Consider the following 56,515-nt stretch of genomic DNA (forward strand, 5'->3'; position numbering starts at 1 on the left):
GCCGAAATAGGTACGACATTCCTCTCGGCGGCTCCGGGGGTGGAATTGGAACCGGCATTCGGGGGTCCGTCGAGGCTCCGGCATTTGTCTTCGGGGGCGGTGGAAATCACGCTGGCCGGGGTGGATTCCGTACGCCGGGACGTGGACACCGGCGAGGATCTGGCGGCGGCGGGGGCGCTGGGGCTCGGCCCGCGGACGGCCGCCCGGTGGCTGCCGGCGGCCGGATAGGCTGCGGTCCATGCAGGCGACCGCGTTCACGTACGACCCCGAGACCCGCAGCGGCAGTGTGCTGCTCGACGACGGCACTCCCGTGGAGTTCGGGGCGGAGGCCTTCGACGTGGGAGGGCTGCGGTTGCTGCGGCCGGGGCAGCGGGTGCGGATCGAGGTCGAGCCCGGCACGTCCGGGGCCGGCGCGCGGATCACCCTGGTGACGCTGCAGACCTTCTGAGCGGGACTCCACCGCAGGCGTCGGGCGCACGGACGCGCCGCGGGCCGGGCTCCCTGGGGGGAGCCCGGCCCGGCGGGTGTCTACCGCTCGTCCTACTTCTTGGCGGCGGTCTTCTTGGCGGTCGTCTTGCGCGCCGTCGTCTTCTTGGCGGGCGCCTTCGTCGCCGTGGCCTTCTTCGCAGCCGGCGCGGTCTTCTTGGCCGCGGCCTTGGTCGCCTTCTTGGCGGCGGCGGCCGTGGTGGCCTTCTTCGCGGCGCCGTTCGCGGTCTTCTTCGCCGCGGGGGTGGACGTCTTCTTGGCGGGGGTCGCCTTCTTGGCGGCCGCCGTGGTGGTGGTCTTCTTCGCGGGGGTCGCCTTCTTCGCGGCCGCCGCGGTGGTGGTCTTCCTCGCCGGGGTCGCCTTCTTGGCGGCGGCCTTCTTGGCGGTGGTGGCCTTCTTCGCCGCGGCCTTCTTCACGGTCGCGGAGGCGCCACCGGTGAGGCTGCCCTTCGGGGCCTTCTTGACGGAGACCTCGCCTCCCTTGGGGAGCTTCTTCGAGCCGCTGACCAGGTCCTTGAAGCCCTGACCGGCACGGAAGCGGGGGACCGAGGTCTTCTTGACCCGCACCCGCTCACCCGTCTGCGGGTTGCGGGCGTAGCGGGCCGGGCGGTCGACCTTCTCGAACGAGCCGAAACCCGTCACAGAGACCCGGTCGCCACCGACCACGGCACGCACGATGGCGTCGAGCACGTGGTCGACGGCTTCGGCGGCCTGCTGGCGACCGCCCATCTTGTCGGCAATCGCTTCTACGAGCTGCGCCTTGTTCACGTCTTCCCCTTCGGAGACATTGCCAGAACGAAAGTGTTCAAGCTTTTTCGCACGTTAGGCATGTATATACCGCAAATCAAACACGAAACGGTCTAATCACCCTAGTGCCGCAACGCGGAAGATCCGCTGCGGAGTTCCTGGTGTCAGTCGTCCTCTGGGAATCGGCCCTCGTCGAGGTCCTTCATCAACCGGTCCAGACGCGCTGCCGCGTCCTTGAGATCGTGCTTCGCCGCGGCCGTCACGACCAGCAGCTTCCGGGACAGCGCCATCCTTACGCCCTCCGGGACTTGCAGTGAGCGCACTCTTGTGTGCGCTTCCTTCAATCGGGCTGCGACTGCCTCGTAGAGCTCGAGTTGGCTGTCGCGTTCCATGCACCGATTGTGCCATCTAGGGCGAGTTGTCGCCCGACAGGGTCCCAACAAGCGACTGCGCCCCCCACCGGGCGGTGGGGGGCGCAGTCTTGGAAAAGCGCTGCTCAGGCCGTAATTGTACGGGGCTTGAAGGCCGGTCGTGACGCCTCGTAGGCCGCGATGTCGGCTTCGTTCTGAAGGGTGAGGCTGATGTCGTCGAGGCCGTTCAGGAGCCGCCAGCGGGCGTTCTCGTCGAGCTCGAAGTCGGCGTCGATCCCGGCGGCCAGGACCTTGCGCCGCTCCAGGTCGACGGTGACCTCGGCGGTCGGGTCGGCCTCGGTCAGCTCCCAGAGCGCGTCCACCGTCTCCTGCGGCAGGACCACGGTCAGCAGGCCGTTCTTCAGCGAGTTGCCGCGGAAGATGTCGGCGAAGCGGGCGGAGATGACCGCCTGGAAGCCGTAGTTCTGGAGCGCCCAGACGGCGTGCTCACGGGAGGAGCCGGTACCGAAGTCGGGGCCGGCGACCAGGACCGAGGCACCCTGCCGCTCGGGGCGGTTGAGGATGAACTCGGAGTCCTTGCGCCAGGCCTCGAAGAGGCCGTCCTCGAAGCCGTCGCGGGTGACCTTCTTGAGCCAGTGCGCCGGGATGATCTGGTCGGTGTCGACGTTGCTGCGGCGCAGCGGGACGGCCCGGCCGGTGTGCGTGGTGAAAGCTTCCATGGTTCCTCAGACCCCCGCGGTGGTGGCGACGTCGGACAGATCGGCCGGGGAGGCCAGATGGCCCAGGACGGCGGTGGCGGCGGCGACCTGGGGAGAGACCAGGTGGGTCCGGCCGCCCTTGCCCTGCCGGCCCTCGAAGTTGCGGTTGGAGGTGGACGCGGAGCGCTCACCGGGCGCCAGTTGGTCGGGGTTCATGCCCAGACACATCGAGCAGCCCGCGTGCCGCCATTCGGCGCCGGCCTCCTTGAAGACCTTGTCCAGGCCCTCCTCGACGGCCTGCAGGGCGACCCGGACGGAGCCGGGGACGACCAGCATGCGGACGCCGTCGGCGACCTGGCGGCCCTGCAGCAGACCGGCGGCGTTGCGCAGGTCCTCGATGCGGCCGTTGGTGCAGGAGCCTACGAAGACGGTGTCGACCTTGATGTCGCGCAGCGGCTGCCCGGCGGTCAACCCCATGTACTCCAGGGCCTTTTCGGCGGCGAGGCGCTCCGAAGCGTCTTCGTACGAAGCCGGGTCGGGGACGTTCGACGAAAGCGGCGCGCCCTGGCCGGGGTTGGTGCCCCAGGTGACGAACGGCGCCAGGGAGGCGGCGTCGATGACGACCTCGGCGTCGAAGACCGCGTCCTCGTCGGACCTCAGGGTGCTCCAGTACGCGACGGCGGCGTCCCAGTCCTCGCCCTCGGGGGCGTGGTCGCGGCCCTTGAGGTAGTCGAAGGTGGTCGCGTCGGGGGCGATCATGCCCGCGCGGGCGCCGGCCTCGATCGACATGTTGCAGATGGTCATCCGGGCCTCCATCGAGAGCTTCTCGATGGCGGAGCCGCGGTACTCCAGGATGTAGCCCTGGCCGCCGCCGGTGCCGATCTTGGCGATGATCGCCAGGATCAGGTCCTTGGCGGTGACGTCCTCGGGCAGCTCGCCGTCGATGGTGATGGCCATGGTCTTCGGGCGGGCCAGCGGGAGCGTCTGGGTGGCGAGCACGTGCTCGACCTGGCTGGTGCCGATGCCGAAGGCGAGCGCGCCGAAGGCGCCGTGCGTGGAGGTGTGCGAGTCGCCGCAGACCACGGTGGTGCCGGGCTGGGTCAGGCCCAGCTGCGGTCCCACGACGTGGACGACGCCCTGCTCGACGTCGCCCAGCGGGTGCAGCCGGACGCCGAAGTCGGCACAGTTCTTACGGAGGGTCTCCAGCTGTGCGCGGGAGACGGGGTCCGCGATGGGCTTGTCGATGTCGAGGGTCGGGGTGTTGTGGTCCTCGGTGGCGATGGTGAGGTCGAGGCGCCGCACCTGCCGGCCGTTCTGGCGCAGGCCGTCGAAGGCCTGGGGGCTGGTCACCTCGTGCAGCAGGTGCAGATCGATGAAGAGGAGGTCGGGCTCGCCCTCGGCGCGCCGGACGACGTGGTCGTCCCAGACCTTCTCCGCGAGTGTCCTACCCATCGCTTTCCCTCCGGCCGACGTCTACGCCGGCACAACTAGAGACCCGTTTCGCGGGCCGTTGTGCGGCCGCCTCACCAGAGTGACAAGTTCCTCGGGAAATTGAACTTGCGTTTCACAGAGTGAGACGTGAATATCGTTGCATGGACAACTCTAGCGGCGTAGGCGTTCTCGACAAGGCAGCCCTTGTCCTGAGCGCCCTGGAGTCCGGTCCGGCCACCCTCGCAGGACTGGTCGCGGCGACGGGACTCGCACGACCCACGGCACATCGTCTCGCCGTGGCACTGGAACACCACCGGATGGTGGCGCGTGACATGCAGGGCCGGTTCATCCTCGGACCGCGCCTGGCGGAGCTCGCCGCCGCGGCCGGCGAGGACCGCCTGCTCGCGACCGCGGGCCCGGTTCTGACGCATCTGCGCGATGTCACCGGCGAGAGCGCCCAGCTCTACCGCCGCCAGGGCGACATGCGCATCTGCGTTGCGGCGGCCGAGCGTCTCTCGGGCCTGCGGGACACCGTCCCGGTCGGCTCGACGCTGACGATGAAGGCGGGCTCCTCGGCGCAGATCCTGATGGCCTGGGAGGAGCCCGAGCGGCTGCACCGCGGCCTCCAGGGCGCCCGCTTCACGGCGACGGCCCTGTCGGGCGTACGGCGCCGCGGCTGGGCCCAGTCGATCGGCGAGCGGGAGCCCGGCGTCGCGTCCGTCTCCGCGCCCGTACGCGGCCCGTCGAACCGGGTGGTGGCCGCCGTGTCGGTGTCCGGCCCGATCGAGCGGCTGACGCGCCACCCGGGCCGTATGCACGCCCAGGCGGTCATCGACGCGGCCGCCCGTCTGTCCGAGGCCCTCCGCCGCACCGGCTGACGCTCTCCTTCTGTTCCGTTCGTCCCGGCCCACCGCTTCAACGCCGCAGCGGTGGGCCGGAGTTGTGCGTCCTGAGCCGGACAGCGAAGAAGCCCTCCCCCGAAGGGAAGGGCTTCTTCGTCTTGTACCCCCGACCGGATTCGAACCGGCGCTACCGCCTTGAGAGGGCGGCGTGCTAGGCCGCTACACAACGGGGGCCCTGCGGATCAGATCCGCGGTGCAGATGAGCTCTGCGAGCTGGCCTACCTGGACTCGAACCAAGAATGACGGTACCAGAAACCGTAGTGTTGCCAATTACACCATAGGCCATGGTGGTTACACCGTACCCCCGACCGGATTCGAACCGGCGCTACCGCCTTGAGAGGGCGGCGTGCTAGGCCGCTACACAACGGGGGCCCTAGCGATCCCACCCGGTCGTGACCGGGTGATGTCACCGCAGATCCACCGGGAGCTACCCAAGTGATCTACAGGATGGATCTGTACCCCCGACCGGATTCGAACCGGCGCTACTGCCTTGAGAGGGCAGCGTGCTAGGCCGCTACACAACGGGGGCTTTGCGGATGCGATCCGCGTACGATGCAGATGAGCTCTGCGAGCTGGCCTACCTGGACTCGAACCAAGACTAACGGAACCAGAAACCGTCGTGCTGCCAATTACACCATAGGCCACCGGGGCAACTTCCCCCCGAGGGGGATCTTGCTCGGTTTGCGCTTTCCGGGTTCTTGCCTTTCGGCTTGTTCCCCTCGGCGCAGGAAGAACATTACCCGAAGGTGGACGGTGCTCCAAAACGGGTATCCCCGCTGAGCAGGTCCGGAAGCTGGCGGAGATCCGTGATCCGGTCCAGCTCGGGCCGGCCGCCCGTGCCGGCGCGGTCCAGCCAGATGCCCCGCAGCCCCGCCTCCACGGCGCCGCGGGCGTCGGTGTCGGGCTGGTCCCCCACGTACGCCACCTCGCCCGGCCGCAGGTCGAGGGCCGTACAGGCGGCGTGGAAGGCCTCGGGGGACGGTTTGGCCACGCCGAGTTCCGCGGCGCAGAGGACGGCCTCGAAGCGGTCCCGTACGCCCAGGACGCGGAGCTTGCGGTCCTGGTTGTGCAGGCTGCTGTTCGACAGGATCCCGTGCCGGTACTCGTCGGCCAGGAGGTCCAGGACGGGCACGGTGTCGGGGAAGAGCTCCCAGGCCGCCTCGTAGTGGGTGACGTACCGCTCGAACCAGGCGTCGGCCTGGGCCGCGGTGAGGCCGGGCGCCGTCAGGAAGTCCCGGACCCGCTCCCTGCGCTGCTCCTGGAAGTCGACCCCGCCGGCCTCGAAGCGGCGCCAGTGGACCGCGGTCAGCTCCCGCCAACGGCGGAGGGCCTGGTCGACGGAGTCGAATCCGTCCACCAGGCCCTCGGCCGTCAGGTGCGCGCTCATGCCGATGTGGTCGGCGCGGGCGTAGTCGAAGATCGTGTCGTCGACGTCCCAGAGCACCGCGCGGATGGCCATGGACCGACCGTACCGCGCGGAGGCGGTCAGCCGGCGAGCTTCGCCAGGGCCGCGTCGATGCGGGTCAGGGTCTTCTCCTTGCCCAGGATCTCCAGGGACTCGAAGAGGGGCAGGCCGACCGTGCGGCCGGTGACCGCGACGCGGACCGGGGCCTGGGCCTTGCCGAGCTTGAGGCCGTGGGCCTCGCCGGCGACCAGGACCGCGTTCTTGAGGGACTCGGGGTCGCTCCAGTCGGCGTCGACGAGCTTCTCGCGGGCGGTGGTGAGGAGGGCCGCGGGCTCGCCCTTCATCGCCTTGTCCCACGAGGGCTGGTCGGAGACCGGCTCCGGCAGGAAGAGGAAGTCGACGTTGGCCGTGATGTCCGAGAGGACGGTGATGCGCGTCTGGGCGTGCGGCGCGATGGCCTCCCAGGCGGCGCGGTCGAAGTCCTCGGGCGCCCAGTTGGCGTGCGGGGCGCGCAGCCAGGGCTCGCAGGCCTCGGCGAAGGTCTTCACGTCGAGCATGCGGATGTGGTCCGCGTTGATCGACTCGGCCTTCTTGAGGTCGAAGCGCGCCGGGTTGGCGTTGACGTCGGCGATGTCGAACTTCGACACCATCTGCTCGATGGTGAAGATGTCCTGGTCCGCCGAGAACGACCAGCCCAGGAGGGACAGGTAGTTCAGCAGGCCCTCGCGGAGGAAGCCGCGCTCCCGGTAGAGGTTGAGGGAGGCCTCGGGGTCGCGCTTGGAGAGCTTCTTGTTGCCCTCGCCCATCACGTACGGCAGGTGGCCGAAGGCGGGGATCTCCTTGGCGACGCCCAGCTCGATCAGTGCCTTGTAGAGCGCGATCTGGCGCGGGGTGGAGGAGAGCAGGTCCTCGCCGCGCAGGACGTGGGTGATCTCCATCAGGGCGTCGTCGACCGGGTTGACCAGGGTGTACAGCGGGGCGCCGTTGGCGCGCACGATGCCGTAGTCCGGGACGTTGTCCGGGGTGAAGGTGAGCTCGCCGCGGACCAGGTCCGTGAAGGTGATCGGCTCGTCCGGCATCTTGAAGCGGACGATGGAGTCGCGGCCCTCGGCGCGGTAGCGCTCGATGCGCTCGGCGCTCAGATTGCGGCAGGTGCCGTCGTAGCCGGACGGCTTGCCGGCCAGGCGGGCGGCGTCGCGGCGGGCCTCGAGCTCCACGGCGGTGCAGAAGCAGTGGTACGCGTAGCCGCCGGCGAGCAGCTTCTCGGCGACGTCCTTGTAGATGTCCATCCGCTGCGACTGGCGGTACGGCGCGTGGGGGCCGCCGACCTCCGGGCCCTCGTCCCAGTCGAGGCCGAGCCACTTCAGGGAGTCGAGCAGCTGCTCGTACGACTCCTCGGAGTCGCGCGCCGCGTCGGTGTCCTCGATGCGGAAGACCATGGTGCCCTCGTTGTGCCGGGCGAAGGCCCAGTTGAAGAGGGCGGTGCGGACCAGGCCCACGTGGGGGTTGCCGGTCGGCGAGGGACAGAAACGGACGCGGATGTTCGCGTTAGCCACGCTTGATCACCCTATTGGTGAGAGTGCCGATGCCTTCGATGGTGACGGCGACCTCGTCGCCGACGTTGAGGGGGCCGACCCCGGCGGGGGTGCCGGTGAGGATGACGTCTCCGGGGAGCAGCGTCATGGCCTCGGTGATGTGGACGACCAGGTCCTCGATGGAGCGGATCATGTCGCTCGTCCGACCCAGCTGGCGCTGTTCGCCGTTGACCGTGGCCTGGATGGTCAGGTCGCTCGGGTCGAGGTCCGTCTCCACCCAGGGGCCGAGCGGGCAGGAGGTGTCGAAGCCCTTGGCGCGGGCCCACTGCTTCTCGCGCTCCTGCGCGTCGCGGGCGGTGACGTCGTTGGCGCAGGTGTAGCCGAAGATGACGTCCTTCACCCGCTCGCGGGGCACCTCGCGGCACATGCGGCCGATCACCACGGCCAGTTCGGCCTCGTGGTGCAGCTCGTTCGAGAAGGAGGGGTACTCGATCGCGTCGCCGGAGCCGATCACCGAGGTGGTGGGCTTGAAGAAGGCGACGGGGACGTCCGGGACCTCGTGACCGAGTTCGGCGGCGTGCTCCGCGTAGTTGCGGCCGATGGCCACGACCTTGTTGGGGAGCACGGGCGGCAGGAGCCGTACCTTGCTCAGCGGGACCTTGGTGCCGCTGAGCTCGAAGTCGGTGTACGGGATGCCCTTGATGATGTCGAGGACGAGGCCGCCGGACTCGACGGTTCCCTCGCCCTCGACGGCGCCGAAGGCCACATTGCCGTCGATGGAGAATCTGGCGATGCGCACGAGTGCTGTCGCCCCTCACTTGGTGCTGGCTGGAGTCTGACGCTCCAGGCTAACGCGGCGCGGGGCGGCCGATCCGCGTGGTCAGCGGGACGCGGCGGCGTACGGCTCGGGCTGGTACGGGGCCGGGGGCTGCATGAGGATGGTGCGGCGCGGGTTCGCGGTCCGCGGGGGCAGCTCGGCCGCGTACTCCGGCTGGGCGACCCGGCCGAGGTCTGCGGCGTCCGAGAGGTGGACGAGGGTGGAACGGCGGGGGTTGGCCGTGGTGCCGGGCGTCGTCGTCTTCATCGCGGTGATCTGACCTTGTTCCGGAACGGGCGCCGCATGCGGGCGCGTGAGGGTGTAAAGCGTCAGGCTAAACATGCGATTCCCTTCGAATGCATGGCTAAGACATCGATTCTCGTGTGAGTTTGCTCACCACCAGCGCTACATTTGGGGCATTACGGACTGCTGCCCACGGTCACGGAAAGGGACATTCCGCCACTGAATGCGCTATTCCGCTCCTGATCATCTCGACTGGGACACACGGGCGCGCACAGTCATTGGAGGGGAAAAGTCCGAATCCTCCGTGATCATCTTCTACATGCGGTGACACTGTGCGCACGGGTTGTCATGACGCTCCCGGCGCGACACGCGGCTCTTGTTGGAGATCCGGCACTGTGCTGGAATTCCACGCACCGCCGCGGGTTTCAAGCCGGCGCGCAGGGGGCGCAACGCAGCGCCGGCCGAGTGGCGGGGAAGGGGGAAGCTGCGCCGGTCACCGACGACCACCTGGGGTGCTCCACACACCCCGAACGACGCCGACACCGTCCTCCGTTCATCCGGAAGGACGCCTGGTCCAGAGGTTGCGACGCTAGTGCAGGGACGTTTCAAGAGGGATGGCTCGGGGTCTCCCCAGGCCCGCAAGGGCCGTGCGGATGCTCCGGCGGAGCAGGAACCGCGTGCCGGGACCGACCGCGGTCCCTCGGCCTCGCGCACCCCGAACCAGGGTCAGGGACCGTCCGGCGAGGGCGGTGAAGGCGGCAGGCGCACGAGCGCCGCGGCCGCTTCCGCCGAGCCGTCCGAGGCAACCCCCAAGGCCCGGGCCGAGAACGAGGTCGGCCCCCGAATAGCCCTGCGCAACTGGCGCATCTCCACGCGCCTGGTCGCGCTCCTCACCCTCCCCGTGGTCGCCGCGACCACCCTGGGCGGCATCCGCATCAGCGAGTCGCTCCAGGACATGGAGCAGCTCGACCACATGCAGCTGCTCACCAAGCTGACCCGGGAGGCGACCGACCTCGCGCAGGCCCTGCAGGCCGAGCGCGACCTGTCCGCGGGCCCCCTGGTCAACGGCCGGCCGGTCAGCGACTACCAGGTCTCCAACCCGCGCCGGAAGACGGACCTCGAGTACAAGGCCTTCCTCGAGGCCACCGAGGACATCCCGGCCACCGAGGGCGACGAGGCGCTGCGCAGCATCCGCCAGAACGTCAACGGGATCGCCTCGCAGGTCATCCAGCTCAACACCATCCGGGGCAACGCCTACGAGAAGGGCGTCTCCCACTCGGTGACGGTCGAGGCGTACAGCCGCCTCATCCGCTCGCTGCTCAGCCTGTCCCAGGACATGGCGCAGGCGACCAGTAACCCCGAGATGATCAAGCGGACCCGTGCGCTCGCCGCGTTCTCGTCCGCCAAGGAGTACGCCTCCATCCAGCAGGCGATCATCGCGGCGGCGCTGCCCGCGAGCGACCGGACCCCCGGCAGGATCCAGCAGGGCGACCGCCTCTACGGCGAGGCCGCGCTGAACTCCGAGGGCGACGAGCTCAAGTCCTTCCAGGCGATCTACGAGTCGACGGGTGGTGACGCCACCGAGCGGACGGCGTCCCTGAACACCGGCAACCCCTCGATCGCCGCCGCCGAGAAGTACGCCGAGCGCGTCCTCAACATGGACGACGCCATGCAGAGCGGCACCCGGCGCGGCCACCTGAACTTCACCGACGAGTACGGCACCAAGATCACCGCCATGAACCGCATCGAGCGCGGTCTGCTCGGCGACATGGAGACCATGGCCCGTGAGCTGCGGCAGGAGTCGCAGCGCGAGGCCATCATCAACGGTGCGCTGATCCTCCTCGTCCTCGGCGTCTCGCTCATCGGCGCCTTCGTCGTGGCCCGCTCCATGATCCGCTCGCTGCGCCGGCTCCAGGACACCGCGACCAAGGTCGCCCAGGACCGGCTGCCGGAGCTCGTCAAGCAGCTGTCCGAGTCCGACCCGCAGGACGTCGACACCTCCGTCGAGTCCGTCGGTGTGCACTCCCGTGACGAGATCGGCCAGGTGGCCGCGGCCTTCGACGACGTGCACCGCGAGGCCGTCCGCCTCGCCGCCGAGCAGGCCCTCCTCCGGGGCAACGTCAACGCGATGTTCACCAACCTCTCGCGCCGCTCCCAGGGCCTCATCCAGCGCCAGCTCTCGCTCATCTCCGAGCTGGAGTCCCGCGAGGCCGACCCGGACCAGCTGTCCTCGCTGTTCAAGCTCGACCACCTCGCGACGCGTATGCGCCGTAACGGTGAGAACCTCCTCGTCCTCGCCGGTGAGGAGCCGGGCCGACGCTGGACCCGCCCGGTCCCACTGGTCGACGTCCTGCGTGCCGCCGCCTCCGAGGTGGAGCAGTACGAGCGCATCGAGCTGGCCGCGGTCCCCGCGACCGAGGTCGCGGGCCGCGTCGTCAACGACCTCGTACACCTCCTCGCCGAGCTGCTCGAGAACGCCACCTCGTTCTCCTCCCCGCAGACCAAGGTCCGGGTCACCGGCCACGCGCTGCCCGACGGCCGGGTGCTCGTCGAGATCCACGACACCGGCATCGGCCTCTCCCCCGAGGACCTCGCCGCGATCAACGAGCGGCTCGCCTCGCCGCCCACCGTGGACGTCTCGGTCTCCCGCCGCATGGGCCTCTTCGTGGTCGGCCGCCTGTCCCTGCGACACGGCATCCGCATCCAGCTGCGCCCCTCCGACTCGGGCGGCACCACCGCGCTCGTCATGCTGCCGGTCGACGTCGCCCAGGGCGGCAAGAAGCCCATGCCGAAGCCGGGCGCCGGCGGCCAGGGCGCGATGCCCCAGGGTGCCTCCGCTCCGGGCGGCCGGCTCCCCGGCGGTCCCGGCGCGGCCGGCGGCCCCGGCGGCGGACGTCCGGGCCAGGGCGGCGGGCCGTCGTCAACGGCCGGCCGGATCGGCACCGGAGCCCCGCGCGGCCAGGTCGGTACGAGCGGTCCCCGGGCCGCGCTGCCCGCCCGTGACGGCGCTCCGCTCACGGGTGGCCCGCAGGGCGCCCCGCAGTCGCGTACCCCGCAGCCGCAGAACGCCCAGCTCGACCAGACCGGCCAGCTGCCGCAGATCCCCCCGGCCCCGCAGGCCCCCCAGGCCCCGCAGAGCCGCGATCCGCTGCGCCCCGGCGGCGGGCTCATCGGCGGCGCCGCGAGCGCCATCCCCTCCCGTACCGACGTGTGGGGCAACACCGGCGGCCCGCAGGCCGGACCGGGCGCGCCGCAGCACGCGCCCCAGGGCGGCAACCAGCCCGGCGGGTACGACTCCCCGCGCGCCGAGCTGCCGGGGGGCAACCCCCAGGCGCAGCGCCCGCAGGCCGCGAGCTGGGGCAACGACCCGGCGCAGCAGCCGCCGCGGCGCCCGCGCCAGGAGATGTCCCCGCTGGACGCCCCGCGCGGTCACGAGGAGCCGGACGCGTCGGGCCTGTTCGGGGCTGCGGCGGCCCCCCAGGGCCCCGGTTCCACGGGCCAGTTCCCCCGCCCCGACTTCGGCGCGCCGCAGCAGCAGCCGCAGGGCCGCCAGCAGCAGGCCCCGCAGGCGTACCAGGGCGGTGTCCAGGACCCCGCGTCGACGGCGCAGTTCCCGCGCCCGGACTTCGACGCGCCGCAGGGCCCCGGCTCCACGGGCCAGTTCCCGCGCCCGGACCTCGGCGCCCCGCAGGGTCCGGGTTCCACCGGCCAGTTCCCGCGCCCGGACTTCGGCGCGCCGCAGCAGCAGCCGCTGCAGGGGCGGCCCCCGCAGGCCGCGCAGCAGCAGGCTCCGCAGCAGCAGTACCAGGGCGGCCAGCAGCAGCAGTTCGGCCGGCAGCCCTTCGTACCGCAGGCGCAGCAGCAGGCCCAGGCGCCGCAGCAGCAGGCCCCGCGTCAGCGCGACGGCGGCGACTTCGGCGCTCCGCGCCCGGGTTCCGAGCCGGTCCAGCAGCAGCCGCAGCCGCGTCAGCCGCAGCTCCAGCAGCCGCGCCGTCCGGAGGCCCTGCCGCCGGCGAGCGGTGCGGGCGACGGCCGTACGCCGCTGTACGACACGCTGGAGACCAACTGGCACCAGCAGCAGGGGCAGGCTCCCGGCGCACCGCAGCCGTCCGCCCCGGCGCCCCGGCAGACCGGTGACCCGGCCGCCGACGCCGGCCGGCAGAACGGCGGGGGCGCCTGGCGGACCTCGCCCAACGACGAGCTGGTGCGCCAGGCCGAGCGGGTGCGCAAGCCCGCGGCCGGCGGAGTCACCACCTCCGGTCTTCCTCGGCGCGTGCCGAAGGCCAACCTCGTGCCCGGGACCGCACAGGAGCAGGCCCACACGGCCGGCCCCCAGGTCTCGCGCGCACCCGACGACGTCCGCGGCCGGCTGACCAATCTGCGCCGCGGCATCCAGCAGGGCCGACAAGCGGGCAACTCGACCACGGGTAGCATCCACCTCGGTCCGAACCATCAGCAGGAGCGTTAGTGAACGCGATGAGCCAGGCGGCGCAGAACCTGAACTGGTTGATCACCAACTTCGTGGACAACACCCCTGGGGTGTCGCACACGGTGGTGGTCTCCGCCGACGGACTCCTGCTCGCCATGTCCGAAGGATTCCCCCGTGACCGCGCCGACCAGCTGGCGGCGGTCGCGTCCGGACTGACCTCGCTGACCGCGGGCGCGTCCCGGATCTTCGAGGGGGGCCCCGTCGCGCAGACGGTCGTGGAGATGGAGCGCGGTTTCCTCTTCCTCATGTCCGTCTCCGACGGGTCCTCGCTGGCCGTGCTCGCCCACCCCGAGTGCGACATCGGCCTCGTGGGCTACGAGATGGCGCTGCTGGTCGACCGGGCCGGCAGCGTCCTCACCCCGGACCTCCGCGCGGAGCTCCAGGGCAGCCTGCTCCACTAGCCGGTACCGCCCCCGGACAACCCCACCGCACGACCGACCGACAGGGCGGTACGCCCCTCCGTACCGCCCTGGGCACCGTTCACCGTCCGGCCGCCCCACCCGGCCCCCCACCGGCCCCATCAGACGGCAGAAGTCTTGCTGTCACGCCCGGAGGATTCATGACCCCGCCCCCCGCCTCTCACGATCCGTACGGCGCCTCAGTCGACGAGTACGGGTACGAGGGCGACCAGCCGCTGGTGCGTCCGTACGCGATGACCGGCGGCCGGACCCGGCCGCGCTACCAGCTCGCCATCGAGGCACTGGTCAGCACCACGGCCGACCCGGCGCATCTCGCCACACTGCTCCCCGAGCACCAGCGGATCTGCCACCTGTGCCGTGAGGTGAAGTCGGTGGCCGAGGTGTCGGCGCTGCTGTCGATGCCTCTCGGTGTCGCTCGCATCCTCGTCGCCGACCTGGCGGAGGCCGGCATGGTGGCGATCCACCAGCCGGGCAACGGAGAGACCGGCGGTACGCCGGACGTGACACTGCTCGAAAGGGTGCTCAGTGGACTTCGCAAGCTCTAGCGGCGGCGCGGCCCGTTCAACCACCAGCGCGAAGATCGTGGTGGCGGGTGGCTTCGGCGTGGGCAAGACCACGTTCGTCGGCGCCGTCTCGGAGATCGACCCGCTGCGTACCGAGGCGGTGATGACGTCGGCTTCGGCGGGCATCGACGACCTCACGCACACCGGTGGCAAGACGACGACGACCGTCGCCATGGACTTCGGCCGCATCACCCTGGACCAGGACCTGATCCTGTACCTGTTCGGTACGCCGGGGCAGGACCGTTTCTGGTTCATGTGGGACGACCTGGTGCGCGGCGCGATCGGCGCCGTGGTCCTGGTCGACACCCGTCGCCTGGCCGACTGCTTCCCGGCCGTCGACTACTTCGAGAACAGCGGCCTGCCGTTCGTCGTCGCCCTCAACGGCTTCGACGGATACCAGCCGTACCAGCCCGAGGAGGTCCGCGAGGCCCTCCAGATCGGGCCGGACACCCCCATCATCGTCACCGACGCCCGTCACCGCTCCGACGCCAAGAGCGCGCTCATCACGCTCGTCGAGCACGCTCTGATGGCCCGGCTCAAGTAGCGGATCGGTCAGGGCGGTTGTCATATGCCGCTGCCAGGGGCGGTCTGTGTCCTTCGACACGGCCGCCCGTGCGTTCATAACGTTTCGACAGAGAATTGGAGCGCTCCGGACACACGACGCATCCGATCGGTGTCACTGCGCTCACATGAGCCCCGCCATTTGGCGGGGCTCGCTCTTTATGCCCGTTTTATGCGAGGTCTGGACCGCGGGAGGCGGCCGTATCCCACTGTTTGGAACGGACCCCCTTCACGTGCTGCAATTCATGAACTCCCGAGTAGTACGGCCCTGAACGAAACACCGGCACAACGTAGGTGCCGACGCCGAGAGGTTGTTGGTCGAGTGAGGCGAAGCAAGGAAAGCTCCGCGGAGCAGGACACGCGGGGCACGCGGGGCAACTTCACGCCGCCGCCGCGCTATGCCGTGTCGCCCGCGGACATGCCCGTGACACCGCCGCCCTCCGCGGCCGCGGGCAAGGGAAGCTCCAGCAAGCTGTCGCCCCGTAACTGGCGGGTGCCCACCCGTCTGAACGCGATCCTCCTCATACCCGTGCTCGTCGGCCTCGTCATGGGCGGCTTCCAGGTCAAGGGAGCGATCGACACCTGGCAGGAGGCGCAGGACGCCGAGAAGACGGCGCTCATCGTGCGCGCCGCCTCGGAGTACAGCACCGCCCTGCTCAACGAGCGGGACCTCACCGCGGCCCCGCTGCTGAGCGGGAAGGGCCGCGACAGCGACGAGGTGAAGCAGGCGTACGCCGCGACCGACGCCGCCCGGCTGAAGTTCGACGAGGCCGCCGAGAACCTGCCTTCGGGTCAGGGCCTCGAGCGCCGCATCAAGCTCTTCAAGGACGAGGAGCCGAAGCTCGAGGCGCTGCGCAAGGCCGCGTACACCCGCTCCCTCGACCCGGTGAACACCCAGCTCGGGTACACCGGCGTCCAGCACTACCTCACCGAGTTCTCCAACGAGCTCGGTCTCGGCACCGGCAACGTCACGGCCTACGGCCGCAGCGTCTACGCCATCCAGCTGGCCAAGGGCGCCGAGTCCCTCCAGCGCTCGATCGGCACCCAGCTCCTGGTCCGGCCCAGCCAGACCGAGGCCGTCTTCGCCCAGCAGTCCGTGGCGTTCAACTCGTACAACTACCTGGAGCAGATCGCCCTCGGCGAGTTCGCCTCCGGCGGTATGCCCGAGGACGTCGAGCTGCTCAAGAAGGTCATGGCCGGCAAGGCCGCCGAGGGCGCCAAGCAGATGCGGGCCGCCGGCGTCGAGCTGCCCAAGGGCAAGGACGGCTCCGTCTACTCCGGCGCGGCCTCCGCGATCGGCACCGCCAAGAACCCCGAGGGTCTCGCGGCCCTCAAGTCGAAGGGCATCACGGCCGAGTCCTGGATGGCCGTCGCCACCGCCAAGTTCGACGGCTACTCCGAGGTCGAGAAGGCCCTCGTCGACAAGGCCGTGAACGAGGCCGTGAAGATCTCCGACGAGGCCAAGACGGACGCCTGGGTCATCGGTGGCATCGTCGTCGTCGCCCTGCTCGCCGCCTTCATCCTGGCCGGGATGATGGCCCGCCAGATGAGCCGCTCGATGCAGCAGCTGCGCACCGCCGCCTTCGGCATCGCCGAGCAGCGCCTGCCGATGCTGGTCGACCAGCTCTCCCGTACCGAGCCGGGCCGCGTCGACACCCGCGTCCAGCCGATCCCGATCGACTCGCAGGACGAGATCGGCGAGGTCGCCCGCGCCTTCGACCAGGTGCACCGCGAGGCCGTCCGGCTCGCCGCCGAGCAGGCCATGCTCCGGGGCAACGTCAACGCGATCTTCACCAACCTCTCGCGCCGCAACCAGTCCCTGATCGAGGGCCAGCTGACCCTCATCACGGACCTGGAGAACAACGAGGCCGACCCGGACCAGCTGGAGAACCTCTTCAAGCTGGACCACCTGGCCACCCGTATGCGCCGCAACGGCGAGAACCTCCTCGTCCTCGCCGGCGAGGAGCCCGGCCGCCGCTGGGACCAGCCGGTCCCGCTGGTCGACGTCATGCGCGCCGCCTCCTCCGAGGTGGAGCAGTACGAGCGCATCGAGCTCGCGGGCGTCCCGGAGGCCGAGATCCACGGCCAGGCCGTGACCGACCTCGTGCACCTGCTCGCCGAGCTCCTGGAGAACGCGACCACGTTCTCCTCGCCGCAGACCAAGGTCCGCGTCACCGCGACCCGTCTCCCCGACGGCCGTGTGATGGTCGAGATCCACGACAAGGGCATCGGCCTCACCGCCGAGGACTTCGCGGACATCAACCACAAGCTGGCCAACCCGCCGACCGTCGACGCGGCCGTCTCGCAGCGCATGGGCCTGTTCGTGGTCGGCCGCCTCGCCGACCGCCACAGCATCCGGGTCCAGCTGCGGCCCTCGGGCGAGCAGGCCGGTACGACCTCGCTCGTCATGCTGCCGGACGCGATCACCCACGGTGGTGGTGGCGAGCAGCCGATGCAGGACGACTTCACGGTCTCGCAGATCATTCCGCAGCAGCAGCAGAACGCCTTCGAGGCCGCTCCGCAGCAGCAGCAGATGCTGACCGCCGCCGACCTCGGCTTCGACGACTCGCGCTACGACCAGCCGGCCGAGGAGGAGCGCCCGCTCGACCCGGTCGACCGCTCGCTGAAGCGCGAGGGGCGGCGTGCCGCCCTCGAGGCCCAGGCGCAGGGCGGCGACCGGCCGCTCTTCCGCGACGAGGCGGAGCAGGCGGAGCAGCCGCAGCAGGCCGACGCCTACGGGCACCAGGACCAGAGGTACGCCCAAGGCCAGGAGTACGGGCAGCAGCAGGCGCAGGAGTACGCGTCGGAGCAGTACGCCCCGGCGCAGGAGTACGGACAGCAGCAGCCGCAGCAGGCGCAGGGGTACGGCCAGGAGTACGGGGCCGGATTCCCGCAGCAGGAGGGCTACGCGTACCCGGAGCAGGGGTACGAGACCTACCAGCAGCCCGGCTATGCGGAAGCCTCGTACGAGGCCCCGGAAGCCGAACACCAGCAGTACGGCAATACGTTCGACCCCCAGGCCCAGCAGGCTGAGTGGCAGGATCAGAACGCCTACGGCGGTGGCTGGCAGCAGCAGTACGGAGCGGAAGCGGAATCTGCTCCGGCCGCTCCCGAACAGGCCCCCGAGCGCGTAGGCTTCGACCGTCCGGGTCCGACCCCGAGTGCCGCCCCGGATGCCGGTCACGCGCTGACCGACGCCGGACTGCCGCGCCGCGGCAGCGTCGCCTCGCAGGGCCAGCAGGCGCCGCAGCAGCGGGCACCGCAGCAGGCGAAGCCCGCGCAGCCGGCGCAGGAGCAGCAGCAGAACGAAGCCGATGGCACCGACGACTGGCGCTCGACCAACGACGAGCGCTGGCAGCGGGCCGGGAAGCTCAAGGACCCGAAGGCCGGCGGGGTCACCTCGTCCGGTCTCCCCCGCCGGGTCCCGAAGGCCAACCTGGTCGAGGGCACGGCTGAGCAGACCCCGCAGGGCGGCCCCCAGGTCTCCCGCGCCCCCGAGGACGTACGGGGCAGGTTGAGCAACCTGCGCCGGGGTGTCCAGCAGGGACGCAGCGCGGGAACGGACACGAACGGATCGGGCCTCGGCCCGGGCAGTACCTACAACCAGGAGCGTTAGTGTGAGCATGAGCCAGGCGGCGCAGAATCTGAACTGGTTGATCACCAACTTCGTGGACAACACCCCTGGGGTGTCGCACACGGTGGTGGTCTCCGCCGACGGACTCCTGCTGGCGATGTCCGAGGGTTTCCCCCGTGACCGCGCCGACCAGCTGGCGGCCGTCGCCTCCGGACTGACCTCGCTGACCGCGGGCGCGTCCCGGATCTTCGAGGGCGGTGCGGTCAACCAGACCGTGGTGGAGATGGAGCGCGGCTTCCTCTTCATCATGTCGATCTCGGACGGCTCCTCGCTGGCCGTGCTCGCCCACCCCGAGGCCGACATCGGTCTCGTGGGCTACGAGATGGCCCTGCTCGTGGACCGCGCGGGCACCGTACTGACTCCTGACCTCCGGGCGGAGCTTCAGGGAAGTCTTCTCAACTAACAGACAGACAGTGCGTTTCGTGCCACCGCACCGTAGGGTGCGGTGTCGCGGTTCCACGGGACATGGACCGCGAGGCAGTCGAGGAGGAGAACGTGGGAACACCACCGGGCGCGAGCCCCTACAACGGTTATGACGCGCACCAGGCGCCGCTCGGCGACCCCGCGTCGCAGAACCGGTTCAACTTTCCCTCCACGCCGAGCAGACAGGGCGCCGCGCAGCCCTATCGGCAGCCTCAGGCGCCGTCCGCGGCCGCGCACGGCGCCTCGCGCGCTCCGTCCGCCGCCGGTTCCAGCAGCTCGGGCGGGCACAACCCGCTGGTGCGTCCGTACGCGATGACCGGCGGCCGGACCCGGCCGCGCTACCAGCTCGCCATCGAGGCGCTGGTGAGCACGACGGCCGATCCGGCCCGGTTGCAGGGGCAGTTGCCCGAGCACCAGCGGATCTGCCGGCTGTGCATCGAGATCAAGTCGGTAGCGGAGATCTCGGCCCTTCTCTCCATCCCCCTCGGCGTCGCCCGGATCCTCGTCGCCGACCTGGCGGAGGCCGGACTCGTCGCCATCCACCAGCCAGGCGGCGACGAGGCCGCCGGCGGCCAGCCAGCCGTGACACTGCTCGAAAGGGTGCTCAGTGGACTTCGCAAGCTCTAGCGGCGGTGCAGCCCGCTCAACCACCAGCGCGAAGATCGTGGTGGCGGGCGGCTTCGGCGTGGGCAAGACCACGTTCGTCGGCGCCGTCTCGGAGATCAACCCGCTGCGTACCGAGGCGGTGATGACCTCGGCGTCCGCGGGCATCGACGACCTCACGCACACCGGCGACAAGACGACGACGACCGTCGCCATGGACTTCGGCCGCATCACCCTCGACCAGGACCTGATCCTGTACCTGTTCGGCACCCCCGGGCAGGACCGCTTCTGGTTCATGTGGGACGACCTGGTGCGCGGCGCCATCGGCGCCGTCGTCCTCGTCGACACCCGGCGTCTCGCCGACTGCTTCCCGGCCGTCGACTACTTCGAGAACAGCGGTCTGCCCTTCGTCATCGCCCTCAACGGCTTCGACGGAAACCAGCCCTACCAGCCCGAGGAAGTCCGCGAGGCCCTCCAGATCGGCCCCGACACCCCCATCATCACCACCGACGCCCGCCACCGCGCCGACGCCAAGAGCGCCCTCATCACGCTCGTCGAGCACGCCCTCATGGCCCGACTGCGGTAAGTCCCGGCAGTACGCCGAAGGCCCCCGCTCCTGATGGAGCGGGGGCCTTCGGCGTTCGGGCGCGGTCAGCGCCAGCTGTGCGGCGCGCGGAAGCCGTGCTCGCGCTCCAGACGGCGCCAGCCGGCCGTGGTGCGGCCGTGGTGGTCCGTCTGCTCGGGCTGGGCGGCCGCGCGGGCGAGCAGCACCGCCGTGATGGCGGCGAGCTCCTCGGGGCCGGCGTGGCCCTTCTCGACGCGGAGAAGGTTGGCAGGGGTGGTCACGTGGATGACTCCTCTTACTGAGGCGGGTTGCCGTGCTTGCGGGACGGCAGGTCGGCGTGCTTGGTGCGGAGCATCGCGAGGGACCTGATGAGCACGTGGCGGGTTTCGGCGGGGTCGATGACGTCGTCGACCAGGCCGCGCTCGGCCGCGTAGTACGGGTGCATCAGTTCCGCCTTGTACTCCTTGACCATGCGGGTCCGCATGGCCTCGGGGTCCTCGGCCTCCGCGATCTGCTTGCGGAAGATCACGTTGGCGGCGCCCTCGGCGCCCATGACCGCGATTTCGTTGGTGGGCCAGGCGTACGTCAGGTCGGCGCCGATGGACTGGGAGTCCATGACGATGTACGCGCCGCCGTAGGCCTTGCGCAGGATCAGGGAGATCCGGGGCACGGTCGCGTTGCAGTACGCGTAGAGCAGCTTGGCGCCGTGCCTGATGATTCCACCGTGCTCCTGGTCGACGCCCGGGAGGAAGCCGGGTACGTCCAGAAGAGTGATGATCGGAATATTGAAGGCATCGCACATCTGTACGAAGCGGGCGGCCTTCTCGGACGCCTCGATGTCGAGGACACCGGCCAGCGTCTGGGGCTGGTTGGCGACGAGGCCGACGACCTGGCCGTCGAGCCGGGCCAGGGCGCAGATGATGTTGCGGGCCCAGCGCTCGTGGATCTCCAGGTAGTCGCCGTCGTCGACGAGCTCCTCGATGACCTTGTGCATGTCGTACGGGCGGTTGCCGTCGGCCGGCACCAGGTCGAGCAGGACGTCGGAGCGGCGGTCCGCCGGGTCCTCGGAGGCGACGGTCGGCGGGTTCTCGCGGTTGTTCTGCGGGAGCATCGACAGGAGGTAGCGGACCTCCGCGATGCAGGTCTCCTCGTCGTCGTACGCGAAGTGGGAGACGCCGGAGACTCCCGCGTGGACGTCGGCGCCGCCGAGGCCGTTCTGGGTGATCTCCTCGCCGGTGACCGCCTTGACGACGTCCGGTCCGGTGATGAACATCTGCGAGGTCTCACGGACCATGAACACGAAGTCCGTCAGGGCGGGCGAGTAGGCGGCGCCGCCGGCGCACGGGCCGAGCATCACCGAGATCTGCGGGATGACGCCCGAGGCGCGCGTGTTGCGCTGGAAGATGCCGCCGTACCCGGCGAGCGCCGAGACGCCCTCCTGGATACGGGCGCCCGCGCCGTCGTTGAGGGAGACCAGCGGGGCACCGGCCGCGATGGCCATGTCCATGATCTTGTGGATCTTCGTCGCGTGCGCCTCGCCGAGGGCGCCGCCGAAGATCCGGAAGTCGTGGGCGTACACGAAGACCGTCCGGCCCTCGACCGTGCCCCAGCCGGTGATCACACCGTCGGTGTACGGCTTCTTCGCCTCGAGGCCGAAGCCCTGCGCGCGGTGTCGGCGCAGCTGCTCGACCTCGTTGAAGGAACCAGGGTCGAGCAGCAGCTCGATGCGCTCGCGCGCGGTCAGCTTGCCCTTCGCGTGCTGGGCCTCGGTCGCCCGCTCACTCGGGCCGCGGAGGGCCTGCTCGCGCAGGACGTGCAGCTCGGCCACGCGGCCACGGGCGTCAGCGGGCTCGCTCGGGATCTGGTCCACAACGGTCATGTACCGACCCTACGAAGCCGGACAAGAAAACCCCGCCGTCCACTCCGTACAGTCTCCCGTGTCGAATCCTGGTGGGGCTGGACAGAACCGTCACCTGTCCAGCCCGAGTCAACAGTCAGGTACCCCTCGTGTTTGTAGGGGTTCGACATAGACCTCGGTCTCGGCCTAGAGCAGGACCTCGCACCGGTGGGTGGCGCCCGCCGTACCGGGAGTGACCCGCAGCCGCAGCGAACGGCCGGTTCCGAGCACCTCCACCGAGGGGTCGTGCGCGAGCACCCGGCGGACCGGCCCGTTCCAGACCAGTTCGAGCGGCTGCCCGGTGCGGAGCGGTTCGGAGACCCTCAGATCGAGCACGGAGCGGCGGCGCCGGACGAGGACGCTCGCCGGAGCGGTGGCCGTGAGGAGTCCCACCGTACCGGCCTGCCAGAAGTTCGCGGCGGTGAGTCCGAGTGACGGGACGGCGATCGCCTGCCGCTCGGCGGTGTTGTCGAGAACGCGCAGCCAGCCCGGATCGGCGGCCCGGGCCGCGAGCGTGCGCCGGGAGGCGCCCGGCATCAGGAGGTACGCGTACGAGGCCGCGACCGGGTCCGTGCCGTGGTCGAGCCAGAGGGTCTGGTAGCGGCGGGTGCGGCGCTCGGTGGAGCTGGTGGTGTTGATGTCGCTCCAGGCGCCGGTGCGGTCCTCGCGGAGGGTGCGGAGGTTTCCGGTGCCCTGCGGGGCGTGCGGGAAGACCCAGCCGCCGTGGCCCTCCAGGTGCGCCCAGCGCTCGCCGGTGGTGAGGGCCTGGGTGCCGCCCTCCCCCAGGAGCCGGTTGTCCACGACCGTCTCGACGGGCACGCCGTCGGTCGCGGTGATCCCGGCGCCGAGGCAGATGACCGCGTCCGCCGCGCAGAACCAGGACTTGCGGGCCTCCAGGGTGGAGCCGAGGCCCTTCAGGTGCTGGCCGACGGCCGCGTACTCGCCGTCGGTGGCCCCGCCGACCCAGCGGACGGCCGGCTTGGGCGCGCCCCACTCGCCGCCCGCCCGGTCGGCGAGGCGCTTGGTGGAGACGGTGGTGCCGGGGAGGCGGTACGGGTCGACGGTGGGCCAGAACCAGTCGGTGTACTGGTCCCCGAGGGCCGGGGTCCACCAGGAGAGCATTCCGGCGCCGGTGTGCCAACCGCGCGGGTTCTCGCCGTTGCCGCACTCGTAGTACGAGATCCGGTCCGAGGCCATGGCGATGTTGGCGGCCCAGCCGGGCCGGCGGTGGACGGCCCGGTCCATGGCGGTGAAGAGGCGGTGGCCGGTGGGTTCGGGGGCGGCCGGGGCGGGGGCGGCGGCCACGGCGTGCAGCCGGGCGAGGTCGGCGACGCCGAACTGGCGGGCGGCCAGGATCGGGGAGACGGTGTCGCGCTCGATCCAGCCCTTCACGCGCGCGTGCCAGCGGTCCCGCTCTGCGGCGGAGGCCCCGCCCGCGAGGAGGGCGATGGCGGCGATGACGCCCTGGCCGTGGAAGTGGTCGGAGCGCATGATCCGGCGGTCGTCGTTCTTGAGGTAACCGCGGCTGATGGCGCGGCCGTTGACGCTGTCCATCATCAGGCCGTCGTAGATGAGGGGCGCGTACGCCTTCTCGACGCTGTCGAGGACGATCTGCCGGTTCGGGTCGGTGACGGCCCAGGTGGATCCCGCGAGGAGGGAGAACAGCTTCCCCAGGCCGTCGAGCATGACCTGCCCGTAGGTGCCGGAGTAGGCGACCCAGGTGTGCTGGACGAAGGAGCCGTCGGCGTAGAGGCCGTCGCCCTTCGTGACGTACGGGAAGACGGGCGAGAGGGCGTCGCGGGCGAGGGTGATCTTGGCGGGGTCGGCGCCGAGGACTCCGCGCAGGGCGACCGAGCGGCACAGGTCGACGCGGTTGGCACCGGTGGAGGTGCCGGTGTACTTCTCCAGGACCGCGTCGGGGACGAAGTGGTCGACGGCGGCGCAGGCGGCGGCGATCCGCTCGGCGCCGAGGTGGGGGTGGAGCGCGGCCGTGATGTCCATGAGGAGGCGGGGGCTGCCGATCTGCCACTCCCACCAGTTGCCGTAGCGCGGGGCGCCGGCCTTGTAGACGGTGGCGGAGAGGTGGTCGAGGCCGCGCAGGACGTCGGCGAGCAGGCCCGCGTCGCCGGTGAGTCCGGTGCCGGGCTGTACGTACGCCTGGGTCATGGTCCACAGGCGGCTGTAGCTCTGCGAGACGCCGGCCGGCGGGTCGAAGGGGGCGTCGGGCCAGAGGGAGCCGGCGGCGGGGGCCATGGCCGAGCGGAAGGTACGCGCGAGCGTGCCCGTCTCGGCGAGGCGGGAGGCGTAGGGCTCGGCCCCCGCGTCGAAGCCGGAGCCGAGCTGGAGGTCGAGCCAGCGGAGCCGTAGCGCCTCGAACTCGGTGGCGGCCGTGTCCGCCGCGTGGGCGGCGGGCAGCGGCAGCGCGAGGACGGCGGCCGTGGTGGTCGCGGCGGTCAGGAAGGTGCGGCGGGACCAGTGGGGCAGGGGCACGGGAGCCTCCCGGGGGGAAGTGGTGGAGACAGGTGGGGCCTGGTGTAACACCGCGTCTCCGACGCAATCAATGAGCACGGCGACACCGGGTGGAAGCGCTTTCCACCGGGTGCCGCCGCTCTGTGCCGCAGGTGGAGGTCAGCCTCCGCAGTGGAAGCGGGCGTCACCCCAGTCCGCGTGGTCGTTGCCGTTGCCGTCGCCGCCGTCGCCGACCACCAGGTCGACGTAGGAAGCGCCGGTGACGTCAGCGGTGAGCGCCCAGGCCGGGTCCGTGGCCTTCAGGACCGGGGACTGCACCTTCTCGACGCCGTCCGCGAGGACGCTGAACCGGACGCTGCCCCGGGCGGTCTGGACGTCGTCGACGCCGACCTGGGCGGTGAGGGAGGTGCAACGGCCGCCCAGGTAGTAGCGGATCGTGGCGGGGGCGTGGCTGCCCAGGCCCTTGGCGTACGCCACTCCCCCGATCCGCAGCGGGGTGCCGTCGCCGGTGCCGGTCTCGCCGTTGGAGAGGTCGCGCTCGACGGGTCCCCAGCCGTTGCCGGCGGAGGTCCAGTCCAGGTCGCTGGCCCAGCTGTCGGCGGTGGGCGGCGGGGGCAGGGTGCGGGCGGTGGTGGCCGCGGTGAGCTTCCGCTCCGCTCCCCCGAGGGCGTACGTCAGGGAGGCGCCGAGGGTGTACGGCTGGTAGGCCGCGTCGACCGGCGGGGTCACCTGCCAGGTGGCGGTGGCCTTCCCGCCCGCCGCGACCGTGCCGAGGGTGACGGGCGCGGCAGGTTCGGCGGTCCAGCCCGCCGGGAGGGCGAGAACGGCCCGGGCGCCGGTGACCTCGGTGGTCTCGTCGTTGCCGAAGGTGGCCGTGACCTGGTTCGGGCGGCCGGGCTCCAGGGTGTCGGGCGCGGCGACGGCGAGCGTGCCGCAGGCGGCGCGCTCGGCGGCCGGGCCGAGGTCGGTGACGGTGAAGGCGTCGAGGACGAAGTCGGCGCCGTCGGGGGCGTCGGCGCGCTTGCGCAGGCCGGTCCAGGTGTCGCCGCAGCCGGCGGTGACGGTCTCCGTGAAGTGCCCGCTGCTCCTCTGCTGTCCGAGGGGGGTGCGGCGGGTCTCCACCGAGGTGCCGTTCGCGCGGTCGTAGCCGGTGATCCACTCGTACGCGCCCGCGTGGCTGGACTGGTAGGCGTACTCCACGCGGTAGGTGCGGCCGTCCTTCATGGGGACGGTCCAGGGCGCGGTGCGGTAGACGAGTCCGCTGTTCTCGTCGTGCGACTTCAGGGACTCGGCGCCGCCGATGACGTCGTCGATCAGCTTCCCGTTCCAGCCGGCCTGGGTGTACGGGGCGTGGAGCTGGGCGATGTGGGTGCGGGGGTCGGTCGTACCGCCGGAGTCGCCCTTGAGGAAGGGGCCCCAGCCCTGGTCGACGGCCTCGAAGTCCTCGTACACGAGGGTTCCGGCCTTGGTGGCGGGGGCGTTGGCGACGATCCGGACGTCGTCGGTCCGGACGGTGGCGGCGCTGCCGCTCGCGGCCTGGATCCGCAGCTCGGTGGCGCCGCCGGCGGGGGCGGTGAAGGTGACCTTGGCGCGCTGGAAGCGGGTGCCGTTCCAGTCGGAGGCGGCGACCCGGTCCTGGAGCGTGGACCGTTCGACGGTGACGGACCGGCCGCCGGCGGAGAGGGTGGTGGGCCGGGTCGCGCCCGGCTGCACCTCGATCAGGGCCGAGGCGGTGTACCGCGCGCCGGGGGTGAGGCCGGTGATCTGCTGGCGTACGGAGGCGGCGGCCGCGCCGGAGAGCTTCGCGCTGTTGCGGCCCTGTCCGTCGGTGTCACGGGCGACGGTGCCGGCCTTGGTCCAGCCGGTGAGCTTCGCGTCGTTGAAGCCGGGGTCCTTGACCGGGGTGCCCTGGCCCCACGCGGGGGTGCGCGGCTCCGGCGCGCGGTCGGGGTAGAGCACGTACGGCTGCCCGGCGACGGCGTCGAGGGTGATCTTCCCGCCCACGGGCCGCACGGTGGCGGTCTTCACGCGCCCGTTGTCGGTGAGTTCGTACACGGAGTACGAGCCGGCGCCGGCCGGGACGTCCCAACTGGTCGTGCCGCCGGCCTTGTTGTAGTGGTAGAGCTTCTTCCCGCCGTCCCAGGGGAGCAGGTAGCGCTCGCCGTCGAGGACCTTGCGGCCGTGGTCGTAGAAGGTGCGGCGGCCGTTCTCGACGGTGCCGCGGACTCCGCCGGTGAAGGTGAGGTCGTTGCCGGTCCAGCGGGTGATCTTCTGCTGCTGGAGGTACTTGGCGGGCAGGTTCCGCTGCCAGATGTTGGCCGTGAAGTCGTTCCAGTCGGTCTCGCCGGTCCAGCCCTCGAAGTCGACGAGCGCGGTCTGGCCGAGGACGGGGTGGTTGTTCCAGATGTCCTTCTCGCCGTTGCGGATGAAGCGGATGATCTGCGAGTTGAGGCCCTTGTTGGTGGCGCCGCCGTAGTCGAGGTCGTTGGCCCAGTGGGACCAGAGGGAGGACCGCTCGAACTTGTCGGACCACTCGGTGGCGACGTTCCAGCCCTGCGCCTGGACGGCCCGTACGGTCTCGTCGGCGATCCAGCCGTGGGTGTAGTAGACGTCGATGTAGAGCGTGGAGAGCCGGGGGTCGGTCTCGTCGCGGAGCTGCTGGAAGCGGCGCGCGAGGTCACCGCTGTTGATGTCGCGGCGCTGGTCGATGTAGTAGCTCTGGTTGAGCCAGTTCCAGCCGGGCTTCGTCCGGTCGACGAGGGTCTCGCTGAAGTTCTTCGCCTCGGGGTACGACTCGGTGGCGTTGACGTGGACGCCGAAGTCCGCGCCCCACTTCCCGCCCTCCTTCAGGAGGACGTTGAGGTCGGCGAGGCCGCCGGCCCGCTTGTTGTAGTTGCCGCCGTAGTCGGGGTGGGCGGAGTCGTGGCCCTCGGAGCCGTACCCCTTGAGCAGGGCGAACTGGCCGAGACCGTCGGTGGAGAGCGAGATCCGCTTGACGTCGTCGAGGGTGCGCAGGAAGGGGTGGGTGGCCTGCGAGGCGAAGTTGAACGGGATGTGGGCGACGACCCGGCCGGGGGTCTGCTCGCTGCCGGGGGCCTTGGTCCCGATCGTCCGGAAGGCGATGGCGCCGTCCTGCCAGTCGGTGGCGCCGTCGGCGTTGGCGTCGGGGGTGACGACGACCTTGGCCCAGGGCAGGCCGTCACCGCTCGCGGGCTTCGGGGCGCCCTCGCCGCGGTAGGTCCACTGGCCGGACCAGACGCCGACGCGGGTCTCGGTGCCGCTCTTGCGGGCCTGGTGCCAGAAACGGGCGCCGTCGCGGGCGGAGGCTCCCGAGGGCTTGTCATAGCTGGAGTTGGACTCGACGGCGGCGGCGAGGCGGCCGGTGTTGACGAGGGCGTAGGTCGCGCCCACCGGGTTCGCCTCGGCGGCGGTCGCGTCGGTGACCTGCGCGAAGACGTCGGCGGTACGGGTGGAGTCCGGGTCGAGCCGGGTGAAGGCGGTGGCGGCGCCGGGATCCGACGAGCCGACGGAGACGAGGTCGTGGCCGGGTATGTCGAGCGTGCCGACCCGGAAGCCCTCCGTGTCGCGGACGGCGGTCACCCGGAAGGTGGTGGTCCGCCCGTCGACGCTCAGGCTCGCGTCGATCTCGACGCCGGGCAGCTCGGGGAAGGCGAGGGTGTACGCGGCGGAGGACGCGGTCAGGACGGGGGCGCCCTTGGCCTGGACGGCACGGGCGGTGCCGTTGAGGACGACCCGCGTGACCGGGGCCGTACTGCCGAGGAGGCGGGCGCCGTTCGCGCGGTCGGTGTACGAGAGGACACGGGGGAAGTCCTCGGCGACGGCGACGGAGAGCTGCGGGGAGGCGATGGCGGGGGCGGCGGCCGTGGCGGTCCCGGCGAGCGGCGCAGGGGCCGCCGCGCCGCCGCCCTCCGCCGGAACGGGCCCGGCGGGAGGCCCGGCCAGAGCGGGTCCGGCCAGGGCGAACACGGCGGACGAGGCTGCGACGAGCGCGCAGGCGGCACGGATTCTTCGCGAACGGGAGAGGGGCATGCGCCTAGTTGGCCCCGCCCCAGCAGCACCGTCAACGAGATGGCGCCGCGCGGGCCCCTCCAGTCCAAGAACCCCCTTCGGTTAGTCCAAGTGACCACCGGAGGGGTCTGTGCGCGTCCGCCAGAGGGCGTCGGCGTCCGTGTGGCGCCGTGCGGGTGAACATCTCCCCCGGACCCCACTCAGATGTTGAATGTTGAACGGAATAGGGTTACAGTCGTTCTCGTTGAAGGTTCAACAAACACCGACAAGGAGTACTGCCATGGGTCTCTTCACCCGCAAGAACAACGAGTCCGCCGTCGCCACCGCCACCCTCCCGGTCGACCCGGCCCTGGCCGCCCTGACCGGTGACTACACCATCGACCCGGCGCACAGCAGCATCGGCTTCACCGTCCGTCACGCCATGGTCACCAACGTGCGCGGCACCTTCGGCGAGCACGAGGGCGCGCTGAAGCTCGACGGCGCGAACCCGGCCGCCTCCTCCGCCTCCATCGACGTCAAGATCGCCTCCGTCGACACGGGCATCGGCGACCGCGACGGCCACCTCCGCAGCGGAGACTTCTTCGACGCCGAGCAGTTCCCGCTGATGAGCTTCCGCTCCACGCGGGCCGAGCAGCTGGGCGGCGACATGTACCGGATCACCGGCGACCTGACCATCAAGGACGTCACCAAGCCGCTCTCCATCGACCTGGAGTTCAACGGCACGGCCACCGACGTCTACGGCAACGAGCGCGTCGGCTTCGAGGGCTCCGCCGAGATCCTGCGTTCCGCGTGGGGCCTGACCTGGAACGCGGCCCTGGAGACCGGTGGCGTGATGGTCAGCGACAAGGTCAAGCTGAACTTCGACATCTCCGCCATCAAGAACGCCGCCTGACCTCGGCCTTCCCCTCCGGCACACACGAGCGCGCCCGCCCTCCGCAGCAGCGGAAGGCGGGCGCTCGGCGTTGACCGGGGGTGGGGCTAGGCCCGGCGGGCGGCCGCCTCCACCACCGCCGGGATCAGGCGGGCGTTCTCGGCGGCGCCGGGGCCGCCGAGGAAGGCGAAGCGGCGGCGGGCGTAGCTGTAGGCGACGCCGGTCGCCGGGTCGGCGAAGGACTGGGTGCCGGGGGCCCCGCTGTGGCCGATGGCGGACGCGCTCAGGGCCGGGTAGCGGGTGGCCAGCGGGACGAAGCCGAGGCCGAAGGCGTTCTCCTCGCCCGTCACCAGGTCCGTCCCCCTGGAGTGGATCCGGGCCACTTCGGCCAGGGTGTCCGGCTTCAGGAGCGGGGCGCGCCCGTCGAGCTCGCCGGCGACCGCCGCGTACATCCGGGAGAGCCCGCGCGCGGAGCCGATGCCGCCGGCGGATACCGGCGACTGCGCCCGGACCTTGCGCGAGTTGGCGTGCGCGACGATGTCGAACGGCGGGTTCGCGTTGAAGCTGAACGCGACGGCCAGGCGGCTGTCGGGCGCGACCGGGTTCCCGTCGAGGATCGCCTGCTCGGCGGGCGTGGGCAGCATCGGCAGGGCCGTACGGAAGCGGGGTTCGAGCTCTTCGGGCAGGCCCAGGTAGTAGTCGAGCGCGTACGGGGCGCGGATCCGCTCCTCGAACAGCTCCCGGATCGTCCGGCCGGTGGCCCGCAGGACCACCTCGCCGACCAGGGCGCCGATCACCAGGCCGTGGTAGCCGTGGCCGGTGCCCGGCTCCCAGAAGGGGCGGTGCCCGGCGATCCGCGCGGCGATCGCCCGGTCGTCCGCGATCTCGTCGGCGCTGAATCCGCCGTCGACGCCGATCGCACCGGCCCGGTGGGCGAGCAGCTGGCGCAGGGTGGTCCCGCCCTTGCCCTCGGCGGCGAACTCGGGCCACCAGGAGGCGACGGTGCGGTCCAGGTCGAGGACGCCGTCCTGGACGAGAAGGGCGGTGACCAGGGCCATGGCGCCCTTGGAGGAGGAGTAGAGGCCGAGGAGCGAGTCCCCGTCGACCCCGTCGCCGCCCCAGAGGTCCACGACGAGACGGCCGTGGTGGTGGACGGCGAGTTGGGCGCCGCCGTCGCGCGCCTCGTCCGCCACCACCGTGGCGAACTCCTCCCGTACGGACTCGAATCCGGGCTCCACCGTGCCGTGGACGTCACTCATGGTGCTACTCCCCCTGTAGGTAACTGACGCGTTCGGGGACTGGAACGATCAAGGGGTCGGCTTTCTTCCCGCGTTGCCGCGAGATGCCCGGACCTGCTGGTCAACGGCGTTGTCAGTGGCGGCCGCTAGCGTCGGCGGCATGGAATTCCGTATCGACAGCGGTGCGTTGGCCGAAGCCGTGGCCTGGGCCGCGCGCGTCCTGCCGGCCCGCTCCCCCATGCCCGTCCTCGGCGGCCTGCTCCTGGAGGCGGCGGACGGCCGCCTGCGGGTCTCCGGTCTCGACCACGAGGCCTCCGCCCGCATCGAGGTGGAGGCCGACACGGACGTCGAGGGGCGGGCACTGGTCCTGGGCCGGCGGCTGCTCGACATCTGCAAGGTGCTGCCCCGGGGCCGTACGGAGCTCGCCGTGGAGGGCGCCCGGCTCTCGGTGACCTCCGGCGACGCCCGCTTCGGTCTCTCCCTGCTGCCGCTCGACGACTATCCGGCCCCGCCCGCGCTGCCCGAGGTCCGGGGCCTGGTGGACGGGGACGCCTTCGCCGCGGCGGTCGGCCAGGTGGCGGTGGCGGCGGGCCGGGACGACTCGCTGCCGGTCCTGACCGGCATACGGCTCGCCCTGGACGGGACGACCATGACCCTGGCGGCCACCGACCGCTACCGCTACGCCGTCCGCACCCTGGAGTGGAAGCCGGAGGCCGGCACCGCAGGGGAGGACGCGGATGTCGTCGTGCCCGCGCGCCGCCTGACCGAGATCGCCCGCTCCCTCGCGGGCGCGGGGCCGGCGCGGCTCGCCCTCGACGGCGGCTCGATCGGCTTCGAGAGCGGCGGTCTGCGCACCACGAGTCGGCTGCTCGACGGACGCCTCCCCCGCCACGACAAGCTCTTCACGCTCGGCGACCCCGCGTTCGCGGTCACCGCCCGGACCCCGCTGGCCGAGGCCGTGAAGCGGGTCGCGGTCGTCGCCGAGGGCGACAGCCCCGTCCAGCTGACCTTCACCCCCACCGCCCTCCAGCTCCAGGCGGGCTACGAGGACGACATCGCCTCCCAGGGCCTCCCGTCCACCCTGACGGGCACGGACACGCTGACGGTCGCGTTCAACCCGGGGTATCTGCTCGACGCGCTCACCGCTCTGGACTCCCCCGAGGTGCACTTCCACCTGCTCGGCCCCGGGCAGCGCGCCCTGCTCACCGACGGCCCGGGCGCGGCCCACCGGCACCTGCTGATGTCGGTGAAGCCGTTGGTCTGAAAGGCCGCCTAGAAGCCGCCGCCCCCGCCGTCGAACCCTCCGCCGCCGCCGAAGTCGCCGCCGCCGAAGCCGCCCGAGTCCCCGCCGCCGAAGTCGCTCGACCCGAAGTCGCCGGAGCTGAAGTCGGCGCCCGAGTAGTCGCCGCCCTCGAATTCGCCGCCGCCGTACTCGCCCGCGTAGGCGGGGGTGGCGAGCATCGAGCCGAGGAGCGTGCCCATCAGGAGGCCGGGGAGGATGCCGCCGCCGAAGTAGCCGCCGGCCCAGGGGCCGTAGGCCGGGCCCGCCTCCCAGTAGGGGCGGCGGACGCCGTCCGCGTCGACCGTGCGGGCCATCGGGTCGAGGCCGTCGTCGAGGCGGGACGCGTCGGCGGCGCAGACCGGGACCTGGCGGGCGGCGCCGCCGGCCGGGGTCCAGGTGCGGTCCTCGGTGGAGGGGCCGTGGCGCGGGTCGAAGAAGCAGGGGGCGCGGCGCTCGGGCAGCGGGCGGGACTCGCGGCGGGCGGCGAGGACGGCGAGGGAGTAGCGGCCGTCCTCCAGGGCCTCGGTGACCGGGCGGACGTCATGGGGGTGTCCGGCGGAGGCCATGAGGGACTTGGCCTTGTCGTACGAGTCGAGGGCGCGCTCGTAGTCGCCGCGCATGGCGTCGTCCGCGCCGGGCTCGGAGGGGTGGAAGTCGAGGCGCTCGAGTTCCTCGCCGAAGGCGGTGATGTCCTCGTCGACGACAACCCGCAGTTTGTCGAGGGCCGCCCGCTCCTCGGCCTCCTTGCGGAGCCGGTTGCGGCGGACGACCGCGTAGGCGCTCGCGCCGCCGGCGGCCGCGACGGCCCCCAGGGTCACGAGTCCGGCGACGGGGACGCCGGAGTCGGTGCCGGCGGAACCCCAGGTGGCAGGGGCGGAGCCGCGCAGGGTGGGCAGGGCCTGGTCGACGAAGTTGTTGAGCTCGGTGGCCGCGTCGACGTTCGGCTGCCGTACGGAGGTGACGAGGTTCTGTACGGCGTCGGGGGACATCACGGATCGGTCCGCCTGGGCGTTGAAGCCGTCTCCGAGCCGGATCGCGTAGAGGCCGGTGACCCCGGTCTGGGTGCGCAGGTTCTGGAAGAGGTCCTCCGGCGGGAACTGGGCGTTCGCCGGGAGTACGGCCACGAAGAGCGGCTTGTCCGCGTCCTCGATCTTCTGGGCGAGGGCGTCGGCTTCGGCCTTCGACAGCTGGCCGGCGGCGCCCGGGTCGACGTACACCGGGCCCTGTTTCAGGGCCGCGGCCGCGTCGGATATCCCCGTGGCCCTGGCGCCCGCGGAGGGGACCAGGGCCAGGAGCAGGAGCAGTATCAGCCCGGCGAGGGCCGACAGTACGGACAGCGGCCTCATCCTCATGGTTCGACGCTACCCGAACGACGCCGAACAAGACATAGAGGGAGGATAAGGCCCTATTCGGACGGGTCGACCCCGGCCCGGAGCACCCCGTACGTGAAGGCGTCCTCCAGGGCCTGCCAGGAGGCGGCGATCACGTTCTCGCCGACGCCGACCGTCGACCACTCGCCGTTGCCGTCGCTGGTGGTGATCAGGACGCGGGTCGTGGACTCGGTGCCGTGGCGGCCCTCCAGGATGCGGACCTTGTAGTCGACCAGCTCGAACTTGGCGAGCTGCGGGTAGATCCGCTCCAGGGCGAGCCGCATCGCCCGGTCGAGCGCGTTGACCGGGCCGTTGCCCTCGGCGGTGGCGACGATCCGCTCGCCCTTGGCCCAGAGCTTGACGGTGGCCTCGTTGGCGTGGGTGCCGTCCGGGCGGTCCTCGACGATCGCGCGCCAGGACTCCGTACGGAAGTAGCGGCGGGCGCGGCCCTCGACCTCCTCGCGCAGGAGCAGCTCGAAGGAGGCGTCGGCGGCCTCGTACGTGTAGCCCTGGAGCTCGCGCTCCTTGACCCGCTCGACGACGCGGGCGACGAGGGCGCGGTCGCCGCCCAGGTCGACGCCGAGTTCCTTGCCCTTGAGCTCGATAGAGGCGCGGCCGGCCATGTCGGAGACGAGCATCCGCATGGTGTTGCCGACCAGCTCGGGGTCGATGTGCTGGTAGAGGTCGGGGTCGACCTTGATCGCGGAGGCGTGGAGTCCGGCCTTGTGGGCGAAGGCGGAGACGCCGACGTACGGCTGGTGGGTGGAGGGGGTGAGGTTGACGACCTCGGCGATGGCGTGCGAGATCCGGGTCATCTCGGCGAGGGCGCCGTCGGGCAGCACCTTCTTGCCGTACTTGAGCTCCAGGGCCGCGACGACGGGGAAGAGGTTGGCGTTGCCGACCCGCTCGCCGTACCCGTTGGCGGTGCACTGCACATGGGTGGCGCCCGCGTCGACGGCGGCGAGGGTGTTGGCGACGGCGCAGCCGGTGTCGTCCTGGGCGTGGATGCCGAGGCGGGCCCCGGTGTCGGCGATGACGGTGGCGACGACGGCCTGGATCTGGGCGGGCAGCATGCCGCCGTTGGTGTCGCAGAGGATGACGACGTCGGCGCCGGCCTCGTACGCGGCCCGGACGACGGCCTTGGCGTAGTCGGGGTTGGCCTTGTACCCGTCGAAGAAGTGCTCGCAGTCGACGAAGACGCGGCGGCCCTGGGAGCACAGATGGGCGACGGTGTCGCGGACCATCTCCAGGTTCTCGTCGAGGGTGGTGCGCAGGGCGAGCTCGACATGCCGGTCGTGCGACTTGGCGACCAGGGTGATGACCGGGGCGCCGGAGTCGAGGAGGGCCTTGACCTGCGGGTCCTCGGCGGCGTTGCCGCCGGCGCGGCGGGTGGCGCCGAAGGCGACGAGCTGCGCGTTCTTGAACGCGATCTCCTGGGTGGCGCGGGCGAAGAACTCCGTGTCGCGGGGGTTGGCGCCGGGCCAGCCGCCCTCGATGAAGCCCACCCCGAACTCGTCGAGGTGCCGGGCGATGGTCAGCTTGTCCGCGACCGTGAGGTTGATGCCCTCACGCTGCGCCCCGTCGCGCAGCGTCGTGTCGAAGACATGGAAGCTGTCGTCGAGGCGCGAGCTCTCGGCGTTCTCCGTGGTCATGACTGTGATGGCTCCTGTCGGATGTGGCTCCGGAAGGTCTGGATCCACTTGCCCCCATTCTCACGCGTCGTCCGCTTCCGGCGAGGGTGGGGCCGGAAAACGAAAAAACCCCTCGCGGGTGCGAGAGGTCTGCGCGCGGGTCTGGGGCACGGTGTCCACTGCCGCGGGGGTCGTTCCGCGGTTCAGTGGCCACTGAGGACCGGCGCGCTGCTGCCGATAATCATCGTGGTAGCGAGCACGGCGGAATTCTGACACAGCCGCGCGGGTGACAGCAGCGCAGTCTCAGGATGCGGGCGGCGTCCGGTGGTACGGATCGTCCGCGTGAACACTCCACCGCCTTCCGGGCCGCCCTCAGGACCACCTTCCGGACCTCCCTCGGGGCCGCCTTCCGGACCACTCCACCCGTCCTCGCCGGAGCCCGACCCCGAGCCCGGCCCCCACGGCTCCGGGGCCGGCCGCGCCACGGGCCCAGACTCCGGCTCCACCGCGCAGCCCACGCCCTCCCCCGGAGGAGGAGACGGCCGTCGCCGCGTCGCCCTGATGGCCGCCGGCGGGGTGCTGGTGGCGGCGGCGCTGGGTGTCGGCCTGGTCGCCCTCCTCGGCGGGGGCGACGACGACCCTCCGCCGCAGGCGGGCCCGTCGAGCCCGGCGGTGTCCAGCCCGCCCCCCGACTCCTCCGCCTCCCGTGCGCGGGCGCACGCCCTGGCCGAGCGCGTGGCCATGGCACCGGAGGACTGGGGGGCCGGCTACACGAAGGGCGACCCGTACGAGCGGGACCCGGCGGGCGAGTACGAGGTGGGGCAGGACTGCAAGGGCTTCGAGCAGGCGGCCAGGTCGGGCACCCTGGCCGCGGTCAGCCGCACCGTGCTGAGCAGTCGGTCGAATCTCTACTCGACCACCGACGTCCGGGTCTTCGTGGACGCGGAGACGGCCGAGTCGTTCGTCGAGAGCGCCGAGGACACCACGCGCCGCTGCCCGACCCAGCAGTTCGAGAAGTCGCGCTGGTCCGCCGTCCGCCAGGCCGAGGCGCCCGAGGTGACCGGGCTCGACCAGGTGATGGCCGAGGAGGGGACGCAGACGGCGGACGCCGCCGGCGCCAAGACCGATTACCCCTACGTCGTGTACACCGGCCGGACGGGCGACACCGTGGTGAGCGTGATCGTCTACGAGACCCGTGCCGACGCCGCGGCCCTGGGCCCGCGGGCCCAGGGCCTCCTCCAGAAGCTCCAGCAGCGTGTGGAGAGCGCCCGCGCGAGTGCGAGTGCGAGCCCGTGAACGGGACGGGTCAGACGGCGGGGGCCGACGCCTTCTCCTGTTCGCCGGCCCCTTCTGGCCTCTCCGCCCGGCCCACCCGGCCGAGGTCGATGTCACGGGTCTCCCGCATCGTGAGGTAGACGATCAGGGAGACGGCCGCGCAGCCCGCCACGTACCAGAAGAAGCCCGACTCGATGCCGGCGTCCTTGAACCAGAGGGCCACGTACTCGGCGGTGCCGCCGAAGAGGGCGTTGGCGACGGCGTACGGCAGGGCGACGCCGAGGGCCCGGATGCCGGTGGGGAAGAGCTCGGCCTTCACGCAGGCGTTGATCGAGGTGTAGCCGGTGATGACGACGAGCGCGAGGAGGGAGAGGCCGAGGGCGGGCCAGAAGGAGCCCGCGTGCCGCAGCATCGTCATGATCGGCACGGTGAGCAGCGTGGATCCGACGGCGAAGGTGATGAGGAGCGGGCGGCGGCCGATCCGGTCGGAGAGCGCCCCGGCCAGCGGCTGGAGGCAGGCGAAGACGATCAGGGCGCAGAAGGAGACCAGGGTCGCGGTCTGCTTGGGGAGCCCGGCGGAGTTGGAGAGGTACTTGGTGAGGTAGGTGGTGTACGTGTAGTAGGCCACGGTCCCGCCCATGGTGAGCGCGACGACGAGGAAGGCCTCGCGCCGGTGCGCCCAGAGGGCCGTGAGGGTGCCCTTCTGGTCGCCCGCGACGGCGCCGTCGGCGGACTCCTCGTACACCTCGGTCTCCAGCATGGTGCGGCGCAGGTAGAAGACGACGGCCGCGCCGAGGGCGCCGATGACGAAGGGGATGCGCCAGCCCCAGCTGTGCAGGGCCTCGTCGGACAGGGTGTGTTGGAGGACGAGCAGCAGGCCGAGTCCGAGGATCTGGCCGGCGGTCATCGACACGTACTGGAAGCTGGAGGCGAAGCCGCGGTGCTGCGGGGCCGAGGCCTCGGTGAGGTAGGTGGCGCTGGCCGCGTACTCGCCGCCGACGGAGAGCCCCTGGAGGAGGCGGGCGACCAGGAGGACGGCGGCGCCGCCGTATCCGGCGACGGCGTAGGTGGGGGCGACCGCGATGAGCAGCGCGGAGGCGGACATGAGGGTGACGGTGAGGGTGAGGGCGGCCTTGCGCCCCTTGCGGTCGCCGACCCGGCCGAGGAGCCAGCCGCCGACGGGCCGCATGAAGAAGCCGACGGCGAAGATGCCGGCGGTGTTCATGAGTTTGGCGGTGTCGTTGCCCTCGGGGAAGAAGGCCCCCGCGAAGTAGGTGGCGAAGCTCGCGTAGACGAACCAGTCGAACCACTCGACCATGTTGCCGGCCGAACCCACCCAGATCTTCTTCCAGTGCTCTCGTCCCATGGTCCGGAACCGTGCCGGACCCGCTCCACGCCTCACAAGGCCACCACGGGCAACGATCGGGAGTACTTGCGTGCGTTACGGTCGCGAGATCAGGGTTTCGCTGATGAACTCCCGCACGTGGGCGATGACTTGCTCCCGCCCGGTGCCCGGGATGCCGACGGCGACGTGCACGCTGAAGCCGTCGAGGAGGGCCCGCATCCGGGCCGCGAACCGGTCGGGGTCGACCGGCCTGAACTCCCCGCGCGAGACCCCCTCGGCGAGGATCGCGACCAGGTCCCGGTGCCAGGCGCCCTCGATGGCGGCCTGCCGGGCCCGGGCGTCGGCGTCGGCGTTCTGCGAGCGGTTCCAGACCTCCAGCCACAGCGTCCAGTGCGGGTCGCGCGGCCCCTCGGGCACGTACACGTCGACGTACCCGTCGAGCCGCTCGCGCGCGGTCCCGGGGCCGGAGAGCAGCGCGCTCCGCTCGGCCCCGAGCCGCCCCTCGCTCCACTCCAGCGTCCGGAGCAGCAGCTCGTCCTTGGTGCGGAAGTAGTAGAGGAGGTGCCCACTGCTCATCCCGACCTGCCGCCCCAGGCCGGCCATGGTCAGCCCGTCGAGCCCCCGCTCGGCGATCGTGCCCATGGCGGCGGCGAGTACGTCCTCGCGGGGCGGGGCGGCCTGGTTGCGCCGGCGGCTGGGGGGCACGGGGCTGCTGCTCTGACTCACTCGTACGTTCTACCGCATGCCCGCCGCGGCTCAGACCCTCGGCTGCTGCTGGGTGATGCAGTGGATGCCGCCCCCACCTGCGAAGATCGCCCGCGCGTCGACGAGGACGACCTCGCGCTCGGGGAAGAGGCGGCGGAAGATCTCCGCGGCGAGCTCGTCGTGGGGGTCGTCGAAGGCGCAGAGGACCACGCCGTCGTTGCACAGGTAGTGGTTGATGTAGGAGTAGTCGACCCAGTCGCCCTCCTCGTCCTTGAGGACGGTCGGGGCGGGGATCTCGACGACTTCGAGGGGGCGGCCCTGGGCGTCGGTCTGCCCGCGGAGGATGTTCACGTACATCCGGGAGCGCTCGTAGTCGGGGTGGGCCGGGTTCTGCTGGCTGTGGACGAGGACCGTGCCGGGGCGGGCGAAGGCGGCGACGATGTCGACGTGGCCCTGGGTGCCGTAGAGGCCGTAGTCGCCGGTGAGGCCGTTGGGGAGCCAGATCGCCTTCGTCGTGCCGAGCTTGGCGTGGATCTCGGCCTCGACCTGCTCGCGGGTCCACTCGGGGTTGCGGCCGGCGCCGAGCTGCACGGTGTCGGTGAGGAGGACCGTGCCCTCGCCGTCGACGTGGATCGCGCCGCCCTCGTTGACGAGGGAGGACGACAGTACGGGGACCTCCGCGAGGTCCGCGACATGGCGGGCGATCTTGGAGTCGTGCTCCCAGCGGGCCCAGTCCTGGGCGCCCCAGCCGTTGAACACCCAGTCCACGGCGGCGAGTTCGGTGCCGTTCGTGACGAAGGTGGGGCCGATGTCCCGCATCCAGGCGTCGTCGAGGTCCCGCTCGACCAGGTCGACGTCGGGGCCGACGAGGGCGCGGGCCGACTCGGCGTCGCCGGGGGCGACGACCAGGGTGACCGGCTCGAAGCGGCGGACGGCACGGGCCACCGACGCCCAGGCTTCGCGGGCCTCGGCGAGTTCGTCCTCGTTCGTGAAGGTGGGGTTGGGGCTGGGCCAGGCCATCCAGGTGCGCTCGTGCGGCATCCACTCGGCGGGCATGCGGTAGGTCATCGAGGAGTCCTAGGAGTATGCAGAGGAATCAGAGGAAGTAGAGGCGGTTGAGGGAGACGGAGTCGACCGCTTCCGAGCGGATCGGCGAGCCGTCGAGGGAGACGAGACCCGTACGGTCGTCGACCTGGACGTCTCCGACCCGGGAGTTGAGGAGCAGGTCCGCGGGGCCGATGCCGCGGGTGCCGCGCACGGCGACGCGGCGGCGCCGGGTCGGCATCTTGTCGGCGCCGAGGTCGACGGCGGCCTGGGCGACGAACGCGACCGAGAGGTCGGCGGCCGTGGCGCCGTGCCCGCCGAACAGCGGCCCGAGGACGAGCGGTTCGCAGGTGTCGGTGGCGGCGTTGGGATCGCCCACGACCCCCCACGCGGGGAAGCCGGACTTGAGCACCAGCTGCGGCTTGGCACCGAAGTACTCCGGCCGCCACAGCACGATGTCGGCCAGCTTCCCGGCCTCGATCGAACCGATCTCGTGGGCGAGGCCGTGGGCGATCGCCGGGTTGATGGTGAGCTTGGCCAGGTAGCGCAGCACGCGCGCGTTGTCGTCGTGCGCGCCGTCGCCCTCCATGGGTCCGAGCTCGGCCTTCATCTTCCCGGCCATGGCGAAGGTCCGGCGTACGGTCTCGCCGGCCCTTCCCATCCCCTGCGCGTCGGAGGAGGTGATCCCGATCGCGCCGAGGTCGTGCAGGACGTCCTCCGCGCCCATCGTCCCGGCCCGGATCCGGTCGCGCGCCATGGCGGCGTCACCGGGGAGGTCGGTCTTCAGGTCGTGGACGGAGACGATCATCCCGTAGTGCTCGGCGACCGCGTCGCGGCCGAAGGGCAGGGTGGGGTTGGTGGAGGAGCCGATGACGTTCGGCACGCCCGCCATCTTGAGGACGTTGGGTACGTGTCCGCCGCCGCAGCCCTCGATGTGGAAGGCGTGGATCGTACGGCCCGCCAGGACGCTGAGGGTGTCCTCCACGGACAGGCACTCGTTGAGGCCGTCGCTGTGGAGGGCGACCTGCACGTCGTGCTCATCGGCGACCCGGAGCGCGGTGTCGAGGGCGCGGGTGTGGGCGCCCATGTCCTCGTGGACCTTGAAGCCGGAGGCCCCGCCCTCGGCGAGCGCCTCGACCAGCGGCGCCGGGTCGGAGGACGAGCCCCGGGCCAGGAAGCCGATGTTGACGGGCCAGGCGTCGAAGGAGTTGAAGGCGTGGCGCAGGGCCCAGGGCGAGTTGACGCCGACGCCCCACACCGGGCCGAACTCCTGCCCGATGACGGTGGTGACGCCGCTGGCGAGCGAGGCCTCCAGGATCCGGGGCGAGAGCAGGTGGACGTGGGTGTCGACGGCTCCCGCGGTGGCGATGAGGCCCTCGCCGGAGACGATCGAGGTGCCGGTGCCGACGACGACGTCGACGCCGTCGAGGGTGTCGGGGTTGCCGGCCCGCCCGATCGCGTGGATCCGGCCCTCGCGGATGCCGATGGACACCTTGCGGATGCCCAGGACGGCGTCGATCACCAGGACGTTGCTGATGACGACGTCGCAGGTCTCACGGACGGCGGCGGCCTTCAGGTGCAGTCCGTCGCGGGCCGTCTTGCCGAAGCCCGCCAGGAACTCGTCACCGGGCTTCTGGGAGTCCGACTCGACCCGGACGACGAGCCCGGAGTCGCCGAGGACGACTCGGTCGCCGGCGCGCGGGCCGTGCACGGATGCGTACTCGTACGGGTCCATCAGTCGTCCTCGATTCCCAGGTAGCCGCATGCCCTCGCCCTGCGCAGGGCCTCTTCCCGCACGCCGGGCGCGTCCAGCGGGCCGTCGACCAGGCCCGCGAAGCCGATGGCGACGCGGGCGCCGCCGATCGGCACGAGCCCGACCTCGGCGGCGCCGCCCGGGTCGAAGCGGAAGGAGGCGCCGGCCGGGATGGCGAGCCGCATGCCGTAGGCGGCGGCGCGGTCGAAGTCGAGGCGCGGGTTGACCTCGAAGAAGTGGAAGTGGGAGGTGACGCTCACCGGGACGGTGGCCGTGTTCCGCACGGGGAGGGTGAGCACGGGCTCGGCCTCCGGGTGCCCGGGGCCCGGCAGCAGCGCGCCGGGCGCGGCCTCTCCCAGGCCGCCGCCTCCGATCGGGTCGGAGACGACCGCGAGCCGCGAGCCGTCGTCGAACACCGCCTCGACATGGATCTCGGTCACCACGTCGGCGACGCCGGGGAGCACGTCGTCGGGGCCGAGGACCGAGCGGGCGGCCTCGATCGCCTCGGCGAGTCGCTTGCCGTCGCGGGCCGCCTCGCAGACCGTGTCCGCGATGAGCGCGGTCGCCTCGGGGACATTGAGCCGCAGGCCCCGGGCCCGGCGGGCACGGGCGAGCTCGGCGGCTCCGAAGAGCAGCAGCCGGTCGCGTTCCGTGGGGGTCAGTCGCACGTCCGAAACACCTCCTGTTTGAGCGACACTCTAAATGCTGAGACGCTCGGTTCCAAGCATTGACGCGAGGTACGACCACAGGTCACATTGAGCGCCACTCTAAAACGTCCCCCGCTCCCGTCCCCAGGAGACCCCATGCCGATAGAACAGCGCGGAGTCGACACCATCCCCGAGGCCGAACGCACCAGCAACCCCCGCGATCTCGTCGCGATCCTGCTCGGATCCAACCTCTGCCTGGGGGTGATCGTCTTCGGCTGGCTCCCCGTCTCCTTCGGCCTCGACCTGTGGGGCTCGGTGACCTCGGTCCTCGTCGGCACCCTCGTCGGCGTCGCCGTCACCGCGCCGCTCGCGCTGGTGTCACTCCGTACCGCGACCAACCTCTCCACCTCGTCCGGCGCCTTCTTCGGCGTCCGCGGACGGCTCGTCGGCTCGGTGGTCGGGCTGCTGCTCTCGCTCGGCTACACCGCGCTGACCCTGTGGATCGGCGGGGACGTGATGGTGGGCACGCTCGCCCGCCTGGTCGGCCTGCCGACCGGCGGCGCCACCCACGCCGCCGTCTACGCGCTGCTCGCCGCCTGCACGGTGGTCGCCGCGGTGTACGGCTACCGGCTGCTGCTCAAGCTGAGCAAGGCCCTCGCCGTCGGCATGACCGTCCTCCTCGCCGTGGGCCTCTTCGCCTACGCCGGCGACTTCACGGCGGCGGCGGTCCCGGACACCCCGTACCTGCTCGGCTCCTTCTGGCCGACCTGGCTGCTCTCCGCGGTGGCCGCCGGACTCAGCGGACCGGTCGCCTTCATCACCCTGCTCGGCGACTACACCCGGTACGTCTCCCCCGAGCGGCACAGCCCCGCGAAGGTCTGGCGGGCCACCTGTCTCGGCCTGGTCGTCGGGCTGCTGATCCCCCAGCTCTTCGGTACGTTCACGGCGCTCGCCTCCCGCGGGGCGCTCGACTACGCGGGGCCGCTCGTCGCCGCCTCCCCCGCCTGGTACCTGGTCCCGCTGCTCATCGCGGCCACGGCGGGATCCGTCGGCAACGCCGGTCTGATGCTGTACTCCATGGGGCTCGACCTGGACGCCATCCTGCCGAGGGCCACGCGCGCGCGTGCCACCCTGGTGGTCGCGGTGGTGGCGACCGCCTTCGTCTTCCTCGGCCACTTCGCCTCGGACGCGCAGACGGCGATGACCTCGTTCGTCCTGCTGCTCACTGCCATCGGCACGCCCTGGGCGGTGATCACGCTGATCGGCCACGCCCGGTGCGGCGGGACGTACGACCCGGAGGCCCTCCAGGTCTACAACCGCCGTGCGCGCGGCGGGATCTACTGGTACGCGGCGGGCTGGCACCCGCGCGCCACCGCCTCCTGGGCGATCGGCGCGGCGGCCGGCCTGGCCTCGGTGTCGACACCCCTCTACGAGGGGCCGCTGCTCGCCCTGACGGGCGGGATCGACTGCAGCTTCGTGGTGTCGGCGGTCGTGGGCGGCGCGCTGTACGCCGTACTGACGCCGAACAGGGCTCCCGGGACCGTGACGGCCCCGGAAGCCCTGGCTCCAGCGGAGTGAGCGACTAGCCCAGTTCGTGCATCCAGCCGTGGACGTCCTCGGCCTTGCCGGTCTGGACGGCGAGCAGCGCCTCGCGCAGCTTCATCGTGACCTCGCCGGGCTCGCCGCCCGACTGCTGCCACTCGCCCCGCTCGGACTTGACCGTGCCGACCGGGGTGATGACGGCGGCGGTGCCGCAGGCGAAGACCTCGGTCAGGGTGCCGTTCTCGGTGTCGGTCTGCCACTGGTCGATGGAGACGCGGCCCTCCACCGGCTCAAGACCGAGGTCCGCCGCCAGCTTGAGCAGCGAGTCACGGGTGATGCCGGCGAGCAGCGAACCGGTGAGCGTCGGGGTGACGAGCTTGGGCTTCTGGTTGGCCTCAGCCCCGTACACGAAGTACAGGTTCATGCCGCCGAGTTCCTCGACCCACTTGTGCTCCACGGCGTCGAGGTAGGCGACCTGGTCGCAGCCCTTCTCGATGGCCTCGGCCTGCGCGAGCAGCGAGGCCGCGTAGTTGCCGCCGGTCTTGGCGTCGCCCATGCCGCCGGGGACCGCGCGGACGCGGTTCTCGGAGAGCCAGATGGAGACGGGCTTCACGCCGCCGGGGAAGTACGGGCCGGCCGGGGAGGCGATGACCACGAAGAGGTACTCGTTGGCCGGGCGGACCCCGAGGCCGACCTCGGTCGCGATCATGAACGGGCGCAGGTAGAGCGAGGCCTCGCCGCCGTGCTCCGGGACCCACGCCTTGTCCTGCTGGACGAGCACGTCACAGGCCTTGACGAAGGTCTCGACGGGCAGTTCCGGCATGGCGAGACGGCGGGCGGAGGTCTGGAAGCGGCGCGCGTTGGCGTCCGGGCGGAAGCTGGCGACCGAGCCGTCGGGGCGGCGGTAGGCCTTGAGGCCCTCGAAGATCTCCTGCGCGTAGTGCAGGACGTTCGTCGCCGGGTCCAGCTGCAGCGGGCCGTACGGCACGAGCTGTCCGTCGTGCCACCCACGGCCCTCGGTCCACCGGATGGTGACCATGTGGTCGGTGAAGTGGCGGCCGAATCCCGGGTTCGCCAGGATCGCTTCGCGCTCCGCGTCGGACAGCGGGCTGGAGGAGGGCTTGAGCTCGATCGTGGGCGTCGTCATGAGTGCGTGTCCTTCACCGGTTGTGTGGGGAGGACCGCGCTCACGCCTCGGTCATCGACCGAGGTCCATGACTGTGTGGACGTCCGAGCATGCCCGCGCGCGCGGCCCCACGTCCGATTATCGCTCGCGGGGACCGGTGTACGAAACGGGTGAACGCGGTCCAGGGTTCGATGGTGGCACCCGGCGACCGCACAGGTACAGCCGCCGGGTGCAGGTGCGACCCGGCGGCTGCTGTCAAAGTCAGTCGGCGCGGGTCAGCTCGCTACTCGCGCGGCGAGCGCGTCGCCGATCTCGTCCGTGGTGCGGACGGTGCTGCCACGCTCGGTGAGGTCGGCCGCGACGGCCTTCTCGACCCGGGCGGCCTCGGTCTCGTAGCCGAGGTGGCGCAGCAGGAGGGCGACGGAGAGGACGGTGGCCGTGGGGTCGGCCTTGCCCTGACCCGCGATGTCCGGCGCGGAGCCGTGGACCGGCTCGAACATCGACGGGAAGTCGCCGCTCGGGTTGATGTTGCCGGAGGCGGCGACGCCGATGCCGCCGGAGACGGCAGCGGCGAGGTCGGTGATGATGTCGCCGAAGAGGTTGTCGGTGACGATCACGTCGAAGCGGGCCGGGTCGGTGACGAGGAAGATCGTCGCGGCGTCGACGTGCAGGTAGTCGGTGGTGACCTCGGGGAACTCCTGGGCGACCTTCTCGAAGATGTTCGTCCAGAGGTGGCCGGCGAAGGTCAGCACGTTGTTCTTGTGGACCAGCGTCAGCTTCTTGCGCGGGCGGGCCTGGGCGCGGGCGAAGGCGTCCCGGACGACTCGCTCCACGCCGAAGGCGGTGTTGACCGACACCTCGGTGGCGACCTCGTGCGGGGTGCCCTTGCGGATGGTGCCGCCGTTGCCGGTGTACGGGCCCTCGGTGCCCTCGCGGACCACGACGAAGTCGATCTCGGGCTGCCCGGCGAGCGGGGTCGCGACGCCGGGGAGCAGCTTCGAGGGACGCAGGTTCACGTGGTGGTCGAAGGCGAAGCGGAGCTTCAGGAGGAAGCCGCGCTCCAGGACGCCGGAGGGCACCGACGGGTCGCCGATGGCGCCCAGCAGGATGGCGTCGTGCTTCTTGAGGGAGTCGAGGTCGGCGTCGGTGAGGGTCTCACCGGTGGCGTGGTAGCGCTTGGCGCCGAAGTCGTACTCCTCGGTCTCCAGCTTCACGTCCTGGGGAAGGACGGCCGCGAGGATCTTGAGGCCCTCGGCCACGACCTCCTGGCCGATGCCGTCGCCGGGAATGACTGCGAGATTGATGCTGTGAGACATGTCGGCACCCTACTCTTCGTCCCATCGTCTGACACGCGTCGTCCACCATGTGGACGAACCGCCATGCCGGACGGGAACAGCGCGTGTCAGCGGCCGGGGTCGGTGTCAGTGGCCGGTGGAGCCGCCGTTGTCACGGCGGTCGAGGGCGCGCTGGAGGGCGGCGGCGGCGTTCTGGCGGGCCTCGTCGCTGGGGCGGTTGGCGGAGTGACGGACGCGGCGGGCGGTCTGAGCGGCCATGAGGGATCGACTCCTTGAGATCAGTGGTGATCGAAGGCGCCGGAAGGGGCGGGGAGCGCCGCCGCAGGGGTTGCCTGCACAGGGCATCGCGCTCTCGGCCGCCATTCGCTGATGGAGCGAGACGTTCGGCTCCTACAAAGCTAGGACAGCCGGCCGCATCTGTCTCCACAGTTACTCGGACTTCCTACTATCTGAGACGAAGCCTTCCCTCAGGCGTACCTATCTAGTTTGCATTCCTATCTAGTTGGTGATCCAATGCACCCATGGCCGCAGACCGCAGATCCAGTTGGCTCAAGGGAGTCCTCGACCTGCTCGTCCTCTCCCGCCTGACCGACGGCGAGAGCTACGGGTACGAGATCGCCAAGGCCCTCGCCGAGGCGGGACTCGGCGAGATCAAGGGCGGGACGCTCTATCCCGTCCTGAACCGCCTGGAGGAAGGCGGCCTGGTGGAGGCCGAGTTCCGCGCCGGCGAGCGCGGCCCGGGACGCCGCTACTACCGGCTCACCGAACCCGGCCGCGAGCTACTCGCCGCCGAGAGCGGCGCCTGGCTGGACTTCCACCACACCGTACGGACCATGCTCAGCCCAGGGGGGACGACACCATGACCACCGACGCCTACTTCACCCAGCTCTCCGGCGCGCTGCGGGCCGCCGGCGTACCGGACGCGCAGATCACCGCCACCGTCGAGGACCTCCGCGCCCATCTGGCCGAGACCGGGACGGACCCGCGGGAGGAGTTCGGACCCGCCGACGAGTTCGCCGCACGGCTCGGCGGGCTCGCCCCGGCGCCCGGCGAACCGGACGAGCGGGCGGAGACCTGGACCTGGACCGCCGACCTCTTCAACGACCGCCGGATGCTCGCCGTCCACGGCGACCAGGGCTGGGAGGTGGAGTCGCTCGACGCGCTCGGCCGGTTCGTCTGCCGCCGGGCGCAGGGGGCCGCACTGCGCTGGGAGTACCGCCGGGAGGTCATCGGAGCCCGGCGCCGCGCGAAGGTCCTGGCCGAGCTTGAGCCCGAGGGCTGGGAGCTGTGCGGCGAGTGGCTGGTGTACGGCTACTTCAAGCGGCCGCGCGCGGCGACGGCGGGTCCTGCGGGCACCCTGGAGGCCCCGCCGGCCGCCCCGTACCGGTGGCTGTTCCTGAGCCGGCGCGGCAAGGCGGCGCTCGCGGTGTGGCTCGTACTGGTCGGCGGCGCGATGACGGCGTGCTTCATGGGGACGCTCGGCATGGGCGGACTCGCGATCTCCATCGCCCTCGCCTCCATGTTCTCCGCCCTGTACACCTCGCACCTGGAGTCGGCCAAGGGACGCACGACGGAGAACCCGCCCACTCCCTGACGCTCCCTCACATCACGTCGCCGTCCCGCCAGTCGAAGACGAGGGCGGCGGCGGGATCGGGCAGCGTCCGGCCGGCCGCCGGCCGCAGATACACGTACCCCTCCTCCTCCGCGAGCCGGACGACCCCCTCGGGCCCCATGGCCTCCAGGCGCCCCTCCCAGACCTGCCAGCCGCGCGCCCGGTAGAGCGCGGCCCCGTCGTCCGAGGCGCCGAGCGCCCCGAAGAGGTACGCCCCGTCGATGACCCGCTCCAGCTCGGCCATCACGGCCCCGCCGAGCCCCTGCCGCCTGCGGTCGGCGCGGACGGCGACCCCTTCGACGTATCCGACGCGGTAGGAGCGGCCGCGGTGGAGGGCGCGGCGCATCACGACGGCCCCATGCGCGGTGATGCCCCGCTCGTCCTCGGTCCAGGCGTGGACGCCGCCGAGGGTGTGGTCCCAGTCGTCGTCGCCGAAGTCGCCGTCGAAGGCGGCGTCGAGCAGCTCGCGTACGCAGCGGAGCCGGGCGGCCCCGAGTTCATGAGTGGGCGCGATCCTCACGGTCATGGGCCCAGACTCCCACACCCACCTAACCCCTCATCAGGAATTGACAGGTTAGCAACAGGCTGCTTGAGTCACCTAACCAGCTACTGCCACATAAGGGGTTAGAGCAAATGACCGTGCTGCCGACTCGCCACCGCACCACCACCGTCCGGGGCCATGAGATCGCCTACCGCGAGGCAGGCCCGGCCCACGCCCCCGTACTCCTCCTGCTGCACGGGTTCCCCACCAGCTCGCACATGTTCCGCGACCTGATCCCCCTGCTCGCCGACGACTACCGGCTGATCGCCCCCGACCACCTCGGCTTCGGCCGCAGCGCCACTCCCTCGGCCTCCGACTTCGACTACACGTTCGCGGAACTGGCCGCGCTCACCGTCGAGTTCACCGAGGCGCTGGGCCTGGAGCGGTTCGCGGTCTACGTCCAGGACTACGGCTCCCCCATCGGCCTGCGCCTCGCCCTCGCCCACCCCGAGCGGGTCACCGCGATCATCAGCCAGAACGGCAACGCCTACGAGGAGGGCCTCGGCGCCGAGGCCTGGGCGCCGGTCCTCGCCCTGATCGAGAACCGCACCCCCGAGACGGAGGCCCCGGTCCGCGCCATCCGGTCGCTCGACGGCATCCGCTGGCAGTACGAGACGGGCGTCCCCGCCGCCTACCGCGACCGCCTCAGCCCCGACGCCTGGCACCACGACGCCGCCCTGATGGCCCGCGAGGGCCAGGACGGGATCCAGCTGTCCCTCATCGCCGACTACGGCTCGAACTTCGCCCTGTACGCCGCCTTCCAGGAGTACTTCCGCACGAGCCAGGTCCCCCTGCTCGCGGTCTGGGGCGAGGGCGACCAGGTCTTCGTCCCGGCGGGCGCCGAGGCCTTCAGCCGCGACCTCCCCGACGCGGAGATCCACCTCCTCCCCACGGGCCACTTCGCCCTGGAGACCCACGCCCCGCGGATCGCCGAGCTGATCGGTGACTTCCTCGCGCGGCGCGTCCCCCTCAGGCCGTAGCCTTCTCCAGGTCGCGGGCCATGCGCGCCACCCAGTCGGTGAAGGGTTCTCGCTGGGGGCCCTCCCGCCCGCACAGGGCGGCGATCTGCGCGTCCGTGATCCGGTCGGGTCCCGACCCGGTCAGCAGCCGGTGCAGCTCCCTCATCAGGGCCATCATCCGCAGCGCGTCGAGGTGCTCGATCCCGTCGACCCCGTGCCCGGGGCCGATGGTCGTCGAACCAGGCATGACGTACCTCCTCACCGAGCCCCCTCCCAGCAGCGTAAGCCCCCCGCATGAGAACCGCCCCCGTCCTCGGTTTGGGGGACCGGGGAGGGGGGCGGTGATCAGGGGCCGCTCATGCGGCGGGCGGATCAGCCCATGTGCGGGTAGCCGTACTCGGTCGGCGGGACCAGCGTCTCCTTGATGGCGCGGGTCAGCGTCCAGCGCATCAGGTTCTGCGGGGCGCCGGCCTTGTCGTTCGTGCCCGAGGCGCGGCCGCCGCCGAAGGGCTGCTGGCCGACGACGGCGCCGGTCGACTTGTCGTTGATGTAGAAGTTGCCCGCGGCGAAGCGGAGCTTCTCCATCGTGTACGCGGCGGCCGCGCGGTCGCCGGAGATGACCGCGCCGGTGAGGGCGTAGTCCGAGGCCGACTCCATCTGGGTCAGCATCTCGTCGTAGTTCTCGTCCTCGTACACGTGGACCGCGAGGATCGGGCCGAAGTACTCGGTCGTGAAGACCTCGTTCTCCGGGTCGGTGCAGGCGATGACGGTCGGGCGGACGAAGTAGCCCACCGAGTCGTCGTACGTGCCGCCGGCGATGATCGTGCAGCTCGGGTCGGCCGCGGCACGGTCGATGGCCGCCTTGTTCTTGGCGAACGAACGCTCGTCGATGACGGCGCCGACGAAGTTCGACAGGTCGGTGACGTCACCCATGGTGATGCCGTCGACCTCGGCCGCGAACTCCTCCTTGAAGCCGTCGTTCCAGATGGACGCCGGGACGTACGCGCGGGAGGACGCGGAGCACTTCTGGCCCTGGTACTCGAAGGAGCCGCGGGTCAGCGCGGTCTTCAGGATGGCCCGGTCGGCGCTCGGGTGGGCGACGACGAAGTCCTTGCCGCCGGTCTCGCCGACGATCCGGGGGTACGAGCGGTAGTTCTCGATGTTGTTGCCGACCGTCTTCCACAGGTGCTGGAAGGTCTTGGTCGAGCCGGTGAAGTGGATGCCGGCCAGGTCGCGGTGGTTCAGGGCCACCTCGGAGACGGCGATGCCGTCGCCGGTCACCAGGTTGATGACGCCCTTCGGCAGGCCGGCCTCCTCCAGGAGCTCCATGAGGAGCACGGCGGAGTGGGTCTGCGTCGGGGACGGCTTCCAGACCACCACGTTGCCCATGAGGGCGGGGGCGGTGGGCAGGTTGCCCGCGATGGCCGTGAAGTTGAACGGCGTGATCGCGTAGACGAAGCCCTCGAGCGGGCGGTGGTCCAGACGGTTCCACACGCCGGGCGAGTTCGCCGGCGGCTGCTCGGCCAGGATCTGGCGGGCGTACGCCACGTTGAAGCGCCAGAAGTCGACGAGCTCGCACGGGGTGTCGATCTCGGCCTGCTGGGCGGTCTTCGACTGGCCGAGCATGGTGGACGCGGCCAGCGTCTCGCGCCACGGGCCGGCGAGCAGCTCGGCGGCGCGCAGGATGATCGCGGCACGGTCGTCGAAGGCCATCGCGCGCCAGGCCGGGGCGGCGGCCAGGGCGGCGTCGATCGCGTCCTGGGCGTCCTGCGTGGTGGCGCCGCGGAAGGTGCCGATGACGGCCTTGTGGTTGTGCGGCTGGACGACCTTGAACTCGTCGCCGCCGCCCATGCGCTTGACGCCGCCGATGGTCATCGGCAGCTCGCGCGGGTTCTCGGCCAGCTCCTTGAGCTTGGTCTCCAGACGGAGGCGCTCGGGGGAGCCGGGGGCGTAGCTGTGCACCGGCTCGTTGACCGGAGCGGGGACCTGGGTGACAGCGTCCATGGGTCGCGTTACTCCTTGTGAGAGGTGGTGGGCTCAGCCCTTGGTGAGGATGGAGCGGACGAAGAAGAGGAGGTTGGCCGGCTTCTCCGCGAGGCGCCGCATGAAGTAGCCGTACCAGTCGGTGCCGTACGCGGTGTACACGCGCATGCGGTGTCCCTCGGCGGCGAGGCGGTGCTGCTCCTCGCCGCGGATGCCGTACAGCATCTGGAACTCGTACTCGTCCAGTTTGCGCCCGGCGCGGCGGGCGAGCTCCTGGCCGATGGAGATGAGGCGCGGGTCGTGGGAGCCGATCATCGGGTAGCCCTCGCCGTCCATCAGGATCTTCATGATCCGGACGTACGCCTTGTCGATGCCGGGCCTGTCCTGGATGGCGACGGAGGCGGGCTCCTTGTAGGCGCCCTTCACGATCCGGACGCGGGAGCCGTTGGCGGCGAGGCGGCGGGCGTCGTCCTCGGTGCGGAAGAGGTACGCCTGGATGACGCAGCCGGTCTGCGGGAAGTCCTTCCGCAGCTCCTCGTGGATGGCGAACATCGAGTCGAGGGTGGTGTGGTCCTCGGCGTCCAGGGTGACGGTCGTGCCGATCTCGGCGGCGGCCGCGACGACCGGGCGCACGTTGGAGAGGGCCAGTTCGTGCCCGTCCTCCAGGGACTGGCCGAACATCGACAGCTTGACGGACATCTCGGCGCGCTCGCCGAGGCCCAGCTCCTTGAGACGGCCGATGAGCTCCAGGTAGGCGTCCCGGGCGGCGTACGACTGCTCAACGGTGGTGATGTCCTCACCGACGACGTCGAGGGTGACCTCCAGACCGCGGTCGCTCAGCTCCTGGACGATCGGGACGACGTCCTCGACCGACTCACCCGCGATGAAGCGGGCGACGACCTGCTTGGTCCCGGGGGCGGCCGACACGAAACGGCGCATCTTGTCGCTGCGCGACGCGGCGAGGATCACGGGACCCAGCACGGGGACCTCCAGAAGGGCGGGGTGACGAAGGATGCCGTACCCGATCATTCGTAAGAATGCGGGAACAGCACGAAGAACCACCGTGAAACCTATGGATCGCTCCGATCGTCCGCCATCTACAGCTGTCACGCAACCGTGCCCGGCGTCTCATACACATGTCTGAGAGGGTGCGAGAATGGCGCCGTGAAGGGCGATTACCAAGAACTGGTGGACGAGATCTCGGCGCTCCTCGGCGCCCCCGCGACGCTGGAGAACCGCGACTTCGGTCTGATCGCCTTCGGCGCCCACGACAGCGACGACGACACCGCCATGGACCCCGTCCGGACGCGGTCGATCCTGACCCGGAAGTCGACCCCGGCGGTCCGCGCCTGGTTCGAGGGCTTCGGGATCACCCGGGCGACGGGCCCGGTCCGCATCCCGGCCGCCCCTGACGCCGGGGTGTTCCGCGACCGCCTCTGCCTGCCCGTACGCCACCGGGGCGTCGTCCTCGGATACGTCTGGCTGCTCGACGCCGAGCCCGGCCCCGCGCCCGCCCAGCTCACGGCCGCGATGGAGGTCGCCACCCGGATCGGCGACCTCCTCGCCGACGAGGAGCGCGCGGACAGCGACCTCGCGCGCGAGTTCGCCGCGGTCCTGACCAGCGGGCGCGGCTGGCAGAGCGACATGGCCGTCGCGGCGCTCCGGACGGCCCTCGGCCCCAGCGCGGACGGTCTGCACACCGTCGTCTGCGTGACTCCCTGGCAGGGCGAGGCCCCTTCGATCCGGGCGGTCCCCGGCGCGGCGGCGGTCGCCACGCTCCCGGAGAGCGAGTCCCTCGCCGTCCTCGTACGGCTGCGCACGGCCGAGGACCTCTCCCCCGCCCGTACGGCCGCCGACCGGCTGCGCGGCACGACCCCGGCCGGCGTGGCGACCCCCCGCCGGGGCCTCACGGAGCTCGCGGCTGCCTGGCGCGAAGCCAACACGGCGGCCCGCGCCGCCACGGCGCAGCCGACGCTCGGCCCCGTCGCGGAGTGGGCCGGCATCGGCCCGTACCGCCTGCTCGCGGCGCTCTACCACCCGGAGATCGACCCCGTCGTCGCACCGCTGCTCGCCCCCGGCCACGCCGAACTGGCCCGCACCGCCGAGGTGTTCCTCGACAACGCGGGGCAGGCGGGCCGCACGGCGGCGGCCCTGGGCATCCATCGCCAGACCCTCTACTACCGGCTGTCCCGGGTCGAACAGCTCACGGGCCTCGACCTGGACGACGGCGAGGACCGCCTGCTGCTCCACATGTCCCTGAAGTCGGCCCGGCTCTGACGACCGGGCCCTCCGGGCGGCTCTGCGGGAATGCCCCCAGGAGAGCGCCCGGGGCCGTCGCCGACCCCGGTCGGGACCGACGGGCCGTCAGGCCCCCTCCCCCATCAACACCTTGAGCCCCTCCGTGAGGTCGTCGGCGCTCGGGGCCGTGGCCGGGTCGACCATCCACTGGATCATCACCCCGGTCGCCAGGGCCTGGCAGAGCAGTCCGGCCACCCGGGCCTTCTCGGGGTCCGCCTCCGGGTCGAGGCCGAGGAAGCCCTCCGCCATGCCGAGTCGGCCCTCCCGCTGCGGCTCCTTGATCGCCTCGCGCAGCTTCTCGTCGTCGTCGAGCCGGGTGACGACCTCCGTCTGGAGCTTCCAGAGGGGCCGGCTGGCCTCGGCCGCGGCGATCACCTGCTCCCAGACGGCGTGGAAGCGCGCGTACGGCTCGGCCGGCAGCTCCTGCTTCTCCTCGCCCGTGCCGGCGGGGCCGACCCGCTCGCCCCACTCCTCGGTGAGCGCCAGGAAGGCCTGCTGGAGCAGGGCGTCCTTGGAGCCGTAGTGGTAGCCGATGGAGGCGAGGTTGGTGCCGGACGCGGCGACGATGTCGCGGGCCGTGGTGCGCCCGTACCCCTTCTCCAGGAGGCAGCGCTTGGCGCCTTCGAGGAGGTCTTCCTTGTGTCCCATGACAGCACTGTACCCGGCCGCTAGACGCTTGTATAAGACGAGCGTCTAGCGGCCGGGTACGAGGCTACGGGCGAGCCCCCGCGGGGGCGCCGTCCTGCGTCGGATCGTCCCGCGTCAGATCAGGTTGACGGAGCGGGCCGAGGTGGCGCCGATCTCCTCCGCGATCTCCGCGAGCACCGGCGCCGGGAGCGTGTCGTCGACGGTGAGCACGACGAGCGCCTCGCCGCCCTCCTCCGCGCGGGAGACCTGCATCCCGGCGATGTTCAGACCGGCCTCGCCGAGGATCCGGCCGACCGTGCCGACGACGCCCGGGCGGTCCTCGTACCGCAGCACGACCATGTGGTCGGCGAGCGCCAGGTCCACGTCGTAGTCACCGACCGCGACGATCTTCTGAAGGTGCTTCGGGCCGGCGAGCGTGCCGGAGACCGCGACCTCCTCGCCGCTCGAAAGGGTGCCGCGCACGGTGACGACGTTGCGGTGGTCGGGCGACTCGGAGCTCGTCGTCAGCCGGACCTCGACACCGCGCTCCTGCGCGAACAGCGGGGCGTTGACGTACGACACGGTCTCGTCGACCACGTCCTCGAACACACCCTTGAGCGCGGAGAGTTCGAGCACCTTCACATCGTGCTGGGTGATCTCGCCGTACACCTCGACGTCGAGACGGGCCGCGACCTCGCCCGCGAGCGCGGTGAAGATCCGGCCGAGCTTCTCGGCGAGCGGCAGACCCGGCTTGACGTCCTCCGCGATGACACCGCCCTGGACGTTGACCGCGTCCGGGACGAGCTCACCGGCGAGCGCGAGACGCACCGAGCGGGCGACGGCGATACCGGCCTTCTCCTGGGCCTCGTCCGTGGACGCGCCGAGGTGCGGGGTGCAGACGACCTGGTCGAGCTCGAACAGCGGGGAGTCCGTGCAGGGCTCCTTCGCGTACACGTCGAGGCCCGCGCCGGCGACCCGGCCCTCCTTGAGGGCGGTGTACAGCGCCGCCTCGTCGACGATCCCGCCGCGCGCGGCGTTCACGATGCGGACGGAGGGCTTGACCTTGTGCAGCGCCTCGTCGCCGATGAGACCGAGGGTCTCCGGGGTCTTCGGCAGGTGGACGGTGATGAAGTCGGCGACCTCCAGGAGCTCGTCCAGGGCCAGCAGCTTCACCCCCATCTGGGCGGCGCGGGCGGGCTGCACGTAGGGGTCGTACGCGACGATCTTCATGCCGAAGGCGGACATGCGCTGCGCGACCAGGACACCGATGCGGCCGAGGCCGACGACACCGAGGGTCTTCTCGCTCAGCTCGACGCCCGTGTACTTGTTCCGCTTCCACTCGCCGTTCTTCAGCGCGGTGTTGGCCTGCGGGATGTTGCGCGCGGTGGCGACGAGCAGACCGCAGGCGAGCTCGGCGGCGGTGACGATGTTCGACGTCGGGGCGTTGACGACCATCACGCCGGCCTTGGTGGCGGCGGAGACGTCCACGTTGTCCAGACCGACACCGGCACGGGCCACGACCCGCAGCTTCCCGGCGGCGGCGATGGCCTCGGCGTCGACCTTGGTCGCGGAACGGACCAGGATCGCGTCCACGTCGGCGATGGCGGGGATCAGCTCGGCGCGGTCGGCGCCGTTGCAGTGCCGGATCTCGAAATCCGGGCCCAGCGCGTCGACGGTGGCGGGCGACAGCTCTTCAGCGATGAGTACGACAGGTTTCGAGCTCACGTGAGTCCTCACAGATCCAGTGCGGACGGCCGTCCCGACGGCCGCAGGCGGTGGAGGGGGCTTGCCGCGTGAAAGCGCACGACGCTGTGGGCCTGAACGCGAATGTTGTTGAAAGTGTAGTGGTGCTCGGGCGCGGTTCATGCGCCTCGTTGGAAGGATCACCCGTCCGTGGTTGGACGGGGTGTCCAACGATGCGGGAAGGGGCCGGACACAGTGTCCGGCCCCGGCCCTGGAGGCTTACGCCTCCTCGTCGTTCACCCAGCTCATGAGCTTGCGCAGCTCCTTGCCGGTGGTCTCCAGGAGGTGGTTCTCGTCCTGGGTCTTGTACTCGTTGTACTTCTTCAGACCGCCGTGGTACTCGGCCATCCACTCCTTGGCGAAGGTGCCGTCCTGGATCTCCGCGAGGACCTTCTTCATCTCGGCCTTGGTGGCGTCGGTGATGATCCGCGGGCCGGTGACGTAGTCGCCCCACTCGGCGGTCTCGGAGACCGACCAGCGCATCTTCTCCAGGCCGCCCTCGTACATGAGGTCGACGATGAGCTTCAGCTCGTGGAGGCACTCGAAGTACGCGATCTCCGGCTGGTAGCCGGCCTCGGTCAGGACCTCGAAGCCCGCCTTGACCAGCGCCGCGGTGCCACCGCAGAGAACGGCCTGCTCGCCGAAGAGGTCGGTCTCGGTCTCCTCGGTGAAGGTCGTCTTGATGACGCCGGCGCGGGTGCCGCCGATGCCCTTGGCGTACGAGAGCGCCAGCGCGAAGGCGTTGCCCGTCGCGTCCTGCTCGACGGCGGCGATGCACGGAACGCCGCGGCCCTCCTCGTACTGACGGCGGACCAGGTGGCCCGGGCCCTTCGGGGCGACCAGGGCGACGTCGACGCCCTCGGGCACCTTGATGAAGCCGTAGCGCACGTTGAGGCCGTGACCGAAGAAGAGCGCGTCGCCCTCCTTCAGGTTGTCCTTGATGGACTCCTCGTAGACCTGGGCCTGGATCGGGTCCGGCGTGAGGATCATGATGAGGTCGGCCTCGGCCGCGGCCTCGGCCACGGAGACGACGCGCAGACCCTGCTCCTCGGCCTTGGCCTTGGACTTCGAGCCCTCCTGGAGACCGACGCGGACGTCGACACCGGAGTCACGGAGCGACAGCGCGTGGGCGTGGCCCTGGCTGCCGTAGCCGATCACCGCGACCTTGCGGCCCTGGATGATGGACAGGTCGGCGTCGTCGTCGTAGAACAGCTCGGCCACTGGGAATCTCCTTGAGGTGCTGGTGGTGCGTCCCACCGTACGGCGGGGAGCGGGAGGAAGGTTTTCGGGTCTCGTCAGTCGGACCGCCGGATGGACCGGCGGTCGACCGTCTATGACTCT

Annotated in this window: 50 protein-coding genes and 5 tRNA genes (2 of these 55 cut by a window edge); 19 read left to right on the forward strand and 36 right to left on the reverse strand. The window is 71.3% G+C overall.

Features of this window, described 5'->3' with window-relative positions:
• Positions 1-228: the 3' portion of a 2-phospho-L-lactate guanylyltransferase gene (gene cofC, locus ABT034_RS14655; protein ID WP_351215040.1), read on the forward strand. 429 nt of this gene lie to the left of the window's left edge; the window shows 228 of its 657 coding nt (coding positions 430-657); the start codon falls outside the window, past its left edge; its stop codon occupies positions 226-228.
• Between the two features lie 10 nt (positions 229-238).
• Positions 239-448, forward strand: a complete 210-nt coding sequence (locus tag ABT034_RS14660; RefSeq protein WP_351214933.1) for a hypothetical protein — start codon at positions 239-241, stop codon at positions 446-448.
• 92 nt (positions 449-540) lie between these two features.
• On the opposite strand, the gene ABT034_RS14665 is transcribed toward ABT034_RS14660, so the two are convergent.
• The 4 genes from ABT034_RS14665 to leuC form a co-directional block, all read right to left on the reverse strand.
• On the reverse strand, positions 541-1,254 hold the full coding sequence (locus tag ABT034_RS14665; protein WP_351214935.1) for an HU family DNA-binding protein: 714 nt from the start codon (positions 1,252-1,254) through the stop codon (positions 541-543).
• A gap of 143 nt (positions 1,255-1,397) precedes the next feature.
• Positions 1,398-1,625: an SCO5555 family protein gene (locus tag ABT034_RS14670; protein ID WP_030206244.1), complete on the reverse strand. Its 228-nt coding sequence runs from the start codon at positions 1,623-1,625 to the stop codon at positions 1,398-1,400.
• A gap of 104 nt (positions 1,626-1,729) precedes the next feature.
• On the reverse strand, positions 1,730-2,323 hold the full coding sequence (leuD, locus tag ABT034_RS14675; RefSeq protein ID WP_351214937.1) for a 3-isopropylmalate dehydratase small subunit: 594 nt from the start codon (positions 2,321-2,323) through the stop codon (positions 1,730-1,732).
• 6 nt (positions 2,324-2,329) lie between these two features.
• Complete coding sequence (leuC, locus tag ABT034_RS14680) at positions 2,330-3,754, reverse strand: 3-isopropylmalate dehydratase large subunit (RefSeq protein ID WP_351214939.1); 1,425 nt, start codon at positions 3,752-3,754, stop codon at positions 2,330-2,332.
• Positions 3,755-3,894: 140 nt separating this feature from the next.
• Between leuC and ndgR the strand changes: the two genes are divergently transcribed.
• Positions 3,895-4,611 (forward strand): IclR family transcriptional regulator NdgR, encoded by a 717-nt coding sequence (ndgR, locus tag ABT034_RS14685; RefSeq protein WP_015036427.1) that lies wholly within the window; start codon positions 3,895-3,897, stop codon positions 4,609-4,611.
• 125 nt (positions 4,612-4,736) lie between these two features.
• On the opposite strand, the gene ABT034_RS14690 is transcribed toward ndgR, so the two are convergent.
• From ABT034_RS14690 to ABT034_RS14730, 9 genes are all read right to left on the reverse strand, one after another.
• Positions 4,737-4,809 (reverse strand) — tRNA-Glu (locus ABT034_RS14690).
• Positions 4,810-4,848: 39 nt separating this feature from the next.
• Positions 4,849-4,920 (reverse strand) — tRNA-Gln (locus tag ABT034_RS14695).
• Between the two features lie 14 nt (positions 4,921-4,934).
• Positions 4,935-5,007 (reverse strand) — tRNA-Glu (locus ABT034_RS14700).
• Between the two features lie 84 nt (positions 5,008-5,091).
• Positions 5,092-5,164, reverse strand: a tRNA-Glu gene (locus ABT034_RS14705).
• A gap of 43 nt (positions 5,165-5,207) precedes the next feature.
• Positions 5,208-5,279: transfer RNA gene (locus ABT034_RS14710), tRNA-Gln, on the reverse strand.
• Positions 5,280-5,371: 92 nt separating this feature from the next.
• The gene (locus ABT034_RS14715; RefSeq protein WP_351214942.1) at positions 5,372-6,094 is read right to left on the reverse strand and encodes an HAD family hydrolase; all 723 of its coding nucleotides are present in this window, start codon (positions 6,092-6,094) and stop codon (positions 5,372-5,374) included.
• Positions 6,095-6,120: 26 nt separating this feature from the next.
• Positions 6,121-7,596 carry a glutamate--tRNA ligase gene (gltX, locus tag ABT034_RS14720; RefSeq protein ID WP_351214944.1) on the reverse strand — a complete coding sequence of 492 codons (1,476 nt, stop codon included), beginning with the start codon at positions 7,594-7,596 and terminating at the stop codon, positions 6,121-6,123.
• Positions 7,589-8,374 carry a fumarylacetoacetate hydrolase family protein gene (locus tag ABT034_RS14725; protein ID WP_351214946.1) on the reverse strand — a complete coding sequence of 262 codons (786 nt, stop codon included), beginning with the start codon at positions 8,372-8,374 and terminating at the stop codon, positions 7,589-7,591. Before ABT034_RS14725 ends, gltX begins: the two co-directional genes overlap by 8 nt.
• 81 nt (positions 8,375-8,455) lie before the next feature.
• Entirely contained in the window at positions 8,456-8,659 is a 204-nt protein-coding gene (locus tag ABT034_RS14730; protein WP_351214948.1) for a hypothetical protein, read from the reverse strand.
• Between the two features lie 568 nt (positions 8,660-9,227).
• Between ABT034_RS14730 and ABT034_RS14735 the strand changes: the two genes are divergently transcribed.
• The 8 genes from ABT034_RS14735 (at position 9,228) to ABT034_RS14770 (ending at position 19,913) form a co-directional block, all read left to right on the forward strand.
• Positions 9,228-13,103 carry a sensor histidine kinase gene (locus ABT034_RS14735; protein WP_351214950.1) on the forward strand — a complete coding sequence of 1,292 codons (3,876 nt, stop codon included), beginning with the start codon at positions 9,228-9,230 and terminating at the stop codon, positions 13,101-13,103.
• Between the two features lie 8 nt (positions 13,104-13,111).
• Positions 13,112-13,525 (forward strand): roadblock/LC7 domain-containing protein, encoded by a 414-nt coding sequence (locus ABT034_RS14740; protein ID WP_030496942.1) that lies wholly within the window; start codon positions 13,112-13,114, stop codon positions 13,523-13,525.
• Positions 13,526-13,683: 158 nt separating this feature from the next.
• Entirely contained in the window at positions 13,684-14,088 is a 405-nt protein-coding gene (locus tag ABT034_RS14745; protein WP_024756254.1) for a DUF742 domain-containing protein, read from the forward strand.
• Positions 14,069-14,650 (forward strand): GTP-binding protein, encoded by a 582-nt coding sequence (locus ABT034_RS14750; RefSeq protein WP_351214952.1) that lies wholly within the window; start codon positions 14,069-14,071, stop codon positions 14,648-14,650. Before ABT034_RS14745 ends, ABT034_RS14750 begins: the two co-directional genes overlap by 20 nt.
• A 339-nt stretch (positions 14,651-14,989) precedes the next feature.
• Entirely contained in the window at positions 14,990-18,283 is a 3,294-nt protein-coding gene (locus tag ABT034_RS14755; RefSeq protein ID WP_351214954.1) for a sensor histidine kinase, read from the forward strand.
• 7 nt (positions 18,284-18,290) lie between these two features.
• The gene (locus ABT034_RS14760; protein ID WP_026057603.1) at positions 18,291-18,704 is read left to right on the forward strand and encodes a roadblock/LC7 domain-containing protein; all 414 of its coding nucleotides are present in this window, start codon (positions 18,291-18,293) and stop codon (positions 18,702-18,704) included.
• Positions 18,705-18,796: 92 nt separating this feature from the next.
• The gene (locus tag ABT034_RS14765) at positions 18,797-19,351 is read left to right on the forward strand and encodes a DUF742 domain-containing protein (protein WP_351215042.1); all 555 of its coding nucleotides are present in this window, start codon (positions 18,797-18,799) and stop codon (positions 19,349-19,351) included.
• The gene (locus ABT034_RS14770; protein ID WP_015036414.1) at positions 19,332-19,913 is read left to right on the forward strand and encodes a GTP-binding protein; all 582 of its coding nucleotides are present in this window, start codon (positions 19,332-19,334) and stop codon (positions 19,911-19,913) included. The genes ABT034_RS14765 and ABT034_RS14770 overlap by 20 nt, the downstream gene beginning before the upstream one ends.
• Positions 19,914-19,978: 65 nt before the next feature.
• Here the strand turns inward: ABT034_RS14770 and ABT034_RS14775 are convergent, their stop codons facing one another.
• From ABT034_RS14775 to ABT034_RS14790, 4 genes are all read right to left on the reverse strand, one after another.
• Complete coding sequence (locus tag ABT034_RS14775; RefSeq protein ID WP_351214956.1) at positions 19,979-20,173, reverse strand: acyl-CoA carboxylase subunit epsilon; 195 nt, start codon at positions 20,171-20,173, stop codon at positions 19,979-19,981.
• A gap of 14 nt (positions 20,174-20,187) precedes the next feature.
• Positions 20,188-21,771 (reverse strand): acyl-CoA carboxylase subunit beta, encoded by a 1,584-nt coding sequence (locus ABT034_RS14780; RefSeq protein ID WP_351214958.1) that lies wholly within the window; start codon positions 21,769-21,771, stop codon positions 20,188-20,190.
• A gap of 165 nt (positions 21,772-21,936) precedes the next feature.
• Positions 21,937-24,273 carry a polysaccharide lyase 8 family protein gene (locus tag ABT034_RS14785; protein ID WP_351215044.1) on the reverse strand — a complete coding sequence of 779 codons (2,337 nt, stop codon included), beginning with the start codon at positions 24,271-24,273 and terminating at the stop codon, positions 21,937-21,939.
• A 144-nt stretch (positions 24,274-24,417) separates the two neighbouring features.
• Positions 24,418-28,308: an endo-alpha-N-acetylgalactosaminidase family protein gene (locus ABT034_RS14790; protein WP_351214960.1), complete on the reverse strand. Its 3,891-nt coding sequence runs from the start codon at positions 28,306-28,308 to the stop codon at positions 24,418-24,420.
• A 259-nt stretch (positions 28,309-28,567) separates the two neighbouring features.
• Between ABT034_RS14790 and ABT034_RS14795 the strand changes: the two genes are divergently transcribed.
• Positions 28,568-29,179, forward strand: coding sequence for a YceI family protein (locus ABT034_RS14795; protein ID WP_351214962.1), 612 nt, complete (start codon positions 28,568-28,570; stop codon positions 29,177-29,179).
• 86 nt (positions 29,180-29,265) lie between these two features.
• Here the strand turns inward: ABT034_RS14795 and ABT034_RS14800 are convergent, their stop codons facing one another.
• Positions 29,266-30,417, reverse strand: coding sequence for a serine hydrolase domain-containing protein (locus tag ABT034_RS14800; RefSeq protein WP_351214964.1), 1,152 nt, complete (start codon positions 30,415-30,417; stop codon positions 29,266-29,268).
• Between the two features lie 139 nt (positions 30,418-30,556).
• Here ABT034_RS14800 and dnaN point away from each other — a divergent pair, with 139 nt between their 5' ends.
• Positions 30,557-31,660: a DNA polymerase III subunit beta gene (gene dnaN, locus ABT034_RS14805; protein ID WP_351214966.1), complete on the forward strand. Its 1,104-nt coding sequence runs from the start codon at positions 30,557-30,559 to the stop codon at positions 31,658-31,660.
• An 8-nt stretch (positions 31,661-31,668) separates the two neighbouring features.
• Here the strand turns inward: dnaN and ABT034_RS14810 are convergent, their stop codons facing one another.
• Both ABT034_RS14810 and cimA read right to left on the reverse strand, forming a co-directional pair.
• Complete coding sequence (locus tag ABT034_RS14810) at positions 31,669-33,030, reverse strand: hypothetical protein (protein ID WP_351214968.1); 1,362 nt, start codon at positions 33,028-33,030, stop codon at positions 31,669-31,671.
• Between the two features lie 53 nt (positions 33,031-33,083).
• Positions 33,084-34,700, reverse strand: a complete 1,617-nt coding sequence (gene cimA / locus ABT034_RS14815) for a citramalate synthase (protein WP_351214970.1) — start codon at positions 34,698-34,700, stop codon at positions 33,084-33,086.
• Positions 34,701-35,240: 540 nt separating this feature from the next.
• On the opposite strand from cimA, the gene ABT034_RS14820 reads away from it, so the two are divergent.
• The gene (locus tag ABT034_RS14820; RefSeq protein ID WP_351214972.1) at positions 35,241-35,975 is read left to right on the forward strand and encodes a hypothetical protein; all 735 of its coding nucleotides are present in this window, start codon (positions 35,241-35,243) and stop codon (positions 35,973-35,975) included.
• 10 nt (positions 35,976-35,985) lie between these two features.
• On the opposite strand, the gene ABT034_RS14825 is transcribed toward ABT034_RS14820, so the two are convergent.
• The 5 genes from ABT034_RS14825 to ureA all read right to left on the reverse strand — a co-directional run bounded on the left by ABT034_RS14825 (position 35,986) and on the right by ureA (position 41,469).
• Entirely contained in the window at positions 35,986-37,320 is a 1,335-nt protein-coding gene (locus ABT034_RS14825) for an MFS transporter (protein ID WP_351214974.1), read from the reverse strand.
• Positions 37,321-37,395: 75 nt separating this feature from the next.
• Positions 37,396-37,941, reverse strand: coding sequence for a TetR/AcrR family transcriptional regulator (locus tag ABT034_RS14830; protein ID WP_351215046.1), 546 nt, complete (start codon positions 37,939-37,941; stop codon positions 37,396-37,398).
• Between the two features lie 114 nt (positions 37,942-38,055).
• Positions 38,056-39,072 carry an agmatine deiminase family protein gene (locus ABT034_RS14835; RefSeq protein WP_351214976.1) on the reverse strand — a complete coding sequence of 339 codons (1,017 nt, stop codon included), beginning with the start codon at positions 39,070-39,072 and terminating at the stop codon, positions 38,056-38,058.
• 28 nt (positions 39,073-39,100) lie between these two features.
• Positions 39,101-40,783, reverse strand: a complete 1,683-nt coding sequence (locus ABT034_RS14840) for an urease subunit alpha (RefSeq protein ID WP_351214978.1) — start codon at positions 40,781-40,783, stop codon at positions 39,101-39,103.
• Complete coding sequence (ureA, locus tag ABT034_RS14845; protein ID WP_351214980.1) at positions 40,783-41,469, reverse strand: urease subunit gamma; 687 nt, start codon at positions 41,467-41,469, stop codon at positions 40,783-40,785. Before ureA ends, ABT034_RS14840 begins: the two co-directional genes overlap by 1 nt.
• A gap of 135 nt (positions 41,470-41,604) precedes the next feature.
• Between ureA and ABT034_RS14850 the strand changes: the two genes are divergently transcribed.
• Positions 41,605-43,026 carry a cytosine permease gene (locus ABT034_RS14850; protein WP_351214982.1) on the forward strand — a complete coding sequence of 474 codons (1,422 nt, stop codon included), beginning with the start codon at positions 41,605-41,607 and terminating at the stop codon, positions 43,024-43,026.
• Positions 43,027-43,030: 4 nt separating this feature from the next.
• On the opposite strand, the gene ABT034_RS14855 is transcribed toward ABT034_RS14850, so the two are convergent.
• From ABT034_RS14855 to ABT034_RS14865, 3 genes are all read right to left on the reverse strand, one after another.
• Positions 43,031-44,137, reverse strand: a complete 1,107-nt coding sequence (locus ABT034_RS14855) for a branched-chain amino acid aminotransferase (RefSeq protein WP_351214984.1) — start codon at positions 44,135-44,137, stop codon at positions 43,031-43,033.
• A gap of 254 nt (positions 44,138-44,391) precedes the next feature.
• Positions 44,392-45,432 carry a 3-isopropylmalate dehydrogenase gene (locus ABT034_RS14860; RefSeq protein WP_351214986.1) on the reverse strand — a complete coding sequence of 347 codons (1,041 nt, stop codon included), beginning with the start codon at positions 45,430-45,432 and terminating at the stop codon, positions 44,392-44,394.
• Positions 45,433-45,537: 105 nt separating this feature from the next.
• Positions 45,538-45,669 (reverse strand): hypothetical protein, encoded by a 132-nt coding sequence (locus tag ABT034_RS14865; protein WP_256341282.1) that lies wholly within the window; start codon positions 45,667-45,669, stop codon positions 45,538-45,540.
• Between the two features lie 263 nt (positions 45,670-45,932).
• Between ABT034_RS14865 and ABT034_RS14870 the strand changes: the two genes are divergently transcribed.
• Together ABT034_RS14870 and ABT034_RS14875 are read left to right on the forward strand one after the other, a co-directional pair.
• Positions 45,933-46,274 carry a PadR family transcriptional regulator gene (locus ABT034_RS14870; RefSeq protein ID WP_351214989.1) on the forward strand — a complete coding sequence of 114 codons (342 nt, stop codon included), beginning with the start codon at positions 45,933-45,935 and terminating at the stop codon, positions 46,272-46,274.
• On the forward strand, positions 46,271-47,005 hold the full coding sequence (locus ABT034_RS14875) for a hypothetical protein (RefSeq protein ID WP_351214991.1): 735 nt from the start codon (positions 46,271-46,273) through the stop codon (positions 47,003-47,005). Before ABT034_RS14870 ends, ABT034_RS14875 begins: the two co-directional genes overlap by 4 nt.
• Before the next feature lie 7 nt (positions 47,006-47,012).
• On the opposite strand, the gene ABT034_RS14880 is transcribed toward ABT034_RS14875, so the two are convergent.
• The gene (locus ABT034_RS14880) at positions 47,013-47,549 is read right to left on the reverse strand and encodes a GNAT family N-acetyltransferase (RefSeq protein ID WP_351214993.1); all 537 of its coding nucleotides are present in this window, start codon (positions 47,547-47,549) and stop codon (positions 47,013-47,015) included.
• 107 nt (positions 47,550-47,656) lie between these two features.
• On the opposite strand from ABT034_RS14880, the gene ABT034_RS14885 reads away from it, so the two are divergent.
• The gene (locus ABT034_RS14885; protein WP_351214995.1) at positions 47,657-48,544 is read left to right on the forward strand and encodes an alpha/beta fold hydrolase; all 888 of its coding nucleotides are present in this window, start codon (positions 47,657-47,659) and stop codon (positions 48,542-48,544) included.
• On the opposite strand, the gene ABT034_RS14890 is transcribed toward ABT034_RS14885, so the two are convergent.
• From ABT034_RS14890 to ABT034_RS14900, 3 genes are all read right to left on the reverse strand, one after another.
• Positions 48,534-48,770, reverse strand: coding sequence for a hypothetical protein (locus ABT034_RS14890; protein WP_351214997.1), 237 nt, complete (start codon positions 48,768-48,770; stop codon positions 48,534-48,536). The genes ABT034_RS14885 and ABT034_RS14890 overlap by 11 nt on opposite strands.
• 125 nt (positions 48,771-48,895) lie before the next feature.
• Entirely contained in the window at positions 48,896-50,527 is a 1,632-nt protein-coding gene (pruA, locus tag ABT034_RS14895; protein ID WP_351214999.1) for an L-glutamate gamma-semialdehyde dehydrogenase, read from the reverse strand.
• A gap of 33 nt (positions 50,528-50,560) precedes the next feature.
• On the reverse strand, positions 50,561-51,487 hold the full coding sequence (locus tag ABT034_RS14900) for a proline dehydrogenase family protein (protein WP_351215001.1): 927 nt from the start codon (positions 51,485-51,487) through the stop codon (positions 50,561-50,563).
• 183 nt (positions 51,488-51,670) lie between these two features.
• On the opposite strand from ABT034_RS14900, the gene ABT034_RS14905 reads away from it, so the two are divergent.
• Positions 51,671-52,783, forward strand: a complete 1,113-nt coding sequence (locus tag ABT034_RS14905; protein ID WP_351215003.1) for a PucR family transcriptional regulator — start codon at positions 51,671-51,673, stop codon at positions 52,781-52,783.
• Positions 52,784-52,870: 87 nt separating this feature from the next.
• Here ABT034_RS14905 and ABT034_RS14910 read toward each other — a convergent pair whose 3' ends face one another.
• The 4 genes from ABT034_RS14910 to ilvN all read right to left on the reverse strand — a co-directional run.
• On the reverse strand, positions 52,871-53,452 hold the full coding sequence (locus ABT034_RS14910) for a TetR/AcrR family transcriptional regulator (RefSeq protein ID WP_351215005.1): 582 nt from the start codon (positions 53,450-53,452) through the stop codon (positions 52,871-52,873).
• A 114-nt stretch (positions 53,453-53,566) separates the two neighbouring features.
• A complete protein-coding gene (gene serA, locus ABT034_RS14915) occupies positions 53,567-55,156 on the reverse strand; it encodes a phosphoglycerate dehydrogenase (RefSeq protein ID WP_351215007.1) in 1,590 nt (529 codons plus the stop codon).
• A gap of 237 nt (positions 55,157-55,393) precedes the next feature.
• Complete coding sequence (ilvC, locus tag ABT034_RS14920; RefSeq protein ID WP_351215009.1) at positions 55,394-56,395, reverse strand: ketol-acid reductoisomerase; 1,002 nt, start codon at positions 56,393-56,395, stop codon at positions 55,394-55,396.
• 119 nt (positions 56,396-56,514) lie between these two features.
• Position 56,515, reverse strand: partial view of an acetolactate synthase small subunit gene (gene ilvN / locus ABT034_RS14925; protein WP_030216183.1) — a 1-nt sliver only. Its footprint extends 527 nt past the window's final position; a 1-nt sliver of its 528-nt coding sequence is all that appears in the window; its start codon lies off the right edge, out of view; the stop codon is cut by the window's right edge — 1 of its three bases falls inside, at position 56,515.

Origin of the sequence: Streptomyces sp. NPDC002773 (assembly GCF_040295605.1) — a bacterium.
Lineage (GTDB): Bacteria > Actinomycetota > Actinomycetes > Streptomycetales > Streptomycetaceae > Streptomyces.

Excerpts from the sequence above, each read along its gene's own strand:
- ABT034_RS14850 (WP_351214982.1), top strand. The coding sequence starts at position 41,605 with ATGCCGATAGAACAGCGCGGAGTCGACACCATCCCCGAGGCCGAACGC.
- ABT034_RS14740 (WP_030496942.1), top strand. The coding sequence starts at position 13,112 with ATGAGCCAGGCGGCGCAGAACCTGAACTGGTTGATCACCAACTTCGTG.
- ndgR (WP_015036427.1), top strand. The coding sequence starts at position 3,895 with ATGGACAACTCTAGCGGCGTAGGCGTTCTCGACAAGGCAGCCCTTGTC.
- ABT034_RS14825 (WP_351214974.1), bottom strand. The coding sequence starts at position 37,320 with ATGGGACGAGAGCACTGGAAGAAGATCTGGGTGGGTTCGGCCGGCAAC.
- leuD (WP_351214937.1), bottom strand. The coding sequence starts at position 2,323 with ATGGAAGCTTTCACCACGCACACCGGCCGGGCCGTCCCGCTGCGCCGC.
- ABT034_RS14890 (WP_351214997.1), bottom strand. The coding sequence starts at position 48,770 with ATGCCTGGTTCGACGACCATCGGCCCCGGGCACGGGGTCGACGGGATC.
- ABT034_RS14860 (WP_351214986.1), bottom strand. The coding sequence starts at position 45,432 with ATGTCTCACAGCATCAATCTCGCAGTCATTCCCGGCGACGGCATCGGC.
- ABT034_RS14885 (WP_351214995.1), top strand. The coding sequence starts at position 47,657 with ATGACCGTGCTGCCGACTCGCCACCGCACCACCACCGTCCGGGGCCAT.
- ABT034_RS14745 (WP_024756254.1), top strand. The coding sequence starts at position 13,684 with ATGACCCCGCCCCCCGCCTCTCACGATCCGTACGGCGCCTCAGTCGAC.
- ABT034_RS14670 (WP_030206244.1), bottom strand. The coding sequence starts at position 1,625 with ATGGAACGCGACAGCCAACTCGAGCTCTACGAGGCAGTCGCAGCCCGA.
- cimA (WP_351214970.1), bottom strand. The coding sequence starts at position 34,700 with ATGACCACGGAGAACGCCGAGAGCTCGCGCCTCGACGACAGCTTCCAT.
- ABT034_RS14810 (WP_351214968.1), bottom strand. The coding sequence starts at position 33,030 with ATGAGGATGAGGCCGCTGTCCGTACTGTCGGCCCTCGCCGGGCTGATA.
- ABT034_RS14910 (WP_351215005.1), bottom strand. The coding sequence starts at position 53,452 with ATGGGACACAAGGAAGACCTCCTCGAAGGCGCCAAGCGCTGCCTCCTG.
- ABT034_RS14780 (WP_351214958.1), bottom strand. The coding sequence starts at position 21,771 with ATGACCGTTGTGGACCAGATCCCGAGCGAGCCCGCTGACGCCCGTGGC.
- ABT034_RS14835 (WP_351214976.1), bottom strand. The coding sequence starts at position 39,072 with ATGACCTACCGCATGCCCGCCGAGTGGATGCCGCACGAGCGCACCTGG.
- ABT034_RS14660 (WP_351214933.1), top strand. The coding sequence starts at position 239 with ATGCAGGCGACCGCGTTCACGTACGACCCCGAGACCCGCAGCGGCAGT.
- ABT034_RS14820 (WP_351214972.1), top strand. The coding sequence starts at position 35,241 with ATGGCCGCCGGCGGGGTGCTGGTGGCGGCGGCGCTGGGTGTCGGCCTG.
- ABT034_RS14795 (WP_351214962.1), top strand. The coding sequence starts at position 28,568 with ATGGGTCTCTTCACCCGCAAGAACAACGAGTCCGCCGTCGCCACCGCC.
- ABT034_RS14875 (WP_351214991.1), top strand. The coding sequence starts at position 46,271 with ATGACCACCGACGCCTACTTCACCCAGCTCTCCGGCGCGCTGCGGGCC.
- ABT034_RS14870 (WP_351214989.1), top strand. The coding sequence starts at position 45,933 with ATGGCCGCAGACCGCAGATCCAGTTGGCTCAAGGGAGTCCTCGACCTG.
- ABT034_RS14730 (WP_351214948.1), bottom strand. The coding sequence starts at position 8,659 with ATGAAGACGACGACGCCCGGCACCACGGCCAACCCCCGCCGTTCCACC.
- dnaN (WP_351214966.1), top strand. The coding sequence starts at position 30,557 with ATGGAATTCCGTATCGACAGCGGTGCGTTGGCCGAAGCCGTGGCCTGG.
- ABT034_RS14790 (WP_351214960.1), bottom strand. The coding sequence starts at position 28,308 with ATGCCCCTCTCCCGTTCGCGAAGAATCCGTGCCGCCTGCGCGCTCGTC.
- ABT034_RS14840 (WP_351214978.1), bottom strand. The coding sequence starts at position 40,783 with ATGGACCCGTACGAGTACGCATCCGTGCACGGCCCGCGCGCCGGCGAC.
- ABT034_RS14865 (WP_256341282.1), bottom strand. The coding sequence starts at position 45,669 with ATGGCCGCTCAGACCGCCCGCCGCGTCCGTCACTCCGCCAACCGCCCC.
- ABT034_RS14800 (WP_351214964.1), bottom strand. The coding sequence starts at position 30,417 with ATGAGTGACGTCCACGGCACGGTGGAGCCCGGATTCGAGTCCGTACGG.
- ABT034_RS14830 (WP_351215046.1), bottom strand. The coding sequence starts at position 37,941 with ATGGGCACGATCGCCGAGCGGGGGCTCGACGGGCTGACCATGGCCGGC.
- ABT034_RS14880 (WP_351214993.1), bottom strand. The coding sequence starts at position 47,549 with ATGACCGTGAGGATCGCGCCCACTCATGAACTCGGGGCCGCCCGGCTC.
- leuC (WP_351214939.1), bottom strand. The coding sequence starts at position 3,754 with ATGGGTAGGACACTCGCGGAGAAGGTCTGGGACGACCACGTCGTCCGG.
- pruA (WP_351214999.1), bottom strand. The coding sequence starts at position 50,527 with ATGGACGCTGTCACCCAGGTCCCCGCTCCGGTCAACGAGCCGGTGCAC.
- ABT034_RS14715 (WP_351214942.1), bottom strand. The coding sequence starts at position 6,094 with ATGGCCATCCGCGCGGTGCTCTGGGACGTCGACGACACGATCTTCGAC.
- ABT034_RS14760 (WP_026057603.1), top strand. The coding sequence starts at position 18,291 with ATGAGCCAGGCGGCGCAGAATCTGAACTGGTTGATCACCAACTTCGTG.
- ABT034_RS14855 (WP_351214984.1), bottom strand. The coding sequence starts at position 44,137 with ATGACGACGCCCACGATCGAGCTCAAGCCCTCCTCCAGCCCGCTGTCC.